General features: G+C 61.2%; 49 protein-coding genes and 1 pseudogene (1 of these 50 cut by a window edge). 30 read left to right on the forward strand and 20 right to left on the reverse strand.

Annotated elements, in window-relative coordinates:
- Positions 1-172: 172 nt before the first annotated feature.
- Complete coding sequence (locus AC6R19_RS10095; RefSeq protein WP_500579697.1) at positions 173-772, reverse strand: serine aminopeptidase domain-containing protein; 600 nt, start codon at positions 770-772, stop codon at positions 173-175.
- Positions 773-1,358: 586 nt separating this feature from the next.
- Between AC6R19_RS10095 and AC6R19_RS10100 the strand changes: the two genes are divergently transcribed.
- From AC6R19_RS10100 to AC6R19_RS10115, 4 genes and pseudogenes are all read left to right on the forward strand, one after another.
- On the forward strand, positions 1,359-1,742 hold the full coding sequence (locus AC6R19_RS10100) for a hypothetical protein (protein ID WP_500579698.1): 384 nt from the start codon (positions 1,359-1,361) through the stop codon (positions 1,740-1,742).
- A gap of 207 nt (positions 1,743-1,949) precedes the next feature.
- Positions 1,950-2,405 carry a GFA family protein gene (locus AC6R19_RS10105; protein WP_500579699.1) on the forward strand — a complete coding sequence of 152 codons (456 nt, stop codon included), beginning with the start codon at positions 1,950-1,952 and terminating at the stop codon, positions 2,403-2,405.
- Between the two features lie 25 nt (positions 2,406-2,430).
- Positions 2,431-3,015 (forward strand): annotated as a pseudogene (gene lepB / locus AC6R19_RS10110) (signal peptidase I).
- A gap of 240 nt (positions 3,016-3,255) precedes the next feature.
- On the forward strand, positions 3,256-3,783 hold the full coding sequence (locus tag AC6R19_RS10115) for a DUF5946 family protein (RefSeq protein WP_500579700.1): 528 nt from the start codon (positions 3,256-3,258) through the stop codon (positions 3,781-3,783).
- A gap of 125 nt (positions 3,784-3,908) precedes the next feature.
- On the opposite strand, the gene AC6R19_RS10120 is transcribed toward AC6R19_RS10115, so the two are convergent.
- On the reverse strand, positions 3,909-4,550 hold the full coding sequence (locus AC6R19_RS10120) for a glutathione S-transferase family protein (RefSeq protein WP_500579701.1): 642 nt from the start codon (positions 4,548-4,550) through the stop codon (positions 3,909-3,911).
- A 114-nt stretch (positions 4,551-4,664) separates the two neighbouring features.
- Here AC6R19_RS10120 and AC6R19_RS10125 point away from each other — a divergent pair, with 114 nt between their 5' ends.
- Positions 4,665-5,108, forward strand: coding sequence for a winged helix-turn-helix transcriptional regulator (locus AC6R19_RS10125; protein ID WP_500579702.1), 444 nt, complete (start codon positions 4,665-4,667; stop codon positions 5,106-5,108).
- Between the two features lie 8 nt (positions 5,109-5,116).
- On the opposite strand, the gene AC6R19_RS10130 is transcribed toward AC6R19_RS10125, so the two are convergent.
- Positions 5,117-6,076, reverse strand: a complete 960-nt coding sequence (locus AC6R19_RS10130) for a GGDEF domain-containing protein (RefSeq protein WP_500579703.1) — start codon at positions 6,074-6,076, stop codon at positions 5,117-5,119.
- Positions 6,077-6,349: 273 nt separating this feature from the next.
- Here AC6R19_RS10130 and AC6R19_RS10135 point away from each other — a divergent pair, with 273 nt between their 5' ends.
- From AC6R19_RS10135 to AC6R19_RS10145, 3 genes are all read left to right on the forward strand, one after another.
- Positions 6,350-6,754 carry a YciI family protein gene (locus tag AC6R19_RS10135; protein ID WP_500579704.1) on the forward strand — a complete coding sequence of 135 codons (405 nt, stop codon included), beginning with the start codon at positions 6,350-6,352 and terminating at the stop codon, positions 6,752-6,754.
- A 103-nt stretch (positions 6,755-6,857) separates the two neighbouring features.
- Positions 6,858-7,220, forward strand: a complete 363-nt coding sequence (locus AC6R19_RS10140; protein WP_500579705.1) for a DUF1428 domain-containing protein — start codon at positions 6,858-6,860, stop codon at positions 7,218-7,220.
- A 44-nt stretch (positions 7,221-7,264) separates the two neighbouring features.
- Positions 7,265-7,735, forward strand: coding sequence for a VOC family protein (locus AC6R19_RS10145; protein WP_500579706.1), 471 nt, complete (start codon positions 7,265-7,267; stop codon positions 7,733-7,735).
- 97 nt (positions 7,736-7,832) lie between these two features.
- On the opposite strand, the gene AC6R19_RS10150 is transcribed toward AC6R19_RS10145, so the two are convergent.
- Complete coding sequence (locus AC6R19_RS10150; protein WP_500579707.1) at positions 7,833-9,626, reverse strand: M28 family metallopeptidase; 1,794 nt, start codon at positions 9,624-9,626, stop codon at positions 7,833-7,835.
- Between the two features lie 510 nt (positions 9,627-10,136).
- Here AC6R19_RS10150 and AC6R19_RS10155 point away from each other — a divergent pair.
- A complete protein-coding gene (locus AC6R19_RS10155; protein WP_500579708.1) occupies positions 10,137-16,412 on the forward strand; it encodes an RHS repeat-associated core domain-containing protein in 6,276 nt (2,091 codons plus the stop codon).
- A gap of 325 nt (positions 16,413-16,737) precedes the next feature.
- Positions 16,738-18,225, forward strand: coding sequence for a hypothetical protein (locus tag AC6R19_RS10160; RefSeq protein WP_500579709.1), 1,488 nt, complete (start codon positions 16,738-16,740; stop codon positions 18,223-18,225).
- 103 nt (positions 18,226-18,328) lie between these two features.
- Here AC6R19_RS10160 and AC6R19_RS10165 read toward each other — a convergent pair whose 3' ends face one another.
- Complete coding sequence (locus AC6R19_RS10165; RefSeq protein WP_500579710.1) at positions 18,329-19,450, reverse strand: M14 family metallopeptidase; 1,122 nt, start codon at positions 19,448-19,450, stop codon at positions 18,329-18,331.
- 490 nt (positions 19,451-19,940) lie between these two features.
- Between AC6R19_RS10165 and AC6R19_RS10170 the strand changes: the two genes are divergently transcribed.
- A complete protein-coding gene (locus tag AC6R19_RS10170; RefSeq protein ID WP_500579711.1) occupies positions 19,941-20,417 on the forward strand; it encodes a hypothetical protein in 477 nt (158 codons plus the stop codon).
- Between the two features lie 65 nt (positions 20,418-20,482).
- Positions 20,483-21,409 (forward strand): heme-dependent oxidative N-demethylase family protein, encoded by a 927-nt coding sequence (locus AC6R19_RS10175; protein ID WP_500579712.1) that lies wholly within the window; start codon positions 20,483-20,485, stop codon positions 21,407-21,409.
- Here AC6R19_RS10175 and AC6R19_RS10180 read toward each other — a convergent pair.
- Positions 21,365-22,783: a helicase HerA-like domain-containing protein gene (locus AC6R19_RS10180; RefSeq protein ID WP_500579713.1), complete on the reverse strand. Its 1,419-nt coding sequence runs from the start codon at positions 22,781-22,783 to the stop codon at positions 21,365-21,367. The two genes, AC6R19_RS10175 and AC6R19_RS10180, sit on opposite strands and share 45 nt — an antisense overlap.
- Positions 22,784-23,015: 232 nt before the next feature.
- On the reverse strand, positions 23,016-24,014 hold the full coding sequence (locus AC6R19_RS10185) for an AraC family transcriptional regulator (RefSeq protein WP_500579714.1): 999 nt from the start codon (positions 24,012-24,014) through the stop codon (positions 23,016-23,018).
- A gap of 104 nt (positions 24,015-24,118) precedes the next feature.
- On the opposite strand from AC6R19_RS10185, the gene AC6R19_RS10190 reads away from it, so the two are divergent.
- The 4 genes from AC6R19_RS10190 to AC6R19_RS10205 are packed head-to-tail and all read left to right on the forward strand — an operon-like array spanning position 24,119 to position 28,221.
- Complete coding sequence (locus AC6R19_RS10190; RefSeq protein ID WP_500579715.1) at positions 24,119-25,474, forward strand: flavin-containing monooxygenase; 1,356 nt, start codon at positions 24,119-24,121, stop codon at positions 25,472-25,474.
- Positions 25,474-26,424 carry a bile acid:sodium symporter family protein gene (locus tag AC6R19_RS10195; RefSeq protein WP_500579716.1) on the forward strand — a complete coding sequence of 317 codons (951 nt, stop codon included), beginning with the start codon at positions 25,474-25,476 and terminating at the stop codon, positions 26,422-26,424. Before AC6R19_RS10190 ends, AC6R19_RS10195 begins: the two co-directional genes overlap by 1 nt.
- A gap of 16 nt (positions 26,425-26,440) precedes the next feature.
- Positions 26,441-27,403, forward strand: a complete 963-nt coding sequence (locus AC6R19_RS10200; RefSeq protein WP_500579717.1) for an SDR family oxidoreductase — start codon at positions 26,441-26,443, stop codon at positions 27,401-27,403.
- On the forward strand, positions 27,400-28,221 hold the full coding sequence (locus AC6R19_RS10205) for an SDR family NAD(P)-dependent oxidoreductase (RefSeq protein ID WP_500579718.1): 822 nt from the start codon (positions 27,400-27,402) through the stop codon (positions 28,219-28,221). The genes AC6R19_RS10200 and AC6R19_RS10205 overlap by 4 nt, the downstream gene beginning before the upstream one ends.
- 264 nt (positions 28,222-28,485) lie before the next feature.
- Here the strand turns inward: AC6R19_RS10205 and AC6R19_RS10210 are convergent, their stop codons facing one another.
- The 4 genes from AC6R19_RS10210 to AC6R19_RS10225 form a co-directional block, all read right to left on the reverse strand.
- The gene (locus tag AC6R19_RS10210; protein ID WP_500579719.1) at positions 28,486-28,938 is read right to left on the reverse strand and encodes a hypothetical protein; all 453 of its coding nucleotides are present in this window, start codon (positions 28,936-28,938) and stop codon (positions 28,486-28,488) included.
- Positions 28,939-28,997: 59 nt separating this feature from the next.
- Positions 28,998-29,546, reverse strand: a complete 549-nt coding sequence (locus AC6R19_RS10215) for an Hsp20/alpha crystallin family protein (RefSeq protein ID WP_500579720.1) — start codon at positions 29,544-29,546, stop codon at positions 28,998-29,000.
- 78 nt (positions 29,547-29,624) lie between these two features.
- Complete coding sequence (locus tag AC6R19_RS10220; protein WP_500579721.1) at positions 29,625-30,113, reverse strand: Hsp20 family protein; 489 nt, start codon at positions 30,111-30,113, stop codon at positions 29,625-29,627.
- Between the two features lie 207 nt (positions 30,114-30,320).
- Positions 30,321-30,926 (reverse strand): LysE family translocator, encoded by a 606-nt coding sequence (locus AC6R19_RS10225; protein WP_500579722.1) that lies wholly within the window; start codon positions 30,924-30,926, stop codon positions 30,321-30,323.
- Between the two features lie 69 nt (positions 30,927-30,995).
- Between AC6R19_RS10225 and AC6R19_RS10230 the strand changes: the two genes are divergently transcribed.
- Together AC6R19_RS10230 and AC6R19_RS10235 are read left to right on the forward strand one after the other, a co-directional pair.
- The gene (locus tag AC6R19_RS10230) at positions 30,996-31,760 is read left to right on the forward strand and encodes a TatD family hydrolase (RefSeq protein ID WP_500579811.1); all 765 of its coding nucleotides are present in this window, start codon (positions 30,996-30,998) and stop codon (positions 31,758-31,760) included.
- The gene (locus AC6R19_RS10235; protein ID WP_500579723.1) at positions 31,757-33,418 is read left to right on the forward strand and encodes an aminotransferase class V-fold PLP-dependent enzyme; all 1,662 of its coding nucleotides are present in this window, start codon (positions 31,757-31,759) and stop codon (positions 33,416-33,418) included. The genes AC6R19_RS10230 and AC6R19_RS10235 overlap by 4 nt, the downstream gene beginning before the upstream one ends.
- A 209-nt stretch (positions 33,419-33,627) precedes the next feature.
- Here the strand turns inward: AC6R19_RS10235 and tcdA are convergent, their stop codons facing one another.
- The 5 genes from tcdA to AC6R19_RS10260 form a co-directional block, all read right to left on the reverse strand.
- The gene (gene tcdA / locus AC6R19_RS10240; protein WP_500579724.1) at positions 33,628-34,425 is read right to left on the reverse strand and encodes a tRNA cyclic N6-threonylcarbamoyladenosine(37) synthase TcdA; all 798 of its coding nucleotides are present in this window, start codon (positions 34,423-34,425) and stop codon (positions 33,628-33,630) included.
- Positions 34,415-34,882: a thiol-disulfide oxidoreductase DCC family protein gene (locus AC6R19_RS10245; RefSeq protein WP_500579725.1), complete on the reverse strand. Its 468-nt coding sequence runs from the start codon at positions 34,880-34,882 to the stop codon at positions 34,415-34,417. Before AC6R19_RS10245 ends, tcdA begins: the two co-directional genes overlap by 11 nt.
- A gap of 221 nt (positions 34,883-35,103) precedes the next feature.
- Positions 35,104-37,884, reverse strand: coding sequence for an ImpA family metalloprotease (locus AC6R19_RS10250; protein WP_500579726.1), 2,781 nt, complete (start codon positions 37,882-37,884; stop codon positions 35,104-35,106).
- A gap of 160 nt (positions 37,885-38,044) precedes the next feature.
- Entirely contained in the window at positions 38,045-38,509 is a 465-nt protein-coding gene (locus AC6R19_RS10255) for an FKBP-type peptidyl-prolyl cis-trans isomerase (RefSeq protein ID WP_500579727.1), read from the reverse strand.
- Between the two features lie 211 nt (positions 38,510-38,720).
- Positions 38,721-39,080, reverse strand: coding sequence for a globin family protein (locus AC6R19_RS10260; protein WP_500579728.1), 360 nt, complete (start codon positions 39,078-39,080; stop codon positions 38,721-38,723).
- A gap of 425 nt (positions 39,081-39,505) precedes the next feature.
- Here AC6R19_RS10260 and AC6R19_RS10265 point away from each other — a divergent pair, with 425 nt between their 5' ends.
- The 4 genes from AC6R19_RS10265 (at position 39,506) to AC6R19_RS10280 (ending at position 43,672) form a co-directional block, all read left to right on the forward strand.
- Complete coding sequence (locus AC6R19_RS10265) at positions 39,506-39,928, forward strand: HIT family protein (RefSeq protein ID WP_500579729.1); 423 nt, start codon at positions 39,506-39,508, stop codon at positions 39,926-39,928.
- An 86-nt stretch (positions 39,929-40,014) separates the two neighbouring features.
- On the forward strand, positions 40,015-40,809 hold the full coding sequence (locus AC6R19_RS10270) for a GIN domain-containing protein (RefSeq protein ID WP_500579730.1): 795 nt from the start codon (positions 40,015-40,017) through the stop codon (positions 40,807-40,809).
- 108 nt (positions 40,810-40,917) lie between these two features.
- Entirely contained in the window at positions 40,918-42,357 is a 1,440-nt protein-coding gene (locus AC6R19_RS10275) for a YcjX family protein (RefSeq protein WP_500579731.1), read from the forward strand.
- Positions 42,358-42,532: 175 nt separating this feature from the next.
- A complete protein-coding gene (locus AC6R19_RS10280) occupies positions 42,533-43,672 on the forward strand; it encodes a TIGR01620 family protein (RefSeq protein ID WP_500579732.1) in 1,140 nt (379 codons plus the stop codon).
- A 245-nt stretch (positions 43,673-43,917) separates the two neighbouring features.
- Here AC6R19_RS10280 and AC6R19_RS10285 read toward each other — a convergent pair whose 3' ends face one another.
- Entirely contained in the window at positions 43,918-44,295 is a 378-nt protein-coding gene (locus AC6R19_RS10285; RefSeq protein WP_500579733.1) for a hypothetical protein, read from the reverse strand.
- A gap of 409 nt (positions 44,296-44,704) precedes the next feature.
- Between AC6R19_RS10285 and gorA the strand changes: the two genes are divergently transcribed.
- Positions 44,705-46,060, forward strand: a complete 1,356-nt coding sequence (gene gorA / locus AC6R19_RS10290) for a glutathione-disulfide reductase (RefSeq protein WP_500579734.1) — start codon at positions 44,705-44,707, stop codon at positions 46,058-46,060.
- A 196-nt stretch (positions 46,061-46,256) separates the two neighbouring features.
- Here gorA and AC6R19_RS10295 read toward each other — a convergent pair whose 3' ends face one another.
- Entirely contained in the window at positions 46,257-46,613 is a 357-nt protein-coding gene (locus tag AC6R19_RS10295; RefSeq protein ID WP_500579735.1) for an HPF/RaiA family ribosome-associated protein, read from the reverse strand.
- A gap of 545 nt (positions 46,614-47,158) precedes the next feature.
- On the opposite strand from AC6R19_RS10295, the gene AC6R19_RS10300 reads away from it, so the two are divergent.
- Positions 47,159-48,088, forward strand: a complete 930-nt coding sequence (locus AC6R19_RS10300) for a hypothetical protein (RefSeq protein WP_500579736.1) — start codon at positions 47,159-47,161, stop codon at positions 48,086-48,088.
- 34 nt (positions 48,089-48,122) lie between these two features.
- On the opposite strand, the gene thpR is transcribed toward AC6R19_RS10300, so the two are convergent.
- Positions 48,123-48,713, reverse strand: a complete 591-nt coding sequence (gene thpR, locus AC6R19_RS10305) for an RNA 2',3'-cyclic phosphodiesterase (RefSeq protein WP_500579737.1) — start codon at positions 48,711-48,713, stop codon at positions 48,123-48,125.
- A gap of 145 nt (positions 48,714-48,858) precedes the next feature.
- Between thpR and AC6R19_RS10310 the strand changes: the two genes are divergently transcribed.
- The gene (locus AC6R19_RS10310) at positions 48,859-49,335 is read left to right on the forward strand and encodes an Hsp20 family protein (protein WP_500579738.1); all 477 of its coding nucleotides are present in this window, start codon (positions 48,859-48,861) and stop codon (positions 49,333-49,335) included.
- A gap of 103 nt (positions 49,336-49,438) precedes the next feature.
- Positions 49,439-49,975 (forward strand): class I SAM-dependent methyltransferase, encoded by a 537-nt coding sequence (locus AC6R19_RS10315; RefSeq protein WP_500579739.1) that lies wholly within the window; start codon positions 49,439-49,441, stop codon positions 49,973-49,975.
- A gap of 60 nt (positions 49,976-50,035) precedes the next feature.
- On the opposite strand, the gene AC6R19_RS10320 is transcribed toward AC6R19_RS10315, so the two are convergent.
- Positions 50,036-51,022 carry a GlxA family transcriptional regulator gene (locus AC6R19_RS10320; protein ID WP_500579740.1) on the reverse strand — a complete coding sequence of 329 codons (987 nt, stop codon included), beginning with the start codon at positions 51,020-51,022 and terminating at the stop codon, positions 50,036-50,038.
- A 167-nt stretch (positions 51,023-51,189) separates the two neighbouring features.
- Between AC6R19_RS10320 and AC6R19_RS10325 the strand changes: the two genes are divergently transcribed.
- From AC6R19_RS10325 to fadA, 4 genes are all read left to right on the forward strand, one after another.
- Entirely contained in the window at positions 51,190-53,046 is a 1,857-nt protein-coding gene (locus AC6R19_RS10325) for a beta-ketoacyl synthase (RefSeq protein WP_500579741.1), read from the forward strand.
- Positions 53,047-53,122: 76 nt separating this feature from the next.
- On the forward strand, positions 53,123-53,710 hold the full coding sequence (locus AC6R19_RS10330) for a cupin domain-containing protein (protein WP_500579742.1): 588 nt from the start codon (positions 53,123-53,125) through the stop codon (positions 53,708-53,710).
- Positions 53,711-54,089: 379 nt separating this feature from the next.
- Positions 54,090-56,246, forward strand: a complete 2,157-nt coding sequence (gene fadB / locus AC6R19_RS10335; RefSeq protein WP_500579743.1) for a fatty acid oxidation complex subunit alpha FadB — start codon at positions 54,090-54,092, stop codon at positions 56,244-56,246.
- 102 nt (positions 56,247-56,348) lie between these two features.
- Positions 56,349-56,902, forward strand: the beginning of a protein-coding gene (gene fadA / locus AC6R19_RS10340; protein WP_500579744.1) for an acetyl-CoA C-acyltransferase FadA. 622 nt of this gene lie beyond the right edge of the window; 554 of the gene's 1,176 nt are visible here — the first part of the coding sequence; the start codon lies at positions 56,349-56,351; its stop codon lies beyond the right edge, outside the window.

Consider the following 56,902-nt stretch of genomic DNA (forward strand, 5'->3'; position numbering starts at 1 on the left):
TCTTTGATGAGTCGTGCCAATAAAGATTTGCAGAGCATTAAGAAAAACAAGAAACTCGTGAAATCATTTTTCCAAGAGGCGGCTGTATCCTTTGCTGCCACCTAGGTAGTAATGTCATATGATCTGCGCCGGGGACGCTGTGAATGCGGTGGTCGGGTACCGGTTCGAGGAGCTATCGACAGTATTCGAAGGGACAGAGAAAGCGGTCCCGTTCGCCGGTAACAGCCAGCACCGGCTGCCTCACATTTTTGCGCACTGACAGGTAGTCAGTCCCGTCCGTAAGGCTAATGCAGCTGTCGGTGGCTGCCCAGTGCCGAAGTTCAGATACAAAGGAGAGGGGCACATTATCAGAGCCCGTGCGCAGGCGACGTGCGGGAAAGTAGCCCAGGGGCCTGCTCAGCTGTTCCCATGCGAACAGGGTGGCCCGCCTGCGCAGCCAGTTCCAGTACCTGGACTCGAAACTCGGCAGCCACAGGTTGGTGGCATAGAGAACCTGAGCGTCTACCGGAGCGCGCGGCATCATTCCCAGCGAGAATAGGGAGGCGTGGCCGGCGAGGCTGAGGCTGAGAAGTCCCAGGCGCAAAGCCGGGTGGCAGGGGCGGGCCCAGGCGATCATTGCAGGAATGTCGTCGCGAACAAGTTCGTCGTATTTCCAGTGATTTTCCCCGTGACCACGCAGGTCGTACGTGTAGACGTGAAGCCCTGCCTCTGCGAGAGTGCTGGCGAGGCCGGCGCCCCGTGGGCGATTCAGGGTCCGTCGATTGGCCATCATCGCATGCCCTGTGAGCACTACGCCTTTCGCTCGTCCTCGGGCAGGAAATTCGGATGCCGCAAGAGACCAATTGGAGCATTTGACGGTATGCGATAGCGGCTTCACGGGCTTTCTTCGATAAGTGCCTGGTTCTAACAGGTTGTGGGTCAATCAGAGAGTTGGGCAAGGGTATTAATCTGGCGGCAACCTGATTCGAGCCGTTTGGGCCAAAAAAAGGTCTTTTTGTCAATTTAACAGCATTGTGTCAGTCGTGCGGTTGGGGAGCTCCAACTGCTTACAGATTGTCAGTTTGCGGCATTAGTCCTTTTACAGCGTCGATCCTTTTAGCAGTTGAGCAGAGAAGTTTGTCGTCCAAAATCGCCTGTTTGTGTCTTATATCACGCCGCACCTTCATAGTTTAGAACTATAGACTACCGATAAATACGATCTTGAAAAAATTGATCAGGAAGCTTCCCCGATTTCGTCGGGGATCGCATCGGAAGGCTTGGTCGACTGGTTCGCATTCCGGCAGAAACATTTTTTTGGAAGCTTCTGTCAATAACTACGCCGATATGGCGATTCTTCAACTAAAACCAAGGACAGATCCATGATGAAAAAGGCCCTGATACTCTCCGCCGCCATGGCCGTATCAAGCACTGCTATGGCCGGCAGCACTGCTACTAAGGAAGTGGCTATCGATTATAATGGCAAAAGTGCCTACGGTGTCCTGAGCGCTGCGCGCCACAGCGCCGATAGTGCCCAGTCTATCGGCTGCACTCTACACGATGACGAACTTGGCCACTGGGCTCTCTGTGTAGCCTATGATGCAGATGGAAACAGCGCGTGGTGCCAAACCTACGACCCGATAAAGTTGCAAACGATAGCCGCACTCAATGCTGACAGTCAGCTGTCATTTTCGTGGGTTGAAACGGAAAGCGATCCAATTTGTACCAATATCAGCGTGTCGAATAGCTCCGTTTATATCCGCTAGCATTAAAGTTTATTGAAATTCGGCACTAAATAGCTAGAGGTTGATGGCGGCACACAGGTGTGTCGCCAGCCGCTGAACACTGACGCGGGTCTGAAGGTGCTAGGAAGTTTGTAGATCTTAGCCAGTATATTTCCAACGGCGCTAAAGAAATTCGTAAGAGCGTTTTGGGTTCAGATTGACAATTACCTGGTTGTTTGTGAGGTAAATATGACAAAAGCGCAATGTTGCTGCGGGTCACTGAGTATTGAGGTCACGGGAGATCCCATACGATATGGAGTATGCCATTGCAACAACTGTCGGCGGAGAACGGGCTGTGCTTTTGGCATATCCACGTATTTTCGCCTATCGCAGGTGCGAGAAATTTCAGGGGATTCAAGCATCTATGGGTTCGACTCCAAGCAATCGGAGGGGGTGCAGCAGAGATTTTTCTGTGGCACCTGTGGCACAACTCTCTACTGGAAGTTTTCGGACACTCCGGAAGAGGTCGGAATTGCTGGCGGTTGTTTCGAGAGAGACCATCTTGACGCGCCAAGGTACTCACTTGCCAATGATAGGAAATCAGACTGGCTAACAGTTGAGCTATGGAAGGAACATGATATTGAGAACGGTTTAAGTTCCGAGAGGTGTGATGATGTGTCTGTTGAGTTTCCTGAAGGGCAATAGATCTTTTCTGCTTTTTATCGCACTGATGTGCGTATTTCGCAGTGCAGTGGCGGACTGGAACCATGTGCCGAGCGGCTCCATGAAGCCGACCATATTGGAGGGCGATTATATTCTGGTGGATAAGATGGCCTACGATATCAGGGTGCCTTTTACCTCCACTTCCCTCTATCGAAAGGCAAACCCAGAGCGTGGCGATATTGTTGTCTTCGATTCGAAAAAGTCTGGCCATCGGATGGTCAAGCGAGTCGTGGGACTTCCCGGAGATCTGGTCTCGATGCAACACAACAGCCTGGAAATCAACGGCCGGCGGATCCGACATGAAGCCCTGGACCCCCTCGGGAATGTACGCAGGGAGTATCTCGACTCCTCTGTAAGGCACCTTGTCCGCACCCATATCCCCCCGAGCCATTGATCGTCCTTTGGCCCCGTACAGGTGCCGGATGATCACTACTTGGTATTGGGGGACAATCGGGACAACAGTGCGGATTCACGGGTGTTTGGCTTTGTGCCTCGGGAGGAGATAGTCGGTAAGACTGGTATGGTGGCGCTCTCGCTCAATTACGAGAATTATTTGCTGCCAAGAGCGGATCGTTTTCTAAAAAATCTATGATGGTTTTCATCTGGTCGATCGGGTTCCTATCATTATATGGCGGCCTGGTGTTCCGGGCCCGGGCGGGTGGTAAAGTCTCCATTTTCTGGCCTCTTCAATAGTGCTGTCATCTGATCTGACGGCGAACGCATTAGGTTTGATAACTTCTTCGACGCCCGTTTCTGTGTTTGAATGGTGATTTCGTCTTTTTATCCTGATCCCCGATTCTACAGATGTTTCCTGGAGTGCCAGAGGGAATAAATGAGCAAAGTAAATTGTATAGGCTGCGGCTCGCAGTTTCCGGAGTTTAACGCGCCTACACATCGATATATGGGGGCGTCGTCGGGATGCTGGGCGTGCTTCAGAATGGTGATGGCGCGCGGATCCCGGAGCCTTGGTTGCCAGATAGTAGATCGTCTGACCTTAGACGCTTATACCGTACAGCATCCCGGCAAGGCGACACGGCCGAATGCCCGCTCTATCGCCCTTCACCTGATCAGTCTGTGCGCCTTCTTTGAGGAAGTGATGGAGCCAGGCGAAATGGCCAAGGTCATTCGGAGGGCAGCCAAGCGAAAGATTCAGTTTGAATGGCTGATTCCTCCTTGTTGCAAAGGGGAGTTGACAGTTTCCGATGTTGGCCGGGCTGTGAATTCGCAGGAGCATGCACGACTGGTTCGACTTTGGGCCTGGTCGGTTTGGTCTGCCTGGTCGGAACATCACTCGAAAATTCGAAACTGGCTCGCTGAAATGCTTTTTGGAAGGGTAGATTGGATAGGTGAACTGAATTAGCAGCGGGTAGAGGCACTGTATTTGTGGTTGCTGTGAGCGTACTCCACCTTTTTCTTTGAGGCGTAAAAAGCCCGGCCGGAAATGGCGGGCTTTTTTGCTTTCGGGAAATATTTTAGCCTTCGGATTTAGAGAAAGGTGAAGAGCTTGCCGCCCGGGAGTTGCTCCATCGCCCGTTCAAAGGCCGGTCTTCCCTTGATGCGCTGGTACCACTCCATTACCGCCGGGAAGTCGTCGAAGCTGGCCGAGGTGAGTTCGTGGGTCTGGCAGTAGCTGAAGCCGATCAGGTCGGCGATCGTCAGTTGGTCGCCCGTCAGGAATGGGTGCGCGGACAGCTGTTTTTCGATGACGGGGAGCTGGGCGGCCAGGAACTGTGTGGCTTCCGCTATGGTGTCGCCATCGGGATTGCCGCCCAGCGCCTTGGGTTTGACTACTTGTTCCCACGTCAGTGTGGCCAGGTGGTGGCCGATATGCAACGTCATCAAATCGACCCACTGGCTGATCCGGGCCCGGGCCTCCGGCGTATCCGCGTAAAGCCGGTTGCCGTTGCGCTCGGCCAGCAGGCGGCAGATGGTGTTGCTCTCGAAATAGTGGCTGCCGTCGATTTCCACCGCGGGGACCTTGCCCAGTGGATGGCGCTGCAGGTGCTCGGGTGCCTTGTGTTCGCCGGCGCCGGCGTCCAGCAGATGCAGCTGGTAATCGAGGCCGAGCTCTTCGGCGGTAAGGAGTACCTTGACCAGGTTGAAGGTGGGAAAGCTATAGATATTCACGACAATCATCTCCTTTTGGCTTGGGACACGAATTCATTTCGCTAATACTTGCATTTCGCAAGTACGTTAGGCGACTTGATTGCAGAATGCAAGTATATTTTTTAAACTGATTTTATGCCCGACTGTCTCAATACCTCCCCCGAAACCAGGCGCTCCCCCTGTGCCCTGGCCAACGGCCTCGAAATCCTCGGCGATCGCTGGACGCTGTTGATCATTCGCGACCTGATGGTTACCAACCGCCGGGAGTTCCGCCATTTCCTCGCCGCGGGCGAGGGTATCTCCACCAATATTCTCAGCGACCGGTTGCAGCGCCTGCAACGCGCCGGCATCGTCAGCAAGCGCCCGCACCCCGATCACGGCAAAAAGTTTATCTATGAACTCACCGGTGCCGGCCGGGCCCTGGCGCCGACCGTGATCGAGTTCGCCCTGTGGGCGCTCTACAACGTCGAAGGCACTTTCCTGCCGCCGCCGTTACTCGACATGATGGAGAACCGCCGGGATGAGCTGATCGAAATGATCCGCCGCGGCGAGTGTGTGTTGGAGCTTGACCTGCGCTGAGGCGCCGCTCAGGTTGCCGCTTCTGTGCGTGCGGCGGCCTGGGTGTAGGCGAGGGCGCAGCTACCCCTTGTATCCCGCGCGCGGCGAAGCGCGCTTTGCGCACATTCGACAAGCGCTGTTGCGCTGGCCGCCGGTGCCGGCCGGCAGCTGTGGCTGCCGATGGCGAGAGCAATCGGGGGGCCAGCCGCTGCCGGCGGTTCGCCTGTTTCCAGTGCCGACGCGGCCTCGAGCAGCCGCTCGGCCATGGCGGTGGCGCCTCTCCTGTCCGTTCCCGGTAGCACAACCGCAAAGGATCTATCGCCGGTCCGCGCCGCGAAGTCGTTCCAGCGGCCGAGATTTTCCTGCAGGCAGATCGCAATGCGCTGCAGGATACTGTCGCCCCGCGCGCGCGCCAGGGCATCGTCCGGGGACTGGATAAAGTCCACCTCGATCAGCAGCAGCGCCAGCGACGTGCGCTGGCACAGGGCCAGGTTCCAGTGGTGGCTGAGCTGGCGCTCGAACGCCGACTTGTCGGGCAGCCCGGTCAGGGCATCTATGCGGGGTACTCTCGCCATCTGCTGCAACTCCCATTTGCGGGTGACTGCGCGGCGGTTTTCCCGCTCTTCTCCACACGGCAGGATTCGCGCGCGCGCGGGCACCTGCGCCTCTCCGCTGCGGCAGTAGAACTCGATCAGGTAATTGGCGTTGTCCGCGCCGAGAAAGTCGATGCGTGTCACCTGGGCGAACCTCTCCGCCAGGGGAGCCTTGAAGCGGGTGTTCGGCAGGCTGATCTGGCGGTTCCTGCGGACGCTATTCCAGGAATTTTGCCATTCGCTTTCACTGGCGATATAGCCCGACAGATTGTCGCGGAGGGAAGTGGCCAGGAGTTTCTGCAGTTTGCCGTTGAGCGCGACCCAGTTCCCGAGGTCATCGCAGAGTCCGGCGGGGACCGAATAGCTGTTGAGCAGGGAGACGAGTTCCGGAGTCATGGTATTTCCACTCGCGAAAACGTGAACAGGGCCGAGTCGGGCACCAGCGACAGGGACGTGAGTGCCAGCTGCGACGGTGAGTATAGACAGTCCGCAACCTGCCGCCCCCGGGCCGTCGCGCGGGGCAACCCGACTGGCGCCCAAACAGTCGCCGGTAAAGAAATATGGCGACTGTGTCGAAACCCGGTCGCGCCACTCGACTATGGTGTAAATCGGCCATTGCGGTCGAGAACACATCCACTGAGCTTTGACTGTTGCAAAAGGAGAGCCGAAATGCGCTTTATGATGTTGATGATCCCCAAGGGCTACGAGAAGGCGGAGCCGGGCACCATGCCGGATGCGGCGGCTGTGGAGGCGATGATGAAGTACAACGCCGAGTTGCAGGAGGCCGGGGTGCTGGTCAGCCTGGAGGGGCTGCATCCGCTCTCCATGGGCGCGCGGGTGTCCTTCAGCGGCGGCAAAACCACGGTGACCGACGGCCCCTTCGTGGAGACCAATGAGGTGCTGGGCGGTTTCTGGATGATCGATGTGGCGTCCAAGGAGGAGGCCATCGAGTGGGCCAAGCGTTGCCCGGCTTCGGACAACGAGGTTATCGAGTTGCGCCAGGTGCAGGAGTTCGAGGACTTCCCCGAGGATGTGCAGGAGGCCGCCGCCGAGTTCAAGGCCATGCAGTCCTGAAAGTAGGGTGCGCCGTGCGCACCGCAAGATGCGGAAACCCCCACCAACCCGGATGTGGTGCGCACGGCGCACCCTGCGGCACTCAATAAAAGGAGTCTTTACGATGGCACGTTATGTAGATGGATTTGTACTGCCGGTACCCAGGAAGAATCTCGACGCCTACCGCAAGATGGCGCGGGAGGCCGGTGAGGTGTGGAGGGAGTATGGCGCGCTGCAGTATGTGGAGTGCGTGGCCGAGGATGTGAACCCGGGGGAGGTGACTTCCTTTCCGCAGAGCGTAAAGCTGGAGGAGGGCGAAACGGTGATTTTTTCCTGGATCGTCTACGAATCCCGCGAGAAGCGCGACGAGATCAATGAGAAGGTCATGAAGGACCCGCGCCTCGCCCACATGATGGATCCGAAGGATCTGCCCTTCGACGGCAAGCGCATGTTCTGGGGCGGTTTCGAGATGATGATGGAACTGTAAACGTTTTTGGCTACTGCCAAGAGGAAAACGAGGAGAAACAGAAGATGCAAAAGATCACTCCGTTTTTGTGGTTTGACGGCCGGGCCGAACAGGCGGTGGAGTTCTATACCGGTATTTTCAATAACTCCCGCGTAGTGACGGTACGCCGCGCGCCGGAGGGCGGACCAGCACCCGCCGGTTCGGTGATGGGGATCGATTTCCAACTGGAAGGGCAGGACTTCGTGGCGATCAACGGCGGTCCGCAGTTCCAGTTTACCCCGGCCATTTCCCTGTTTGTTTCCTGTGAGAACCAGGCGGAAGTGGACTGGCTGTGGGCCAGGCTCACCGAGGGCGGAGAGGAGCAGCCGTGCGGTTGGTTGACGGACAAGTTCGGGATTTCCTGGCAGGTTATCCCCAGGGTGCTGGGAGAGAAGATGTTTGATCCGGATCCGGCCAAGGCGAGTAGTGTGATGCAGGCGATGATGCAGATGAAGAAGATCGATATCGCCGCTATCGAAGCCGCCTACGCCGGCTAATTACCTCATGTAGGAGCGGCCCATGGCCGCGATCGGACCTTCCGGTTGCCCCGGATATCGATCGCGGCCACGGGCCGCTCCTACAAGGGCAGTTCAGTTATTTCCTGCTGTCCGCACTGGCATCGCGAATCGCGCGGAATTCGTTGCCTTGATACCAGTTGGGCCAGTCGCGGCTGTTGGCCAGTTCCAGGCCCAGTTGCAGGCCCAGCTGCAGGTCCATGGCGGCGCCCTTCAGGTTCCACTGTGGATCGTACTCGTCGTCCGGCTTGTGGTAGGCGTGGGCGGTGTACTCCTCGCCCTTCTTCTGTGCCCACTCGCGGCCGTGCTCGAAGCTGTCGCTGCCGGAATCGAAATACAGCATGGGCACGCCCTTCTTCGCCAGGCTGAAGTGATCCGAGCGGTAGTAGTAGCCGCGCTCCGGGTGCTCTTCCGGTGCCAGATAGCGGCCCTGTTCTTCCGCCGCCTTCTCCAGCAGTTTTTCCAGTTCGCTGTTGCCGTAGCCGACCACGATCACGTCGCGCATCGGGCCCAGCACGCCCATGGCGTCGAAGTTGATACCGGCGACGGTCTTCTCCAGCGGCACCACCGGGTTCTCCGCGTAGTACTTGGAGCCGAGCAGGCCAGATTCCTCGGCGGTGACGGCGACGAACACCAGCGAGCGGTCCGGGCGCTGGTCCATTTCCGCGGCCTGGCGGGCCATGGCCAGCAGGCCGGCGGTGCCGGTGGCATTGTCCACGGCGCCGTTGAAGACCTTGTCCTCGCCCTCGGCATTCTCATTGACGCCCAGGTGGTCCCAGTGGGCGGTGTAGATGACCGCTTCGTCCGGGTATTTCCTGCCGGGCAGCTTGGCCACCACGTTGCGGGAGTCGGAGGTCCGCAGTTCGTTTTTCAACTCGACGCTGGCGGTCAGGCCCAGGGGCTTGGGCTTGAAGCCGCGGGTCTTGGCCGAATCCATCTCCGCGGCCAGGTCCAGGCCGGCGGCCTCGAACACTTCCTTGGCGGCGTCGCCGGTCATCCAGGCCTCCACGGCCACGCGGTCGGCGTTCTTGTCGTCGGCGGCCAGGCTGATCTGGGCGCCGGACCAGCTGCCGCTGACCACCTCCCAGGGATAGCCGGCGGCGCCGGTCTCGTGAATGACGATGGCGCCGGCGGCACCCTGGCGGGCGGCCTCCTCGAACTTGTAGCTCCAGCGGCCGTAGTAGGTCATGGCGTTGCCGTTGAACAGTGCCTTGTCCTGGGTGGCGTAGCCGGGATCGTTGACCAGAATCACCGCGGTCTTGCCGGCCATATCCAGGCCGGCGTAGTCGTTCCAGTCGTTCTCCGGCGCGACTATGCCGTAGCCGACGAATACCAGCTCGCTGTCCTTCAGCTCGGTGGAGTCTGTCTGGCGCTGGGTGAAAGCGACCATATCGGTCAGTGGCTGCAGTTTCTTGTCGAAGCCTTCGCCTTTGATCTCCAGCGGCGTGGTTTCTATCTGCATTTCCACCACCGGTACCTGCTGGAACCAGCTGGGCTTGCCGTCGGCGTCCACGGCGCCCGGCTCCAGGCCCAGGGCCTCGAACTGCTCTGCCAGGTAGGTGACGGTCAGCTCCTCGCCCCTGGTGGCGGGGGCGCGGCCCTCGAACTCGTCGGAGGCCAGTACCTCGACGTGCCTGTGCAGGTCCGCGGCCATGGCGTTTACCTGGGCCTGTTCCGCGTCGCTGAGCTGCGGCTTGGCGGATGTCGCGGCGCTCTCGGGCTGCTGCACCTGCTGTTCGGTTTGTTCCGTTTGCGGTGCGGTTTCCGCGGAGGTTTCCGGTTCCGGTGTCGAGGCGTCTTTGCCGCAGGCAGCCAGCGCGCCGGACACGGCGACCGCCAGGCCGAGGCGGCGCCAGAGGGTGGGTATTCTCATGGATTTATCCTGTGACTCTTATTCTGAGTCGGATAAGGTAGCAAAAAGCGCGCCGGGGGCCGAAGGATTCTGTGCTGAATATTCCGGGCCGTGCAGAAATATTGTTCTGGATTGTATGGGGCGCCTATCACCGCCCTCATATCAGCCGGTGCGCTGGACACTGTTTCGCTCCCTGATCCCGTTAATCCACATCCACCTTCTCCAACCTATTGAATACTCTTCACCCATAGAGAAATCTGCTCAAATATTGAGCGACCGAGGGGTCGTTTTGCGTTGAAATACGCGCCGCGCTGGAATAATCTTGGATGTTAGCGAACGATCGTACTAAATGTGTTTCAAGCGCGAAAATGGCTGAAAAATATACAGATCTTGGCGGCCGTGCTTGGTGGTTAGGTCTCGAGAAAAATAATGTGGAGGCTTGTCACGGATGTTCGCGAGTGGGGCATTGTTTATTACTTGAACAATACAAATAAGGCTTGGTTTAAAGGTAAGAGTGTAATGGGGACACTTGTGCGTGCTCTGACGGGGGGCTTGCTACTTCTTGTGGCATCGGATGTATTGGCGGCACTGAGCATCATCGCGCCAACAGAAACCACCAATGCGACCTTCCAGATCAGCGTTTCCGGTGGCGCCTATGTTCGGCGACTGTCGGTAAGTGGCCCGGGCAATAGTGGCACTTACAATATGGATTCCAGATCCTATGTGGATTTTACGGCGCTAGATTCTGGCGTCTACACCATTTCATATAGCGCTTACACTAGCTGCTACATGTTTAATGGCGGCTTCTGCATAGAGCCGGACGGGTGGCAGAGGGTTTCCCGCTCTGTCACCGTAGCCCTGAAACCAGGAACGCCTTCCAGTATAAGCTTCACGGAAGTAACCAGCGGCAGCACGGACAGGAATGGGCAGTTTAAAGTCAATTGGGGCGCGGCGCCTTCGACTCCAAAAGTTACCGGCTATCAAGTGCAACAACAAAAGGATGGGGGAGCTTGGTCGCAAATCTACTATAAAGCTGACACCAGCACCCGCACTACTCCTGTCCCATCGTCTGGCGCACTGGCCGATGGCAGCTACAAGTATCGGGTGAGGGCCTACGGTCAAGCGGGCAGCCTTAAAAATTACGGCAGTTGGCGCACTTCTTCCACGATAACAGTCAACCGCAAGCCGGACCCGGTGGGCGCATTTACCCAACCTGGATCGGGAACTCAGACTGCCGCCTTTCAAGTTGCCTGGAGCTCTGTGAGTGGCCAGTTTGATACTGTGACCAGATATGAACTCCAATGCAAGGCGCCTGGAAAAACCTGGGGCGATGCGAGTTGCACCAAAAGTGATAACAGCATAACCAACCTGGGTTTAAGCACCAAGAAAGACATCAACCTGCCGGAAGGTTCAGAAGGTACCTACAGTTTCCAGGCCCGCGCCTGCAATGGTCGCGGATGCGGTCCCTGGTCTCCAACAAAATCTGTGCCTGTAAACATCCCGCTATCGCCCCCCGGTCAGACACTATTCGGGAATCTACCGGAAGAGAGCGAGTTCGGCGACTACGACATCGAATGGGAGATGCCTTCCGGAGTCGTTACTTCTTTCGAACTTGAAAGGGAATGTAAGACCGGTGCGACTACATGTGGCTATGATGGTTGGCATGCCGTTCAGCTCGCAAACCCATTGAGCCAGATCCATGAAGCCCGCGGCGATATAGCCGATAAATATAGATATCGCGTGCGCGCCTGTAATGACGATGCCTGTTACTCCTCGTGGACTACCAGTTCCTGGATCGATGTGCACAACCTGGATGGTATTGCCCCGGCAGTCAGCTTGGCGCCGGCTACCAGTCCCGGCGGCATTGAATATAGTGCTGATGTAACCACCCAAGGGGATGCAGTGGTTTCCATACCCATGCAGGTTGCTCCTGGCGTTAATGGCCTGATACCGGATATCGGAATTCACTACTCGGGAGCGCGCTACCGGGAGCGCAACAATGAAGTGCTGCCGGAAGATATTCTCGGCTATGGGTGGAGGCTGACTGGCTTTAGTTCCATACGTCGTTGTGTCAAGAATCGTCCTAACACAGACTCCATTCAGCTGGATACCACAGACTCCTTGTGCCTCGATGGCGAGCCTCTGGTGCTTGTCTCAGGTTCTCATTGGCAGGCCGGCGCACGCTATCGCACTCTGCGCGACAGCTTCAACTTGATCGAACTCAAGGAAACCAATGGTAAAAACTGGTTCCTGGTAACGACGCCCAGTGGCCGAGTCCAGGAATATGGTAACAGTCAGGACAGTCGGCTCAAGGCTGGCGACTCTGTCCATTTCGGTTGGAGCTTGAACAAGGCCACCGACGCCTTCGGCAACACGATGACCTACCGTTATCACCGAGATACCGTAGAGGGAATCAACTATCCATTGGAAGTCGTCTACGGGAATAGCGGCGATGCCAAAATAGAATTTTCTTACGGAACCCGCAGTGATGCGCCGCCCCAGCCCTTGGAAGCCGGAGAAATCGAGCAGGAACAGTTGGTATTGCTGCACCATATCAACGTATCTCTGGATGGCAAGCTGCTCCGCGAATACCGGCTTATCAGCGAGGCTGCAACGGAGGGGTATCGCCGCCTGAAGCAGGTACAGTTGTGTGGCTACGATGAAAGTGGTCTGGCTAGCGAGTGCCTCAACCCGCTCGAATTCAGCTGGCTTGAGCCCGAAGGGGCCAACCCGATTGATTTCAAGACCGGGGTGGGCGAGGTCATCGACGGCTTGGGTAAAAGTACCCGTTTCTACCACACTATGATCCGTGAAAACTCCACTGAGGGACTGTTCAGCGAGCGGCCCTTCGGTGAAGGTATTCTCCCGCCTGGAGCCAGCCCGCTGGCGCCGGTAAATGGTGAGTATCGCTGTGTGGTGAGTGAAGTGCACCGTTCCAATGGCTATGCGGATGGCTGGCATGTTACCCGATACAGCTACCAGGGCACGGGCCTGATGAGCGATAACCACTGGGGCTTCCTCGGCTACTATGCGCAAAAGATTCACGATGTCGAAACTGGTGTTGTGACCTACAAACAGTTCCGCCAGGACTTCCCGTATTTCGGCAAGGTGGCCCGCCTGCAGCAATATGAAGGAAATTTTGATGACAACCTGCAGGTCCTGACCCAGCAGCAATTCCTGCACCAGGCGCAAGTTCTGAACGTGGGTAGTGGCTCGACTTACTATCCGTATCTGCAGCAGCAACTTCAGGCGACTATTGAAGGAAACCAAGTGATAGGTTACCGCCTGGATGCAAGCCAGCTAACCAAGGCGAGCTATGGTACTTACGGCGAACTTATCAGCGGAGAGGTCCACACCTCGAAGTTTGCGGCGAGCGCCAACTTTTCAACAGCCCAAAGCTTCTGGGGCGAGGTTGCTTCGGCTACGGCGAGTGGTGTGAAGCGCAGCACAGAAACGGCGATCACCTTTAATAACCGCACAAGCCCCTGGGTGGTAGGCTTTGCCAGCGGCAGGGAAGTAAGCCATTACGATGGCGATATCACAGCCACACCTGATCGGGTGCAGACGGTTGTTGCCACCCCGCTTGGGGATAGCAGCAAGGTAGGCAGCGTTACCCGCTTTCCCGGTGATCCTGATAATGAACTGACGATCACCTATGACTATGATGCCGCTGGTAACTTGCTGAGCGAAACCACTGCGGGTGCCGGTATCGAGAGTCGCAGTTCACTGGCCGATAGTTACACCGACAAGCGTTACCCCGGCATCTTTACCAATGCCATGGGGCAGTCGATCAGTGTCAGCTATGACGCCCGCTTCGGAAAACCCTCCTCTGTGACCGATGCCAACAGTCGTACTACGGAAATCGAGTATGACCCGTTCGGGCGCGAGGTTCAGCGCACCAATACCGACGGCGTTGTGTTCAACACCAGCTATGATTTCTGTGCCGGCGGCGTGTGCCCTGTATACGGGAATATGCTGGCTTCGTACCGAGTGGCCACCAGTTCGGCGATTACGCCCACTGTTGAGCGCTATTACGACATTCTCGGGCGTATGGTTCAGCAGGATACGGAGTCGTTCGATGGCAGCACTGTTTCCCGCCGTGAATACAACTACGATACTGCGGGACGCTTGTACCTCGAGACGGCACCATATTTCGCCGGCCAGTACAAGCCGCTGAGTATCTACGAATACGATATTCGCAATCGCGTCGTCCGCATACAGAAGGCTGGCGACGGCGAGGTGCGCACGAGCTACTCACCGCTCGCAGCAAGCAGCCAGGTCAAGGTGACCCTTGAGGAGGACGTGTATGATGCTGCCGGAGCGTTCCAGGAAACCCAGATAAGGAGTCGCTTCTATAACCTGATGGGCGACTTGGTCAAAACTGTCGATGCCGAAGGCGGTAGCGAGGAGGTTGCTACCACCTTTGAACATGATGGCATGGGCTTGGTGCAATCCGTTCTCGTTAACAATGATCCGGATACTGAATCGACCTTTGTGTACGATGTGGCCGGCAATCGCACCAGTTTGACTGATCCGAACCTGGGGACTGTAACCACCGTTTACGACGCCCTTGGACAGCTTGTCGGCCAGTCGGACAACAAGGGGCAGATGATCAGCTACCAGTACGACAAACTGGGACGCCTGTTAGAGCAAACTGACCCCGATGGCATTGCCAGCTGGGAGTACGATCCCGCAGGTGCCGTTGGCAAGCTGGCCAGCAGAAGCTACGTGGAAAACGGTTCTCCGGTATTCCGTGAGGACTACAGCTATAGTGGTGGCAAACTGAGCGGTGCCACTACCAGCCTCCTGGTCGGCGGCGAAAGCCGCAGCTACCAGCACAGCTACGGATACGATGGCAACGGGCGTCTCAACTTCGTCGCCTACCCGAGTGGCATTGAGGCCCACTACCAGTACAATGGTCAGGGGTATCTCTATGAAATCACCGACGGCACCAATCCGCTCAAGACCTTCAATTCGGTCAATGCTTTCGGCGGTGTGGAAGAGGAGGTGTACGGCAACAGCGTGGTGACTAACCGCAGCTACAATGCCGATACCGGCCACCTGGAATCCATAGCCACTGCGGGTGCCAGCCAGATCCAGGACAACCAGTACCTGTGGCGTTCGAATGGCACACTGGAGAGCCGGCTGGTCAATGACGGCGCCATCAGCAAACAGGAACACTTCGGCTACGACGCCCTGAATCGCCTGGTCAGCGCAGAGACTGCGCTGGACGGCGCGGTACAGCGGACACTGTCAACACAGTATGACAAGCTGGGCAATATTCTGGCCAAGACCAGCAGCCACACGAGTGATACCAATGTCACCGGCTATCAATACGGCCAGGGCGGCGGCGCCGGCCCGAATGCAGTCAACCAGGCAGTGATCGGCGGTGTGGCGCACTATCTCTACTACGACGCCAACGGCGCAATCACGCACTATGATGCTGCCAATGGCGACGACAAATGGATCACCTGGAACGCCCGCCAGCTGCCCGTGGAAATTACCCTCGGTGACAGCAAGGCCACGCAAACGCCGACCGCCAGGGATAGCTTCAAGTATGGTCCCAATGGCCATCGCTTCTACCGGGAGACGAGCTGGTGGGATGACGCCGAACAGACAGTATTTACGGAGAAGGCGTTTATTGTCGGTAAATACGAAGATGTGCTGCCGGCCAATGATCCGGACTACCAGCGCATCCAGAAGACCCGCGTCGACGGCAATGTCCTGCATATCGCCGCCACGGATCTGACCGGTGTTACTGTGGGAACGCTGGAGTACCTGCACCGCGATCACCTCGGCTCCATCGAGAAGGTCACGGACGAGGCCGGCAATATCATCCTGGATACCGCATTCGATGCCTTCGGCAAGCGCAGGAGTGTCGATTGGCAGAGGGAAATCCAGGCGCAGGAGCTGGAGGACCTGCTCAGTACCCAAGGGCTGACCACCAGGCGCGGCTTTACCGGCCACGAGCATCTGGATCGCACGGGGCTTATCCATATGAATGGGCGTATCTACGACCCGCAGCTTGGACGTTTCCTGAGTCCTGACCCATTTGTTCAGGCGCCCGCCAATAGCCAGAGCTGGAACCGGTACAGCTACGTGCTGAATAATCCGCTGCAATACACTGATCCAAGTGGTTATTTGTCACTCCAGAAGTTCGACAGGGACGGCAGTAGTGACGGCTGGGATGTAAATGTGTTCGGCTCCCCGATTTCTACACCCAGCGGTTGGGGAACGATCTCGTTTGATAATATGAAAAGCGGATATGGGTCGCCGGGAGTCGGCCGCTCTTTTGGTGGTGATCCAGGCAATAGTGTTGACGGTTCTTCAAGGAATGAAAATGACGAAAATAGCTCTGCTGAAGAGGAGAAGATAGAGGAGGTTGTCTGTAACGCTGACCGTGAGACGGGTGTTTGTAATGGCGATAATACAAATGTGGGGACAGGCCTAAGTCCTTTTGAAATTATCAGCAAAGAGCTTCCTAAGTGGTGGGTAAGTGATGAGACTGAGGATTTAAGGAATGGAATACAGGCTACAGTTGATCTGGCAACCATTCCATATAGGTCTGTGAGGCTTGCTTCAGATATCCATACAGTAGTAGAAATAGGAGTGGCGGCGAAAAGTGGTGCATACGGCGATGCTGCGATTATGGCCTCCTCTCTATTGGCGGGTGAGGGGACTACTAAGTTCATCAAACAGGTCGGGGTAGAGAACGCTTATATGCAAAATGCTGCTAGTATGGGAATGTCTAAATTGACAGAGCAATTGTTAGGGCAGGATTGTTTTACATGCACAAAATACGAGTGATCCATGTGTGGGTTATCTGTCTTACGGTATTTGTCGTGTTTAGGCTGATATCTGGTAGCTTGTTTACTGAAGGAGGATTGCTTGGGGCTCTATTATTTGTTCTGGGGTTGCATTGGTTTCTAATTCCGTTCTTTTTTGGGAAGGATATGCCATTGCCTAGATTCCCAAATACTGTTTTTAGGAAAGGAGAGGATGATTTGGTTAGGTATCTTCTTTTTTCTTTGGGAGTATTTTTGTGCTACGCAGCGTTGGTTGCGTAAGAATATTTTCTTCACTAGGGAGCTTCTGGGCGGGATCAGAATGACAATATAAATACGTAAGAAAAATGCGCTGTTTAATTTTATTGTTTGCTATTATTGTTTTTCTGCCGCCACTGGCGGCAGCGGATGCCGCGAGACTGATGGACTCTCGCTGGTATCAAGTGGACTCGCCGAGTTTCCATATCATCTCCAATGGAGAGCGGATGGAGATAGAAAATCTCGCACGAGATCTGGAAGCTTTTCGCGTGGCGGCGCTGTCGCTGCTGCAGATTCCGGGTGATTCGCAGCGGCTGACGATTATCGCCGCGGCCGATCGCGCCACCTATGCGGCTATGGTCGGCAGCGAGATGTCGCTTAATACGGGCGGTGTCTACAACAGTACCGCCGGGGGCAGCTATGCACTGATCAATATGGACGGCCGCCGATTCTATGCGGTACATCCTGCGCGCGAGTTTCTTTTTCACGAGTACACGCACTTCCTGACTAGCAGCAGCGGGACTCAGCGGTATCCCTACTGGTACAGGGAGGGGTTTGCAGAGGTGATATCGACCATGAGTTTTACCGATGATGGTCGATTCGAGATAGGCACTCCGCCGGCGAGCCGTGCCGCGACACTGGTCCATATGCGACCCATGCCGCTTGAACAATTGCTGCGCTTGACTCCCAAAGCGGGGCGCAAGCGCGATCATGCTCGCCTCTACGCCAGTGGCTGGATGTTGGCGCACTGGCTGCTTTTGAGCAGTGGCAAGGCGGAGGAGTTCGGCGAGTATCTGCGTATGTATCAGCAGGGTGCCGATCCGGTCAAGGCGCTTGAGATGGCATTGTCGATGTCGATTGGCGCTATTGAGGATGCGTATCGTCGCCAGTTCCACAAAAAGTTCCCGATGCGCTCGGCTGCTATGCCCAAGGGTTATGAGGCACCCCGGATAAAAGTGGATTTGCTGGCCAAACCCCAGGCGATTAAGGCAATAGCGCAGTATCTTGCCGATGTGCCTGGCAGGAGGGAACAGCTCAGGTTGCTCGTGCAACAGGTTTCAGAGGACGGAGGTGAAATCGCTAAGTTGAAGGCCAGCTTGGCCGAGGCCGAGATAAGCGCAGGCAATCTGGATGCTGCCGAGCAACTGTTGGACTCGGTGCCTCAAGCCCTGCGTGAGAGTATCTGGTTCCGTTCACCCTGGGCCTGGCTGCAACTGTATCGGCAACTGCAGCACAATGAACAGGGAAGGGACGAAGGTGTGCTCAGAAGTATCCGGGATCAATTTGTCTATCTGGTAAACAATAATGAAGAGTACGCCCCGCACTGGTACGGCCTTGCGCTGGCGATGAGGAGCCTCGGCTACCCTGGAGAAAAGTATACGGAAATGCTGGAGCAGGCATATCTCCGCGCTCCCCGGGAGCCAGTTATTGCACTCGACCTGGCTAAAGCGTTATACCAACAAAAGAACATTGATTATTTTGCGGAGGTGGCGACGCCACTATTAATGGATCTGGAAGGCCGACCAGAGGCAGAGCGCTTACAGCGTATGCTTGCTGAACTGGAAGTGTCGGATTAAACAGTTTCTATCCTGTGTAGGAGCGGCTGTTGGCCGCGATCGGTGGTGGGAGAATCCCCCGGTCCGATCGCGGCCAACGGCCGCTCCTACAGGGTAAAGGCGATTAGAGAATCTTCAGTGTCTCGCGGATCGGCAGGAAGATATCCCGCGCCAGCTGCTGGCTGCGCGCCGGGGACCAGCCCTCGATCGGGTCCGGCAGGTTTTCGTTGTCCTTGAAGGGCATCTCCAGGGTCAGCGCCAGGGTGCGGAACTGGTGGCCGCACCAGTTGGTGCCGACGGTCATATTGGCCTCGCCGGGCTTGTCCAGTTCGTAGCCGCGCTCGGTCTGGAAGTCCGGGCTGGCGGCGACGAAGGCGCGCTTGAAGGTCTCCTCCAGCTTGGCGTGGCGCTCGTCGTAGCCGGGGATGCCCTCGCAGGCGGCGACAAAGTTGAAGGGCAGGGCCTCGTCACCGTGGATATCGAGGAAGAGATCGCCGCCCACTTCCAGCATCTTCTCCCGCACCAGGTAGACCTCGGGGCTGCGCTCCATGCTGGGATCGAGCCATTCCCGGTTCAGGTTGGCGCCGACGGCATTGGTGCGCAGGTGGCCGCGCACGCTGCCGTCCGGGTTCATGTTCGGCACTATGTAGAAAACGGTGTCCTTGAGCAGTGTCTGCGCGGACGGGTTGGCGTCGTCCAGCAGCGCCTCAAGGAAGCCCTCCACAAACCATTCCGCCATGGTTTCGCCGGGGTGCTGGCGCGCGATCATCCACACCCGGTGTTTTGCCGTCTCGGCGTCGCCCACGGTCAGCAGGCTCATGTCGCGGCCGTCCAGGGTCTTGCCCAGGGTTTCAAGCTGTACCCGGTCGTCCAGTTGGGCCCAGGCCAGCAGGTCCAGGTGGCGCTCCCAGGAGAAGGGGGCGAAATAGGCCAGGTAGATGGCCGGCCTGTCCAGCTCCACGGTGAAGTCCAGGGTCTTGCCGTCGTACTCTGCGCCGATGCGGAACCAGTTCTGGCGGTCGTAGGAAGCGCAGACGCGGTAGTTTTCCCAGCCCTCCGGGTAGGCCGCCTTGCCGGCGTTGACGATGCGCAGCGGATAGCGCTCGCCCACCTCGCCCTCCAGGCGGAAGTGGAACCATTGGTAGAAATCGGAGTTGTTGTCCTGGCGGATGGCCAGTTCCACCGGGCTGCTGTTGGCGTTGATGACTTCGATATTGCCGCTGTCGAAATCGCAGGTGATGTACATGAATGGGCTCCAGTCAATTTTTCGCGGGCAGGATACAGGGGAAGGGACCGGTGGGAAAACTGCGGGCAAAACAAAATGACAAAGGTGGGCCCAATAAAAAAGCACGGTACCGAAACCGATACCGTGCTTTTGCCATTCCCTGGCGGCACCCGCTGCGATTACTGCTCCCTAAAATTTCCGGTGACGGACCCCGGCGACTGCTCACTGCCCGGCCTGATCACAGGTGCTCGACTACGCACCGTCAGAAATCGTGTACTTCTCCCTGACAACTCGCAGCTGGTGCTGATCAAAGTTTAGGCAGTGCTTCGGGAGTTTTGTGAAAAGGTTCAACAGGTTGGCGCAGATTTGGTTAACTTTTAACCAGTTTGCCGCGGAACCCGAACTCCGTTTTGGGATCTGAGCCTCATATGTGGCGCCCGGCGCCACTTCCGGCCCGGGCGCGGTTTCGGTAAGCTAACCGGCCTGTCTATGCACCAGAAAGAGATAAGTCATGAATAGAAGCGTCAAGCGCGGCGTCGCCGCCAGCTGCCTGCTGTTACTGATGATGAACCTGACCGCCTGCGGCTATTTCCTCTACCCGGAGCGCAAGGGCCAACAGGGCGGTCGCGTGGATCCGGTGGTGGTGATCCTGGACGGCGCAGGGCTGCTGTTCGGCATACTGCCGGGGATTGTGGCCTTTGCCGTCGACTTCACCAACGGCACCATCTACCTGCCCCCGGGTGGCAGTTCCGCCATCGACCGCCACGTGAGCAGCGTGGATCCCGACAAGGTGCAGAAGGTGATCGACCAGCAGGGCCAGGTGTGGCTGCAGCTGCCCCTCGACAGCCTGGCGGGCGATGACCTGCAGCAACTGGGCGCGGCCCTGTCCTCGGCGACCGGCCAGCAGGTGGCGGTGCAGGATATCGTCTGGCTGGAAGACCTGGCGGCGCTGCGCGCGGCGACTGCCGAGCAGACTGCGGCGCGCTGAACGCCACCTTGTAGGAGCGGCGGGGCGGATGGCCGCCCCGCCGCTCCTACAATCGAATCTTCGATATGCCTCCCGTGAAGCCCGATCCGGACCGCCGCTACGCCCAGTGCGGCCACGGGATGATCCTGCCCTTTATGCAGTCATCGGATATGGTGCATATGGGCCTGCAGCGACTCGATCAGTCGCAGTGGATCCAGCCCTGCCCGAACCTGCCCAACTACTTCCACAACAAACTGCGCGCGCGGCGCCATCTCGGCGACAGGGTATTCGCCCAATTGCCGCAGTCCCTTGCCGCGCAGCGGGAGCTGCGCCGGTTACTGCTGCGGCACCTGCGCCGGGACCACCGGCGGGATTACTTTGCCGGTGCCAGCCGGCTGCAGTGGCGGGCCGACGGCGCCTCCCTGTGCTGGCCGTTGGCGGATGACGCAGAGCCCTTGTGGAGCGCCAGCCTCTGGGTCGCCGACGACCTCTGCCTGCTGCAGCCGGGCAGGCACGGCTACGAACTCACCGCCGCTTCCCTGGCCGCGCCCAGCTACTGGCGCCTGGAGGAAAAGATCGATCGGCCGCTGGATGTGATTCACGGCCCCGTGCCCGGATTCAGGGAAAAGCTCTCCACTCAGGTGGCGCGCTTCTTCGAGCACCTGTTGCCGGACTACCCGGTGTGGCGGGCCAACTGGTCGGTGGTCAATTCCACCGAACTGACCCAGCGCGGCGAGTCGGCAAATGCGGAGGGAAAACTCTATCTGCGCGTCGAGCGCCAGTCGCTGCGCCGCCTGCCGGAGAGCGGCGCCGTGGCGTTCAGCATTCGCGTGATGATCGATCCGCTCGAGGATCTGCGGGCGGTGCCGGGGGCACTGGTTTCGTTGCGCCGCGCGGTCGAGCGCCTGTCACCGGAGGAATCGAAGTACAAATCCCTGGCGCCGCTGCTGCCGGAACTGAATGAATTTCTAGCGGCGGCGGCCGCTGAGGGCGCCCAGCAGTCCGCGCACTAGTTCCCGCCCCAGCTGGCGGCCGAAACTGTTGGCCATTCTGGAAAGCGCCCTGTCCAGTTCGCTTCCGTCTTTGCGTTCGGCCTTTTCCGTTTTCTCCTCTGCAGCCGCTCCGCGCTGCGTCTCTTCCTGTCTCTTCTGCAGCTGCTCGTAGGCGGAGTCGCGATCCTGGGATTGGCGGTATTTGTCCGCCAGCGCGCTGCCGGCGAGCAACTGCCGTATTTCCTGCTCGCCCAGCGGCGACAGGCGGCTGGCGGGCGGGTGAATCAATGCGCGCTCCACCGGTTGCGGTACGCCGTCCTTGTCCAGGCAGGAGACCAGTGCCTCGCCCACGGCCAGTTGGCCGATCACCGCGGCGCTGTCGAAATTCGGATTGACGCGAAAGCTGTTGGTGGCGGCCTTGACTGCGCGCTGCTCCTTGGGCGTATAGGCGCGCAGCGCGTGCTGGATGCGGTTGCCCATCTGCGCCAGTATCGCCTCGGGAATATCCAGCGGGCTCTGGGTGACGAAGAAAACCCCCACGCCGCGGGAGCGGATCAGCTTGACGATCTGCTCCACTTCGCCGAGCAGGTTTTTCGGCAGCTCGTCGAACAGCAGGTGGGCTTCGTCAAAGAAGAGTGCGATTTCCAGCTGGCCGCCGGCCTCGGGCAGGGTTTCGTAGAGTTCCGCCAGCAGCCACAGCAGCAAAATACCGTAGACGCGGGGATGCATTCTGCTGGCGTCGAGCAAATGGATTTTTGCGCTGTCCAGCAAGTCGTTCAGGTCCAGCGCCGGCTCGCCGAACAGCGCGTCCGCGCCGTCGCGCTCTATGGCGAGAAACTTGCGTTTGATGGCGCCGAGGCTGGCCGGGGAGATATTGCCGTAGTGCTGGGCCAGGTTTTGGCGCTCGTTTTCGGCGAACTGCAGCAGCGACTGCAGGTCCTTCCAGTCGAGCAGTAGCAGTCCCCGCTCGTCGGCAATCCTGAACAGCAGCTGCAGCAGGCCGGCCTGGTTGTCGTTCAGGTCCAGCATCTGCGCCAGCAGTTCCGGACCCAGTTCGGAGATGGTGGTGCGCAGGGGCAGGGCGCCCGGCCCCCAGAGTTCCACCGGGCTGGCGCGGAAGTAGCTGCTGTCGAGGCCGAACAGCGGCAGCCGCTCATCCACCTTTGCGTTGCCGCCGCCGGGGGCGGCGAGCCCGCTCAGGTCGCCCTTGAAGTCGGTGACGAACACCGGCAGGCCGCGGCGGTTCAGCTGCTCTGCCAGCAGGCGCAGGGTCACCGTCTTGCCGGTGCCGGTGGCACCGCAGACGATGCCGTGGCGGCTGGCCATTTCCGGCAGCAGCAGGCAGGGCGCGGATCTGTCGCCGCCAGAGGGAATGCCGAGCGCAATGGGTTCCATAGCCGGGTCTGCAGAGGTTTTAGGTAACTGTAGACCGGGGACTCGAAAGAATAGCTCCCTACAGAGTATTGTCGTCATTCCAGCGCAGGCCGGTATCCAGATACTCCCGAACTGGATACCGGCCTGCGCCGGTACGACGGCGTTAATTAAAGCGGGATGGCCGTAGGGTGCAATAAGCGCTGCGCATTGCACCGATGCCCGGGCGGGCGAACGCAAGGTTCGCCCTTACAAATCAACTGACGGCTTCCCCGCGCTTGTAGGCCTTGGGTGAAACCCCGGTCCAGCGCCGGAACGCCTTGCCGAAGGCGCTCTCGTCGCAGTAGCCCAGCGCCGCGGCTATCTCCGCATTGTTCCTGTCCCCCTGGCGCAGCCACTGGCGCGCGTAGTGGCTGCGCACCTCGTCCTGGATGGCGCGGAAGCTGGCATTTTCCTCCAGCAGTTTGCGCCCCAGGTGGCGCGGGCTGATGCACAGCTGGCTGGCCACCTGTTCCCGGGTCAGCTGCGGTTCCTGCTGCAGCAGGTGCGCCACCTGCAGCTGCAGGCTCTTGTTGGTCAGGGCGCGCAGCAGCGCGTCCGCCTCGGGCTTCAATCGCGTCATCACCTGCCGGTCGGCGGCCACCAGCGGAATCTCCAGGTCCTGGGGGCGGAAGCGGATACCCGACACCGGCGCATTGAACTGCACCGGTGTGCCGAGCAGCTGCTGGTACTGCTGCTGTATCGCCAGCGACGGCGCCGGGTAGGCCAGCAGCACGCACTGGGCGCGGAACGGCTGGCCGGTCATGCTGCGGGCCTGGGCCAGGCAGGCGGACAGCACCGTCTCCACCCGCAGCTGGGCGCAGCGCAGATAGTTGGGCAGATAGCAGAGATCCGCGTGGTGGGCGCCGCGGCGCAGTTCGAAGCGGCCGCCTTCCCCCACCAGCGGGTGGTAGATCAGCAGCTGCTCTATGGCGGCGCCGAGGGTCTTCTGGGTCATCAGCAGGTAGCCCACCAGGCCCATCTGGCTGCTGTGTATCGCCCGACCCAGCTTTGCGCCCAGCAGCGGGTCCGGGTGGGCCTCCGCCAGCGCCAGCCACAGCTGTTCCTGCACGCCGATCGGCACCCGCTGGTTTTCGTCTATCCCGGACAGTATCTCTTTCGCCAGGGTTGGGATTTCCAGCTCGAGGCTGTTCAAGGCGGCGGTAATCGCCCGCGTATAGCTGAGGGTGACACTTCTGCAGTCCGCCGGCTTCACTGTCTCTGTCCGAAATTAACCAATGATCGCCCGATTATGACGATCTGCGGTCGGCTTGTCACGGTATATTGCCGTCAACGCAGCGAGCGAAAGCGAGAATAACAATGAAACCCTACGCGGTGATCGGCGCCGGCCCCATGGGGCTCTGTACCCTGCGCAACCTGGTAAAGCACGGCATTCCCTGTGTCGGCTTTGAAATTCACAGTGATGTGGGCGGCCTCTGGGATATCGACAGCCCCACCAGCACCATGTACGAGTCGGCGCACCTGATCTCGTCGAAGAGGATGACCGAGTTCGCCGAGTTCCCGATGGCGGACCATGTGGCGCCGTATCCGCACCACCGCGAGCTGCGCGACTACTTCCGCGCCTATGCGAGAGCGTTCGGCCTGTACGAGCGCTACGAGTTCAACACCGAGGTGGTGCGCTGCGAGCGGGATGGCGACGACTGGTGCATCACCACCCGCGTTGTCAGCGGCAGTGAAAAGGGCAGGGAGCAGACCCGCAGCTTCGGCGGCCTGCTGATCGCCAACGGCACACTGCACCACCCGAACAGGCCGGAACTGCCGGGCGATTTCGCCGGCGAACTGCTGCACTCGAGTGAATACCGGGATCCGGCCATCTTCGAGGGCAAGCGGGTCTTGTTGGTGGGTTGCGGCAACAGCGGGGCGGATATCGCCGTGGACGCGGTGCACCGGGCCAGGAGCGTGGATATCAGCTTGCGCCGCGGCTACTACTTCCTGCCCAAGTTTATCGGCGGTGTGCCCACCGACGCGGTGGGGGGAAAGATCAGATTGCCGCGCTTTATCCAGCAGCGCATCAGCGCGGCCCTGTCGCGCTTTATGCTCGGCCGCCCCGGCCAGTACGGCCTGCCGGAGCCGGACTACCGGATGTTCGAGTCCCACCCGGTAATCAACTCGCTGGTGCTGCACCATATCGGCCACGGGGACATCAGGCCGCAGGGTGACATAGCCTCCATCGACGGCAATACTGTGACCTTTGTGGACGGCCGCAGTAGCGACTACGACATGATCCTGCTGGCCACCGGCTACAAGCTGCACTACCCGTTTATCGATCCGGCGCAGCTGAACTGGACCGGTCATGCACCGCGCCTCTACCTGAATGTGTTCCACCCGGAGTACGACAACCTCTTCCTGATGGGCATGGTGGAGGCCGCCGGCCTCGGCTGGGAGGGGCGCAATGAGCAGGCGGAACTGGTGGCGCTGTATATCCGCCAACTGTCCCTGGGCGCCGAATCGGCGCGGCGTTTCAAGGCCGTCAAGCGCGAGCGCGCGTCACTGCGCGCGGATGGCGGCATGAAGTACCTGCAACTGGAGCGCATGGCCTACTACGTGCACAAGGACACCTACCTGAAGGCACTGCGCGGTCACACTGCGGACTTGCAGCGGGATCTGGTGAGCCGGGATACTGGCGAATTTACCGGCAGCGCAGAGGCCATCTAGTGGACGCCGCTCTCACCGACAATTTCGCCAGCAGTTTCCAGATGTCGCCCGCTGCGCTGATGGTACTGAACGCAGTGCTGGCCTTTATGATGTTCGGCGTGTCCCTGGGGTTGCGCCCGGCGGACTTCGCAGCGGTGCTGCGCCGGCCCCTGGCGCCGGTCACCGGCCTTGTGGCCCAGTTCCTGCTGCTGCCGGCCATCACCTGCCTGGTCACCTGGTGGCTGCGGATAGATCCCGGCCTGGCCCTGGGCATGATCCTGGTGTCCTGCTGTCCCGGCGGCACCTTCTCCAATGTGATGACCTGGATAGGGCGCGCCAATGTGGCCACCTCGGTCAGCATGACCGCGGTATCCAGTCTCGCCGCGGTGGTGCTGACGCCGCTCAATTTCGCCCTTTACGGTGGCCTGAATCCCTATACCCGGGAACTGCTGCAGCAGATAGCGCTGCCGGCGAACAATATGATCCTGTTGGTGGTAATGGTGCTGGCGCTGCCGATGCTGGCGGGCATGGCCATAGGCGCACGCTTCCCGCAATTCGCCCGGCGCAGTGAGCGCTGGTTCCGCAGCGCTTCGCTGCTGGTATTTTTGCTGTTTGTTGTCATCTCCTTCAGCAGGCACTGGCAGACGGCGCTGCAGATCGCCGGCTCGGTGCTGTTGCTGGTCATCGCGCACAACGCGCTGGCATTTTTTATCGGCAACCTCAGTGGCCGCCTGGCGCGCCTGCCGCTGGCCGATCGCCGAGCGGTGACCATGGAGGTGGGTATCCAGAACTCCGGCCTGGCGCTGGCGATACTCTTCACCTTTTATCCGTCCGCAGGCCCAATGCTGGTGGTGGCCGGCTTCTGGGGTGTCTGGCACCTGGTGTCCGGCCTGGCCCTGGCGGGCTACTGGAATTTCCACCATCGAAAATGGGGCTTGTCACGCGATCTGCTGCAGAGTCCGCAATCCTGAATAAAAGACAAGAAATATGAGCGAACAACGGGTTTTGATCACCGGCGCTGCCGGCTATGTGGGGCACCAACTGGGGGAGCTGCTGGCGGAGGAGATGCCGGTGGTGGGGGTGGATATCCGCTCGCGCCCGGCGTCCTTTCCGATTTTCACCCTGGATATCTGCGACCCGGCCCTGGGCGAACTGCTGCGCGCCGAGTCCATCACCCATGTGGTGCACCTGGCCTCGGTGATGGCGGCGGGCCGCGACCGCGAGGCCGAGTATCGCATCGATGTGGAGGGCACCGAGAATGTCCTCAAGGCCTGCCTCTATGCCGGGGTGAAACACGTCACCGTGACCAGCAGCGGCGCCGCTTACGGCTACCACCCGGACAACCCCGAGTGGCTGGAGGAGAACCACCCGCTGCGCGGCAATCCGGAGTTCGGTTACTCGGATCACAAGCGCCTGGTGGAGGAGATGCTGGCCAGCTACCGGGAAAGGCATCCGCGCCTGCAGCAGTTGGTTTTCCGCCCCTGTTCCATCGTCGGTGCCACCACCAACAACAAGATTGGCGAGCTGTTTGACCGCCGCGCGATTCTGGATCCCGGCGGCCACAATTCGCCGTTTGTGTTTGTCTGGGACCGGGATGTGGTCCGCGCTATCCAGTTCGGCGTACAGCGCTCCGCCAGCGGCATCTACAACCTGGCCGGCGACGGCGCCCTGACCCCGGCGCAAATAGCCCGACTGCTGGGCAAGCCGTTGCGCAGGCCGCCGGTACGCCTGGTGAAACTGCTGCTGGGTATCGGCTACTTCCTGCACCTGACCGACAGGCATCCGGACCAGGTGATCTTCCTGCAGTACCGCCCGGTGCTGCTGAATCGCCGCCTGAAGGAGGAGCTGGGGTTCGTGCCGGAGAAGAGTTCCCGGGAGGCATTTGCCTATTTCGCCCGCGAGGCCCTCGGCATTGAGCCGCGGGTTGAAACGGCGGAGGGCGCGGTTTGATCGAGGCAAAAACTTTTATTGTCACCGGCGCCGCCGGCGGCCTGGGCTGGGCCATTGTCGAGGCGCTGGCGGCGGGGCACGAGGCCCGCTTCGCGCTGGTGGATATCAGCGGGGAGTCTTTAAATGCGCGCGCGGAGGAATTGCGCCGGCGCGGGATAGAAGCGGAAACCTTTGTGGCCGACCTGTCCTGCGAAAGGGCCGTCGCCGAACTGGTCGGGCGGCTGCGCCGCCAGTACGGGCGCGTCGATCTGCTGGTCAACAACGCCGGTATTACCCACCGCAGCCTGTCCACCCAGACCGGAAACGCGGTGATCCGCCGGGTGATGGCGGTGGACTACCACGCGCCGGTGGAGCTGGTCCAGGGGCTGCTGGCGGAACTGCGGACTGCATCCGGCTGCGTGGTGAATATCAGCTCCATGGCCGGCTGGATGCCGGTGCTGGGCCGCGCCGGTTACTGCGCGGCCAAGAGCGCGCTGCACCAGTATTTCGAGACCTTTCGCGAGGAGGTGCGCGAGGAGGGCATCAGGGTGCTGATGGTCTACCCCAGTTTCGTCGCCACCAATATCGAGCAGAACGCCCTGTCCGGCGATGGTGGTCGCGCGAAGCACAAACAGAGCACCGTCGGCCGGGTGCGCAGCGCCGGGTGGATGGCCAACAGAATCGTCACCGCGCTGGAGCAGGGCAGGGAGCGGCTCTTCCCGCGGGACAGGAGCCTGCTCGGCGCCTACCTGTACAGACTCTTCCCGCGCCTGTTTATGAAACAGATGGTGAGGAATTTCCGCGTCGAGCTGGAAGTGGCCCGTGGCGCAGGAAGCTGAACTCAAGTTTCGGAGTTCACAGTGAGGATAGAATGCCTCCGGGTGGCACTATACGAGGCCCCTGCTGTCGGTGGCCACCTGGCAGATATTTACCGATGAGGTTTTTTGTCAGGTGGCCAGCGGCGGCAGGGCCGCTCGAAGGCATCTCCGTTCGGGGCGGCAATCTCTGTGAACTCCGAAACTTGAGTGGCGAAAAAAAAGACCCTCCGGGGGCGCCGGAGGGTGGCAAAGTGACATGCCGCGCGGACTCGGGGCCTCGACGGCTCAGAATACCGCGCTGGCTTCGGGGTTGAGACTGGAATAGTGGCGATAGGGCTCGACGATGCGCCAGGTCAGGTAGGCCAGCTGCGGTTCGGGGCCGCCGTTGGCCTCGAAGCGCATGCCCTGTACCCGGTCGCCGACGATAGCCTGGATGGTGTAGCTTCCCGCCGGAACGTCGAGCAGGAATAGCGGGCCGTCGCTGGTGGTGTTCAGCACCAACTCACCGCGGGAATCCCTCACCTTGATCTGGCCGCCGCCGAGCAGGTGGCCCGAGTCGGCGCTCAGCACCACCTTGATATCGAAGCCGGATGCAATGTTTTCCAGTGCACGACGTTCATCTATACCTATGCCGCCGGAGATGTAGCGGAGTTCGCCGCTATACTGGATTTCCGGGGTCGCCACGGCGGGCGCGGACAGCAGGCAGAATAGAAAGGAAATGGCACGACAGATTTCCATACTTTCCTCCAGAGTGCTCCTCTGTTTTTCACTGGTTTCTCAGGTTCTTTGTGCGCCTGTCAGGCGATCCTGCGTATGTCGATCACTTTGCCGCGGGATTTCGGTAGCGCCCTGCGCGGTAGAGTGATGGTGAGCACACCGTTGCGGAACTGCGCATCGATATTGTCGCGGTCGGCGTCCTCCGGCAGTGACAACACCCGCTGGAAGGCGCCGTAGCGGCGCTCGATACGATAGAAATCCGCATCCCGGTTTTCCGTTTGCTGTTTCTTTTCACCGCGAATGGTGAGGGTGTTGTCCACCAGCTCCAGGTGGATGTTGTCTTCGTCGACGCCGGGCGCCTCGACGGTGATGCGGTAGGCTCCGGCCGTCGCCGTAATATCGACATTTGGTCTCAGCAGCGCGGTGCGGTCCGCCAGCGCCGGTGCGGCGTCCAGGCCGGTCGGGTTAAAATTGTGGAGCAGGCGCTCAAACAGCCGGTCCAGCTCCTCGTGCAGCTGCGCCAGCGGCGACTGATGCTGCGGCTCCCGGCGGTTTGCCGGCAGGTTGCCGTGTTGCGAGCTCTCCTCGTCCTTGAACCAGTTCCAGGGTGCAATCCTCTTGATATCCACAGTGACCTCCAACAAAGGTTTCAGCAGTTGATGTGCCAGTGTGAAAAAAGAAAGTTTCTGAAAAACTGATCTGTCTGGTCAGCCGGTCTTTATACCGCCATCCGATTCCAGCGCCTTGACTTCCCGAGTGGCGTCGCCGGTCTCGCCCCTGATCGGGATTCGGCGCGGCCTGGCCTCCTCGGGCACTTCGCGTACCAGGCTGACGCTGAGCAGACCGTCACGGATATTCGCTCCGGTCACTCGCATGTGGTCCGCTAGGCGGAAGCTGCGCTCGAAGGTGCGGGTGGCGATGCCGCGGTGCAGGAACTCAACCCCGTCGCGCGCTTTTTCCTCCAGTCGGCCCCTGATGGTGAGCTGGTCGTTTTGCACGGTGACGCTGAGGTTTTCCTGATGAAAACCGGCCACGGCCATGGTGATGAAGTAGTCATCCTCTCCGTGTTTTTCGATGTTGTACGGGGGATAGCTGCCTGTACTTTCGTCGCTGTTGAGCACCGATTCAAACAGCTCGTTGAAGCGGTCGAAGCCGACGGAATTGCGCAGTAGTGGTGTGAGGGAGAGTGCGTTCACAATTGCCTCCTTCTTCAATAAGCAAGGTAACAATATGGGTCAGCTTTGGTGCGCCGGGCACCGGGATGTGGGCTCCCATTCGGGCCGCTCACGACTCCTGATATGGGAAATGAAGGAAAAAATTCAAGGGTGGGAGTTCGGCAAACTCGTCGAGAAATGTGCCGTCAAGCTGCCCCACAGGTTGCGGGGCAGTTTGTGTCGGGGCGATCAACCGGGACCGCGATCCAGTACCATCGGCACCACACTCGCCGCCAGCAGCATCCCCATGGTGATATTGAAGCGGCGCAGGTGTTTCGGTTCCGTCAGCATCCGCTTCAGGCCCACCCCGAACAGCAGCCAGACGACGATACAGGGGCCGCCGATGGCGACGAAGGTCAGCGCAATGCGCGCTATATCCATCCACATCTCGCCGCTGGGGCTGGTAAAGGCCGCCAGCGCGCCCACCGCCATGATCCAGCCCTTGGGGTTCACCCACTGGAAGGCCACCGCCTGCAGAAACGTAAAGGGCTTTTGCGTGCCGGCACTGCCCACTTCCCGCGTGCTGGCGATGACCCGGGCCAGGTACAGCAGGTAGGCGATACCCGCCCAGCGGATAATCTCGTGCAGCAGCGGGAACTGGCTGAACAGTGTGCCCAACCCCAGCCCAATGGCGACGATCATCGCCGGGAAGCCGAGGCAGATGCCCAGCAGGTGTGGCAGTGAACGGTTCACGCCGTAATTCAGCCCGGATGACATTATCATCAGGTTGTTCGGGCCCGGTGTGATACTGGTGGAGAAGGTGAATAACACTATGGGGAGCAGGGACTCTAACACTCTTGCCTCGGGGGTCCGGTAAAGCATCCGTGTTAAGATGCGGGCAAATTGATGGAATCACAAGTGCCAATGATCGACAGCCACTGCCATTTCGATTTCGATGCCTTCGATGCGGATCGGGCGCAGGTCTGGCAGCAGTGCCGCGACGCCGGTGTCGAGCGGATGATCATTCCCGGAGTCAGCAAGCCGCGCTGGCCGGCGCTGTTTGAACTGGTGAAAAAGGAGCCTGCCTGGTACGCGGCGGTGGGCCTGCACCCCTGGTGGGTGGCGGAATCGGAAGTGGAGCCGGCGCAGCTGCAAGGGGACCTGGCACAACAGATAGAGGCCAACCCCTGTGTGGCCATCGGCGAGTGCGGCCTGGATGGGGCCATAGTCACCCCGCTTGAAGAACAGGAGCCGCTGTTTCGCGCCCAGCTGGCGCTGGCGGAAGAGCTGCAACTGCCGCTGATCATTCACGCCTGCCGCTGCCACAATGAAATGCTGCGCCTGCTGAAGGAGTACCGACCCGCTCGCGGCGGCGTGATTCACGCCTTCAGTGGCAGTGAGGAGATAGCACGGGAGTACTGGAAACTGGGATTCTACCTGGGGGCCGGCGGCACCATCACCTATGAGCGTGCGGCCAAGACCCGCCGCGCCTTCGCCGCCCTGCCACTGGAAGCGATACTGCTGGAATCGGACGCACCGGACATGCCGATTCAGGGCCGCCAGGGGGAGCGCAACAGCCCGGCCTTTCTGCCGCTGATTGCCGAAGCGCTGGCCAGGCTGCGCGGCATGCCGGTCCAAGAAGTCGCCGCGCAGACGAGTCGCAATACCGAGATTCTGTTTTCCCTATGAGCTTTTCCGCAGAGGATTTCAAACGGCAGTTCCCCCTTTTCTCGCAGCCGGAAAACCGGGCCCTGGTCTACCTGGACAACGCCGCCACCACGCAGAAGCCGCAGTCGGTGATCGATGCGGTCTGCGATTTTTACCTGCGCAGCAATGCCAACACCCACAGGTCCAGTCACCGCCTCGCGCGCCGCGCGACCGAGATGGTCGAGCGGGTGCGCCGCCAGGCCGCGGATTTCCTGCACGCCGACAGCCCGCGGGAAGTCATCTTTTGCCGCGGCGCCACCGAGGCGCTCAACCTGCTCGCCAACAGCCTGTGCAGCGAGCTGAGCCCCGGCGACGAAATAGTGCTGTCCACCGCCGAGCACCACGCCAATATAGTGCCCTGGCAGATGATGGCGCAGCGCTACGACCTGGTCCTGCGCTATGTGCCCCACACCGCCGGAATACCGCAGTTCGACCGCCTGGATGAGGTGCTGGGCGAGCGCACCCGGATAGTCTCCCTGACCGGCGGCTCCAATGCGCTGGGCCTGCGCCCGAGCCTTGCGGATATCGCGCGGCAACTGAACGGCGCGCGCCAGCTGCACGGACAGGAACTGCGCTGGATTGTCGACGGCGCCCAGCTGGCGGCCCACGAGAGGGTGGACGTGCAGAAAATCGGCTGTGACTTCTTTGTCTGCTCCGCGCACAAGTTTTACGGTCCCAGCGGCATCGGCCTGTTGTACGGCCGCGAGTCGCTGTTGCAGTCCATGCCGCCCTGGCAGGGCGGCGGGGAGATGATCACCGAGGTGGATCTGTATTCGAGTACTTTTGCCGACCTGCCGCACAGATTCGAAGCGGGCACCTCGCCGCTGGCGGCGATCGTCGGGCTCGGTGCCGCGCTGGAATTTCTCGGCGAGCAGGACCGCAGCGCCCTGGCCGCGCACGAACAGCAATTGGTGCAGTGGCTGCACGACCAACTGGCGGATCTGCCCGGGCTGCGCCTGGTCAGCCAGCCACAGCACAACCTGGGCATAGTCGCCTTTGCGCCGGCGACCGGCAGCGCCGCGGACCTGGCGCACTGGCTGGATGAAAAGGATATCGCCGTGCGGGTCGGCCACCACTGCGCGCAGCCGCTGATCCGCGCCGCAGGCGAGACTGCCACGGTGCGCGCGTCGGTGGCCGGCTACACCACCCGGGAAGATGTGGCACTGTTCGTGCAGGCCCTGCGGGAATACCTGCCCGAGATGGAAGCACCGGCCGCCGCGCCGCCCCGCTCGGCCGGCTGGAGCGGCGACGATCTCTCCGCACTGCAACTGGAACGGCTCGCGGGCCAGCGCAACTGGCAGGACCGCTACCGCGAGCTGATGCGCTGGAGCAAGTCGATATCGGAAAAGCCGCAGATCCGCCGGCCGGAAAATCGGGTGCGCGGCTGCGAGTCGGACGCCTGGCTGGTGCACCGGGAAGAGGGCGGCCGCCACTACTTCGCACTGGACAGCGACAGCCGGGTGGTCAAGGGGCTGGGTGCGCTGCTGCTGTCCCAGGTGGACGGGCGCAGCGCGGAGGAAATCCGCGGGCTGGATCTGCCGCTGTTGTTTGCGGAACTGGGGCTGGAGAAACATCTGAGCGAATCGCGCAGCAACGGCTTCTACGCGCTGCTGCGCCAGGCCCTCGCCTTTGTCTCTTGAAGAGAGGCCTGGGCGGCCCCGCTGCCGGTGGCCGTTTGCTCAACAGGCTCATCGGACCCTTTTTCAGCCGCAGGCGCTTTTCACAAACGGCCCCCGGCATCGGGGCCTTCGCATTCGCATCTGGCCGCGGCATTCTTTCCCGAGTCCCGAGTCCCGAGTCCCGAGTCCCGAGTCCCGAGTCCCGAGTCCCGAGTCCCGAGTCCCGTAAATCAGCCTTTCTTCTGCAACAGCCGCTCTATGCCGCGGGACGCGGCCACGAAACCGAAGGCGCCTGTCACCATGCTGGCGGCGCCGAAGCCGCCGCTGCAGTCGAGTTTCACCCCGTCCTGCATGGCGCTCTTCTGCTGGCACACCTGGCCGTCCGGCTGCGGATAGACCATGGGTTCCGTGGAGTAGATGGCGTCCACGCCGAACTGGCGCTTGCGCGATTTCTGGAAGTTGTGGAAGCGATACAGGTGACTGCGCACCTTCGCCAGCATGGGGTCGTTGATGGTGCGGCCCAGGTCGGCGCTGTCGATCAGGCGCGGATCCCGCTTGCCGCCGGCGGAGCCGACGGTGACCAGGCGCAGCCTGCGCGCCTTGCAGTAGGCGATCAGGGCCGCCTTGACCCGCGCCGCGTCCATGGCGTCGATCACACAATCGATCGGGTGCCTGTCCGGGTCGAGCAGCTCGGCGAAGTTGTCCGCGGCGATAAACTCCTCCTCGGTGTGCACGCCGATTTCCGGATTGATCTGCCGCAGCCGCTCCGCCATGACCTCCACCTTGATGCGGCCGATGGTATCGACCAGGGCGTGGCTCTGGCGGTTGCTGTTGGTGATGCAGACATCGTCGAGGTCGATCAGGGTGATGCGGCCGACACCGCTCCTGGCCAGCGCCTCGGCGGTCCAGCTGCCCACGCCGCCGATGCCGATCACGACGAAGTGGGCCCGCTGTAGTATCGGCAGGGCCTCGTTGCCGTAGAGGCGGGCTATGCCGCCGAAGCGTTGCAGGTACTGGTCAGTCAGCATCTATCTCTTCCAAAAATCTCTCTCGCTCCCCGGTGTCCGGCAGCTTGCACTCGTCGCGCTTGCCGAACAGCCGGTAGCGGTTGCGCGCCACGGCGTCGTAGACGAAATCCCGCACCATTTGCGGCATCCAGCGCAACAGGGTCAGGTGGCGCCAGGGGCCGGGCAGATGTGCGGCAATGCGCAGCGCCGCCTCGCTCTTGTGGTAATCCCGGTACTCGCCTGTGTCGTCGCCCTTGTCTTCACCAGGGTCGCGCTCCAGCAGGATCATCGTCTCGTAGGTATCCTGCGGCAGTCCCAGCCGGGACAGCAGCTCCTGGCCGGCGGGGGATTGTACACGGCACAGGGTAAAAATGGCGTCCCTGTCCCGCTTCAGCACAAAGCGGCTCCAGCCGTTGCAGAGGTTGCACAGGCTGTCGAAGAGGATGATTTTGTCCGGCAGGGAGGTTGCTTTCTCCATCTCGTGCCCCGCTCCTATTGTCCGGGTCTGTTGTGTTAGAGCCTGTTTGAGACCTTCAAAAAAGTGGGCCTCCGTGCCGGAGCTGGGTGGGGCACCGCTTTCCGGGGCACGCCGTGCATCCATCCCCGGAGGCTTGTCGGCGAGGTCCCTCTCGCCAACGGTCCCGAAAAGCGGTGCCCCACCCAGCTCTGATGGCTTCTTGCGAGATTCCAAACAGATTCTTAGAAAGGCCAGGCCATATCCGCATTGACCGCCACCTTTTCAATCCGGCTCCAGTCGTTGCTGTCCGGCGCCACCCAGATCACCTTTTCCTGTTGCGGCAGGGCCAGGGCATCCAGCTGTGCCGCCGTGGCGGCGCCGTAGTCGACCCCCCAGAGTTCCCACAGTGGCCGCAGGTCGCGGCCGCTGAGGAAGCTGGACACTATCAGCATAAACTCGTTGCCGTTCAGGTCCGGCTTTTCGGCGAAGCTGCCCATGCCGAACCGGCTTTTCTGTGCGACCCAACTGCCCGCATCGAGATGGCTGAACTGCCGCTCGGCCAGGTACAGAAGGGTGTAGATATCCCAGCCCTGGCCAGACTCGCCGGTGATCTCGCGCCACAGCTGCGGCAGCTGGGCGTAGAAGGCCATGCGCTCGCCGTTGTCCGCGGCGTAGCTGCCGTCGGCCCAGATGGCGTCGTAGGCGACCCGATAGGCGTCCGCGCCGTCGGCGGCGCCGGCCTTCAGGGTGTCGAAGCTACTCCGGTAGGCGATGCGGTCGGCAGAGTTGTCCAGCGCCCGCTCGCCGAGCAGGCGCCAGTTCTTGTGCAGCGGGAAGAGGTTGCAGGAGACCTCGGTGCTGCGGTCGCCATGGATCTTCAGGCGTGCGCGCTGCAGGTTGTGCCCCAGTTCGTGGCTCTCGCCCCAACCGTAGGGGTCCAGCGGCCAGGACTGGTCGTAGGGGTTGCCGCTGCAGCCGGAGCCGCAATGGGCGAAACGATCCACGTTGATATGCTGCACGTCGGGCAGGCCGTGCACGGCGGGATCGCTGCAGTCCCAGCCCAGCGCATTGCAGCGCTGGGCCACCGCCGCCGCCAGTTGCACGCCGTCTCCCTGGAAGCCGGCCAGGGCGTAGGCGTCGCGCAGCACATATTCGAACAGGTCGTCCAGGAAGGCCCCGCTGTCGCCGCCGTAGCGGGAGTCGTTGATGGACTGGTTCATGCGCTCGCGCAGCGAGTGAATTTCGGCGAAGGGACTGCGGATTTCCGCCCAGCTCAGAGGGTTGCCTTGCAGCGCTGCGGCAAAGCTCTCCTGGTCCATGTCATCGGCGTATTGCAGGAAGGGCTGCTGCGCCACGCCGCGCAGGCTGAGTTCCACGGTCGCGGTTTCCGCGGCACTGTATTCCAGCTGCAGCGTACCGCCGTAGGGGGAGGTGATTGCGATCGTCTCCCCGGGCGCCAGCGGCATCGCCGGGCTGGCGAGAAAGCGCGGGCGCGAGTACTCGTCCCACAGGCGCGTGGAGCCGGTGCGCTGGGTGTTGATGCGGATGGCGGTGCCGGCGCTGCTGCTGTCATTGCGGGTGATTTCGACCCGCCGCCCGGGCGGAATATAGGCGCCGACGGCGGTGAAGTGATCGCCCCCCACCGCGAGGCTGATCTGCCGCTCGGCGACAGCCGCGTCGGTAAGCGGATCGCTGAAGCTGCCGAGATCCGGCTGCGCCGGCTGTATATCGCGCAGGTAGTGCACGCTGTAGTCGGAGAAGAGGGCGCGCATAAAGTCGATCTGCGCGACGGTTTCCTTGCGCATCGGGTAGGCGATGTCGCTGCGCCACAGGTCCCCGAGCAGCACCAGCAGCTTCAGCAGGCGTTGGCCGCGCTGTCGGAACAGCGACCGCCCCTGGCGGTCGAGGCTGTTCAACACGGCGCGCATCTCGGTCGCGCCGTCGAGCAGGGCAGTGTTCAGCGCGGTGTAGTCGTCGCAATCGCCGGCGGCCTCCGTCTCGCAGGCGTTCCAGTCCAGCGGGAAGCTCTGTGCCTTGAAATTCTGCAGGGCGGCCGCGATGGCATCCTGAGCCTGCATGGCGGCGAGCATGGCGTCGCTGTCGGGCCAGTCGAGGGTATCCTGAACGAAGTAGTTGCCCGGGTAGTCGCCGAGTGTCATACCGAGTTCGGCGACGATTGTGTGGCCCAGAGAGGAGGTGTCCCAGCCCCTGGTGTGGAGGTAGAGGACGCCGATACCCCGCTCGCGCGCGCTGTCGATCAGATACTCCAGTGCGGTCTCGTCGCCGCTGGCGGGCCTGTCGCTGACGATCAGCGCCCGGGCGCCGTCCAGGCAGCTGGGATCCAGTCCCGCCGGGCAGGAGATTACCTCAGTAGCGGGGAACTGCTGTGCCAACCATGTTTCCAGGTTGGCCGCGTCGATGCCCGCCAGGGCGATGCCGGCGGGCTTCGCCTCACCGGCTAGCCAGTGCAGAAGGCCGGTGGCGAAGGCATTCATGCCGCTGGCGCCCGTCTCACTGCGGAAGATCTCGAAACCGATGCCGGCGGCGCGAGCGCCGTCAATCTCCACCGCGGCGGCCAGGGAATGCCCCTGCGCGCTGCCGCGCAGTACAGTGACACCGTTGCCGAAGAGGGCGCTCACGAAGTGACTGCTGCGCGGAACCGGGTAGCTGAGCGCGCCGTCGATACCGAAACCGTCGATCAGCTGGCGCTGCAGCGCTTCCAGTCGGGCCACTTCGGCCAGCGCCTCGTCCAGCAGTGTTTCGGCCCTGTCGAGCCGGCTGCTGTCGCCGTCGATCAGCGCCTGTTCCAGGGGGGACAGGCCAGTAGTGTCTTCTGCGTCATCGCCGCTGCTGCCTTTTTCGTCGCTGTCACCGGCTTCGGTGTCGTCGCCAGAATCCGCCGTCTGGCCTGGACCGCTGTCCGGCTGTCCTTCGGCGACTGTGCTGCTGGAATCACTGCTGCCGCCTCCGCAGCCCTGCAGCAGTCCCAGCGCAAGAATGATCCCGACCATCAGCAACCGCATATCCGCTCCCCCTAAAAGTCCGATTTATTTTGGCGGCGGCATGATAGGTGCGGCGGCGGACTTTGTCCGGAACTGATACACGCTTGGGCAGGTTGCCGGGACCGGCGGAGACGAAAGAGGGGAGGGGGATTTCGGCGGCCGGAGCGGCCGCCGGGACTGATCAGTGCACGTGGCCGTGATCTATCTCTTCCGGAGTGGCTTCGCGCACGGAGACCACTTCGATGTCGAAGTGCAGCTCCACTCCGGCCAACGGGTGGTTGCCGTTGATGGTGACATTGTCGCCGTCGATATCGATGATCTCCACCTCGATCGGCTGGCCCTCGGTGCTCTGGGCGCGGAATGCCATGCCCACTTCCAGCTCTTCCACGCCGCCGAAGGCCTCGCGCGGCAGTGTCTGGATCAGTTCCGGGTTCTGCGGGCCATAGGCCTCTTCCGGCTGGATCACGGCGGTGAACTTGTCGCCGCTGGTCTTGTCGAGCATCTCCTTCTCCAGGCCGGGAATGATATTGCCCACACCCTGAAGGTACTTGAGCGGCTCGCCGCCGGCGGAGGAGTCGATGACCGTGCCTTCGGCATCTTTCAGGGTGTAGTGCATTTCCACTACGGAGTGGTTGGCAATCTTCATGAAATCTCTCTGGGAATGGAGGGTGAGTTGAGTAGCGCTCAGGGCTCGCGCGGGCATAACTTCTGCATTTGAACGCAGCTGCGCTCCCGGTGCGGCGAAGTTATGCCCGCGCGAGCCCTTCCGGATGCGGTAGCAAACGGGGGAAGGGCTGTGAGTGGCCCATTGTATTGAGCGGCCCGCCGCGTCGCAACCGGCGGGCCTGTCGGGGAGCTTAGCAGGCGATGGAGAGATCCGCCTCGCAGTTGTCGTAGAGACTGCCGGCGGTTTCCACCAGGTGGTTACTCAGCTGCCAGGAGAATCCCAGTTCCACCAGGCGCGCCCCTATATACTCCAGCAGCGCCTCGAACAGAGCTGGATTCAGGCCGCGGGCGAGGAAGCTGGCGCGGCTGCTGCGCACTGGCTCGGGCTGGGTGGAGAGGGCGTGGGTGAGGAATTGGGCCTGGCGGCTCTGCTGCTTCTGGTGGTCGCAGGCTTCGAAACTGGAGAGCTGGCGGCCTATGGCCTGGTAGAATTCGCCGACCGTTCGGTTGACAAACTGAGTGCCGCCAACCTGATCCAACAGGTTTGTCATATCGCTTCCCCCCGGCGAGAAGTTAACGCTGAGTAAATGGTTTTCCCGCGGAGCCAAAAAATGTCAGGTGGCAAAGGGATGCCCAGGCTCAATGGCGGTACCGCTTTATTGGGGGAGGAGCCTAAGGCATTACATTTGCCCTGCCAACGAAGTTTAAGAAAATTGTCATCTTGTTCGACGGGTTGTCATCGGCTGCCGGTTTCTCACTCCAGCGATCACTGGCGCCCCTTTTTTTAGGGCATTTTCTATCCCTTTTGTATCCAGCGGCTTAGCGTGTAAAGGCAAAGAAAAATATGACCGGGGATGGCGGGGCGCTCGCTGCCATACCGATTGGGCTTCGCCATAGCAGTTTGCGGGCTGCGCTTTTCTACCAACCTGTTAGACTCCCCGGTCGAACGGGTTTGTAATCACAATCGAGGCTAGCTATGGCGAGTATTTTCACCCAGATCATCAACGGCGACCTGCCCGGGCACTTTGTATGGCGCGACGACAAGGCCGTGGCCATCATGACCATAGCCCCGATCAAGCCCGGGCACTGCCTGGTGATTCCGGTACAGGAGGTGGATCACTGGGACGACGTGCCGGCGGATTTGGCCGCGCACCTGATGCAGGTGGCACAGAAGGTCGCCAAGGGCCTCAAGGCGGTTTACTCTCCCCGCCGGGTGGGGGTGATGATCGCGGGCCTGGAGGTTCCCCACACCCACCTGCACCTGATTCCGGTGGAGGCCCTGGCGGATTTCGACTTCTCCCTGCAGAAGCCGGCGGAAGCCGAGCAGCTGGCCGCGGAGGCGCAGAAGATACGCGGGGCCCTGAAGGAGATGGGCTGCGCCGAGGCGGATTGCGGCTAGGGCGCAGTTTTTTTGCTGCGGGTGCATCCGGAGGGCGCCCGGGCCCCGTCTATCAGGTAAATTGTAATTGAGTCGAGAGGATGCCCATGACCTTCAAACACCCCCTGCCCGCCCCCGTGGCGGCGTTGTTGCTGATCACTGCCGCATTCAGCGCAGTCGCCGAGGATATCACCAGCAGGCAATTCGATGTGTCCGGTTTCACCCGCATCGCTCTCAAGGGCAGCTCCCATCTGCAGGTGGTCCAGGGCGATAGCTTCGAAGTGTTGGCCAGCGGTCCTGCGGAGGCCATGCCCTACGCCAAGGCGGAGCTGCGCGGTGACACCCTGGAGCTGTCGGTGGAGGACGACAAGAAGAGCTGGTTCGGTGTGATCACGGTCAGCTCCGACCCCGAGGTTGAGTACCGGGTGACCCTGCCGGTGGTGGAGGCGATCAAGGTGACCGGTTCCGGCGAGGCGCTGGCGGGTACCCTGGAGAGCGAAATCCTGGAACTGCGGGTGACCGGCTCCGGTACCCTGCAGGTCGACAAGGTGGCGGCGGAAAAACTGTCCACCTCGGTGACCGGTTCCGGCGACCTGCTGGTGGACACCGCGCTGGCGGTGGACGGGGAGGCCTCGATTACCGGCTCCGGTGACCTGCGCCTGGACAACTTCGCCGGCGAGCACCTCGCCGCGAGTATCAAGGGCTCCGGCGACATGTTGGTGGGCGGCCGCGTGGCGGAGCTGCAGGTCAACCTGATGGGCTCCGGCGACTTTGTCGGCCGCAGCCTGCGCGCGGATAGCGCCGGCGGCTCGGTGATGGGCTCCGGCGACATAGTGATCCGCCGCCCGGCCAAGGACTCCTTCTCGGTGATGGGCTCCGGCGACATAGCCCTGGTGGACTGACTCGGTTCCACTGATGCCCCGGGGCGCGCCGGTTGCAAGGTCGGCGCGCTTTTCTATGCTCGATTCCCCGAGCTGTTATCCTTCCCCAAAACCCACACGGAATTGCAGATGAGTGACAGCGGGTCCAGGACCGATGCGGGGCGCAGCCGGCGGGTGAGGGACAGGCTGCGCCAGTGGCGCCGCGAGGCGCGGGACAAGTCCCACTGGGCCGCCGAGCGGCTGCTCGACCGCCGTGTCTGCGTCGGCATCACCGGCCTCAGTGGCGCCGGCAAATCCACCCTGCTGACCAGCCTGATCTACCAGCTGAGCCATCCGCACAAGGCGCAGCTGCCGGGTTTTGCGCCGGCGCTGAACGGCGACCTGCTGGGCGCGGAACTGAAGCCGGCGCTGGACTCCGGCCTGCCGGCTTTCGATTACGAGCAGTGCCTGGAGGCGCTGCTGGCGCAGCCGCCGCGCTGGCCCGAAAGCACCCGCGAGGTGTCGGCGATGGAGCTGCATATCCACCTGCGCCGGCGCCGCCGTCTGGCCGGCCCGAATACCAAGACCCTGATCCTGGAGCTGCGCGACTACCCTGGCGAGTGGTTGATGGACCTGCCGCTGCTGCAGATGGACTACCGCGACTGGTGCCGCCACCAGGCCCATATCATCGGCGCCGACGCCCGCGCCGGCCTGGCGCCGCGGCTGATGTCGCAGCTGGCCGCGCTGGAGCCCGGGGCCGATGCCGAGCCCGCGCGTCTCGACGCCCTCTGGTGCGACTACCGCCAGTTCCTGCTCGACTGTCGCGGCCGACGCAAGCTCTCTTACCTGCAACCGGGGCGGGCCCTGCTGGACGGGGAGAACTACGGCCTGCTGCCGCTACTGGACCTGCGCGGACACTCCGCCGAGTGGCTGGCGGGGTTGCCCGAGAAGAGCAACTACAAATACCTGGCGCGGCGTTATGGCGACTATGTGCGCGAACAGGTGGCCCCCTTCGTAGAGAGCCATTTCCGCCACCTGGACCGGCAGCTGGTGCTGGTGGACATGATCGGGACTCTCTTCGCCGGCGAGCAGGCCCTGGACGACATGCGCCTGGCCTTCGGCCAGATCGCCGACACCTTCCGCTATGGCCAGACAGGCCTGCTGCGCAAGCTGTGGCGCCCGCGGGTGGACCGGCTGCTGTTCGCCGCCACCAAGGTGGACCAGGTGCTGGCCGCGGACCACGACAATCTGCGCCAGCTGCTGGGCCAACAGCTGCAACAGGCCTTCGCCGGCGCGCGCCACCGCGGACTGCCCCTCTTCTGCGAGGCGATAGCGGCGGTGCGCTGTTCCAACGAGAGCCAGCGCAATGGCCGCCGCATGCTGGTAGGGCACGACCTGGAGGGGCGCTACCTGGGCTTCGAGAACGCGGAGATATTCGCCCACCTGCCCCGCGAGGGGGAGGACTGGCAGCACTACGCCGACGCCGCGCCGCCGCAACTGCGGCCACCGGCGGGCATGGCCGCCGGCCAGTGCATCCCGCATATCCGCGTCGACGCGCTGCTCAATTTGTTGCTGGGAGACAAAGTCTGATGGGCATCCCTATAAATCTACTGCGCGGGCGCCTGGCGGCGTCCGGCGGTGCTGGTGCGCCAGCCCGGTCGAATCCTCACGTACTGAAGTACGCTCCGGCGGCCGGCGCTCCGGTTGCTGCGCTCCGGCGGCCACCACCAGCCACACGCTCGCTACGATTTCTAGAGGTGCCCTGATGAACGGCGATAAAGAGAGGGCGCGCCGGCAGACGCGCATCGAACCCCTGGACGAGCCGGAGGCCCCCTCATCTCACCGGGACTCCACCCGCGTGGAATCCCTGGGCGGCGACGAGGAGGAACTGCCGCGCTCCATCACCACTGGGGAATCCCTGCCGGACAGGATCTCCTTTTCCGAACTGCGCCTGCCGCTGTTCCGCCTGAGGTTGTGGAAACCGGCGCTGCTGGCGGCGCTGGGACTGGCCGCCGGCGCTGTGGCCTGGGAGCTGCGCGACCTCTACACCTGGGCCGCGGACAGGCACTGGAGCCTGGGGCTGCTGGCCGGTGTCATCATCGCCGCCTTCTGTGCGACCATTATCAGCGCGGTTTGGGAGTATTTCCGCGCCGGGCAGCCACTGCGCAAGCTGCAGCAGACCCAGGAGATGGCGGTCGAGCTGCGCGACTGCCGCAGCCACGAGGAGGCGCAGCCGTTTCGCCGCCAGTTGCAGGAACATTTTGCCGGCAAGCCCCAGGGGGTGCTGCTGAGCCGCGTGCTCGATGAGGCGCCGGATTACTACGACAGCAGCGAACTGCTCCAGCACCTGGAGGTTACCTTCCTGGAGGCCCTGGACCAGGAAGCGATGCGCCGCATAGTGCGTCACGCCACGACCACCGGCGCCCTGGTCGGGCTCAGCCCCTTCGCCAGCGTCGATATCCTGGTGGCCCTGCGCCAGTCGCTGGGCATGATCGACGATGTCGCCCAGATCTATGGCGTACGCCCGTCGGTGGTGGTGCGCTGGCGGCTGTTCAAGAAGGTATTGACGCTGGTCGCCTACAGCGGCGCCAGCGAGTACGCGGTGAGCGAGCTTTGGCCGGAACTGGTGGGAGACAGTATGCTCAGCACCCTGTCCGCGCGCCTGGGGCAGGGAATGGGGGCCAGCCTGTTTATGGCGCGCATCGGCCTGGCCTCGATGCAGAGCTGCAGGCCGATACCCTTCGCCGAGAAACGGCGCCCGCGCCTGGCGGCCCTGACCCGGCGTATCGCCAGCAGCCTCAAGGAGCGCATGCTGGGCGACAATACCGCTGCCGGAATCGATATGGGGGCGGCGATGGGCTTTCGCCGCGATACGGCCGCGGAATACAAGCACAACAAGAAATAACCATTGTCACAGAACCGGAATGAACAAAATTTATTGCGATAACTGCGCTGGCGCTGGGCGTCTCCTGGCCGGCTGCCGCTTCCGCAGAAGTGATGAGCAGGTCGCCGGGCGAGTTTTCCATCAGACCGGAGCAGGAACCGGCGCGGGACAGCGGGGGACGGCTGGAAGGGAAAGGACAGGAAGGATAGACCAGAATAGGGGAGGCCAGCGGCAGGACAGGACCCGCCGCCGGTTGCCGGACCCCATTACTGGAACTGCTTCTTCATCAGCATGCGCGTGTGGTGCTGGTCCACCAGCTGGGCCAGGGTTTCGTAACGACCCTTGATAAAGGGGGTGGGGTTGTTGTTGCCGGCGTCGTCCGGATACTCGACACCCTGGCGGACGTGCTGCAATTCCCTGGCCAGTGCGTCTATGGCCTCGAAGATTTCCCGGGTGGTCTTGTCGCTGTAGAAGACATGGCCGTGGCCGCTGTCGAGCAGGTAGTCGTTGCACTCGTTGAGCCACTCCGAGCGCTGCTCGAGGAAGTGGATGGTGTTGCGAATGCCGCCCTTGTACTCGGGATTGAAATGTTCGTTGATGTACTTGCCCAGGCTGCGCATGCCGGAATCGACAAACTGTTCCACCAGGCTGTCACAGTATTTCGGAGTCAGGTATGAGGGGTGGGTTTTGGCACTGCTGATGCTACTGGCAAGCAGCAGGCAGATTAAACACAGAGCTCGCTGGATGGTAGTGGGAAGGGAGTCCATTTTTCTTGCCTACAGTTTTGTTGTTTTCGCTAAAGGCTACTTATATTTGTTAACGGCTTCTTGTTCTTTTCGTAAACCGGTTGGTTTTTGTGATAAGCATCACATGAATATCGAAAGCCCAAGTCTGTGTCAACGGGTATTAAGTATAAATTGTCAGCATTGTACCAATTGCTTTTTTATATTTCGCCGGCCCAGTGAAATTGATCGAAAGGTCGGCAGTTTGGTGAAATTTTTGACAGCCGCCGCGATCGATTGGCTGGCTGTAATTCGCGACTAGGAGTTGGTTTTGACCGAATACGAGTTTGATCTGTTTGTTATCGGCGCCGGTTCAGGCGGCGTTCGCGCCGCGCGCATGGCAGCTGCCGCCGGAATGCGCGTGGCGGTGGCGGAAGACCGCTACATGGGCGGCACCTGTGTCAATGTCGGCTGTGTGCCGAAAAAGCTGTTTGTCTATGCCAGCGGTTACAGCGAGGCGTTCGAGGATGCGGTTGCCTACGGCTGGCAAAACCGCGGGGCCGACTTCAACTGGCAGACACTGCGTGAAAACAATGCCAATGAAGTAGCGAGGTTGAACGGGATCTATCGCAATCTGTTGGCCAATGCCGGGGTAACGGTGATCGATGGGCGAGCGAGTATCGAAGATCCGCGCCGCGTAGACGTCAACGGGCGGAGTTATTCCGTCGAGCGCATCCTGGTGGCGACAGGCAGCTGGCCCTATGTGCCGGACTTCCCGGGGCGCGAGTATGTGATGACCTCAAACGAGGTGTTCTCCATGGCCGAGTTCCCGCGGCGCATACTGGTCGTCGGCGGCGGCTACATCGCCGTGGAGTTTGCCGGAATCTTTGCCGGCCTGGGGGCCGAGACCCATCTCTCCTACCGCCGCGACCTGTTTTTGCGGGGTTTTGACCGGGATGTGCGCAACTTCGTGCGCGACGAGATGGGCAAGAAGGGCGTGCAGCTGCACTTCAACCACCGCATCGAGGCGATCGAAAAGCGGGTCGATGGCAGCCTGCTGGTGCGCGCGGAGGACGGCTCCAGTCTGGAAGTGGACGCCGTGCTCTACGCCACCGGGCGTGTCGCCAACACCAGGGGGCTGGGACTGGAAAAACTGGGGGTGGTGCTGCACCGGGACGGCACCATTTCCGTGGACGACAATTTTCGCACCAATGTGCACTCCATCTACGCGCTTGGGGATGTCACCGGCGAGCCGCAACTGACACCGGTGGCCCTGGCGGAAGCCATGGCGCTGGTGAAGCATTGGCAGACCGGCAAGCTGGCGGAGATCGACTACAACAACATTCCCACCGCCGTTTTTTGCCAGCCGAATATCGGCACGGTGGGGCTCTCCGAGGAGGAGGCGCGGGACTCCGGTATCCCCGTGGTCATTTACAAGTCGGAGTTCCGGCCGATGAAGCACACGGTCAGCGGCCGCGACGAGCGCACCCTGATGAAGCTGGTGGTGGATTCCAGCAATGACAAGGTGGTGGGGGTACATATGGTGGGCCCCGATGCCGGGGAGATCATCCAGGGCATGGCGGTCGCGCTGAAGGCCGGCGCCACCAAGAAGACCTTTGACCAGACCATCGGCATTCACCCTACCGCGGCGGAGGAGTTCGTGACCATGCGCACACCGATGGCCTGAGCTGTCACTCCTGGTCGGCTGTAAGAGAGGCCAGGGCGGCCCTGCTGCCGGTGGCCATTTGGGAAAAAGCCTCATCGGCAAACATTTCCCAAATGACCTGCGGCACCAGAACCTTCGCGTCTGGCTCAGTTATCTTTCCCGAGTCCCCCCAAAAAAAAAGCGGTGCAGCTGCACCGCCTTTTTCAATTGTTTCGAGTTATTCCATCTCCGACTCCGTCGCACTGAGCGTCTGGTGGCGTTTCGCCTTGCGGCGCTCGCCGCGTTCCTTCAGGCAGCGCTCTGCGGATGCGAAGGCATCGTTCACTGCGCGATGGATGGATTCGTTTTCACTGCTGATGGTCACGGGGTTACCGCTGAGTGCGAGTTCGACGGAAGCCTTGAATTGCTTGCCTTTGCTCTTGTGCTGGTGGGGGGCTTCGAGAACTACGCGGCTCCGTATGATGTCGCCACAATAACGTTCCAGTTTATGTAACTTCTTCGATACCGTGGTGGCCAGGGCGGCCGACTTGTCGATATCGCGGAACACAATGTTATCGTTAGGCGCAGATTTCATGGGCAAATACCTCCGGTTAAAAGAAACCATGCAGGCCGCGTGTGCGGTTTGCTGAAAGAAAGGTAGGGCGCCCTTGAGGGAGTAGCCGGAGCTGCCTGTGGAGGCCGAATACCGGGAACGCAACCAATATTTGCTGACTGAACAGCTGAGGGTGTTTTACGTCCGGGTCGGATTTCCACTGAGTCCAAAGATCTTCTCCCTGTTACCCATAATGCTTGCGTACAGAAAAAAATCAAGCGTTGTGAAGGTAAAAATGTCACAAAAAATTCGCGTAACTGTTTTTACCGTGAAATAAGACGCAACCGTTTGTAACCATCCGCCGACCGTGAATGGTCACTCGCCGTGCAGTCATTGCCCGGGGGTGGGTGGCTGCGTAGAATTGCCATCTCGCGCGGCGGTTTCGCACGAAACTGTATAAAAATTGATCTCCGCGCGATTATTCTATGGATGTCAAAAAACCGAGCAATGGGTTCTTTACTATGGCGGTAACGCGGTACTGCTCGCTCCTGATAGCGGGCCTTGTAGTTTTTGGGGGAGCGTCTGCTGTGGCGCAGACACAGGCGTCCCTGACGGCGGAGAAGAATCGACTGGCGCGTATGGAGCAGTCGCTGGAAAACCGGATGGTGGAAGTCGAGGATATCGAAAACGAACTACTCTCCTACGAATACAAGCTGGAGCGCGCCAAGGAATCCCTGGACCAGGCCCGCCAGAACTACGAGGAGAGCCGCCGCGAGCTGCAGCAGGCGGAGCTGGCGCATCGGCAGCGGGCCAACTCGGAGACGGAGCGGGCGCTGGTCAAGGCCAAGCACGGTTTTGCCATGGCGGAGCGCGGTGTGGACAGCCGCAGCCGCCGGGTGGAGTTTATCCAGACAAACTACGATGAACTCCAGGCGCAGCTGGACGCGGGGCAGAAGGCGGTCTCACAGACCAAGGGACGCATATCCGCCCAGCAGGAGAAGGTTGAGCAGATGGTCGGCGCCATGCTGGCCAAGGCGGAGGCCGCGCAGCGCACTGCGGCTGCGGCCCGCAAGGTCGCCCCGGTGAGCAAGCCGCAGCTGCCGGCACCGACAGTGGCTGCAGTGGAGGCAGCGCCCGAAGAGAAGGCTCCGGAAGCCGCTCCGGAGGCGGTGCGGGAAGTGGATCCGGAGCTGCTGGACTACGTGAAGCGCGAGCGCGCCCGCCTGGACAAACTGTTGGCGGACGGCGGGGAGGGCAAGCATACCTTCCGCAGCCTGGAGTTGAATCCCTCCCACGGCGATGCCATTTCATTCGAGTTCCTCGGCCACAACCAGTACCGGCTGGTAGCGACGGTGGAGGCGGGGCGCCAGACCTACAAGATCAATACCTGGAAGTTCCGCCGCACCATCCCCGCGGACGACGACGGCGAGCGCTACGTGTTCATCTTTGACGGACGGCGCCTGTCCCGGCCGCGTCTGGTGATGTATCCGGAATATGTGCTGTCGCACCTGGACTGATCTGTTCGGAAAGGCCCGCTCGCAGCGGGCCTTTTCATTGCTGCTCGCCTTTGAAAGCGGCCTCGAACAATGGCAGGTACTGGCTGCCGCCCGGTGCCGGGCGGCTCTGGTAGAGGATTATGTTGTCCACCGACAGGGTGTGATCCAGCATCGCCGGCTCCAGCCGTGCGAAGCCGCTCCTGTTGCGGGCCAGGGTGATATGGGGGCGGTAGGCCGCGCCCTCTGGCTTCATGCCCAGCTCCGCCATTAACTGCCGGCACTGCTCGTGCAGCCTGTCCAGCTTCGGGTTGGTCAGCAGTTCCGCCGCCAGCAGAGGTGCGCGCCGCCGGGGGAAGGGTCCCAGGGAAACGATGCGGCCGCTACAGGCGGGCAGGTTGGCGGCAATCCGCGCCAGCCTCTCTTCGATCGCCGGGATCAGCCGGCCGGGCGTCTCCCCGAGGAAGGCCAGGGTCAGGTGCCGGTTTGCATGGCTGGTCCAGCGCGTCCGGTCGCGTATGTCTGAACCCAGTTGTTGCTTGCACTGGTTGACCAGCCCGTCGAGGAACTGCTGAGTGCGCTTGTCCGGGCGCACGCCGATAAACAGTCGTGAGACATTCTCTTCCACGTCCCTTTGTCTGGTCTGCATAAATTTTTTCTTCCGCCTCTTGAAACCCCGTCCCGAACCCCTATCTCCCAGTTACGGGGGCAGGCTCTGAACAGAGATGCCTCCCCAACCGCCCGGTCTAGCGACGGGCAAACCTTAAATATTGCTCTGAATTGAGGATATGATAATGCGTAATCTCGATTTTACCCCCCTGTACCGCTCCGCAATCGGCTTCGACCGCATGGCCAGCCTGCTGGATGCGATGACCACCAGCGAGCAGAAGCAGCCCAGCTATCCGCCCTACGACATAGAGCTGACCGGCGAGGACAGCTACCGCATCACCATGGCGGTGGCGGGCTTCGAACAGTCCGAACTGGATATCCAGGTGGAGCAGAACCGCCTGACAGTGAGTGGCAAAAAGCCGGAAGACCAGCAGCAGCGCAATTATTTGCACCGCGGTATTGCGGCGCGCAATTTCGAGCGCCGTTTCCAGTTGGCGGACCACGTAAAGGTGACGGATGCCAAGCTCGCCAACGGCCTGCTGCACATAGAACTGGTGCGCGAAATCCCGGAAGCGATGAAGCCGCGCAAAATTGAAATTACCGCGGGCAACCTGTTGCAACACGCGGATGAGGACAACAAGTCCGAAACCGCAGCAGCCTGATTTGTCCAGTAGTTGTCCACTGTGCCGCCATTCGGCGGCACAGCCTTATCACCGCGATAAATTTCGCAGTTATTACCAGTGTGCTCACTGCGCGCTGGTATTCGTGCCGCCCGAATTTCATCTCTCCCCCACGGAAGAGCGGGCCTATTACGATCTCCACGAGAATTCCCTGCAGGACGAAGGCTATCGCCGTTTCCTGAGCCGTTGCGCAAACCCGCTGCTGAAAGAACTGCAGCCCGGCAGCGAGGGGTTGGATTTCGGCTGTGGCCCGGCGCCGCTGCTGGCGCAGCTGCTGGTAGAGGCGGGGCACCGGGTGGCGCTGTACGACGCTCTCTACTTGCGCGATGCCGGTGCGATGGAGCGGGAGTACGACTTTGTTGTATCCACCGAAGTGGTCGAACATCTCGCCGCTCCGGGTGAGGAATTGCAGCAATTGTGGGAGCGTCTGCGCCCCGGTGGTCTGCTGGCACTGATGACCAAACTGGTTGTTTCGCCGGAGCGTTTCGCCAACTGGCACTATATCCGCGATCCCACCCATATCTGTTTTTTCAGTGCGAAGACTTTCCGCTGGCTGGCGGATCGTCTTTCTGCGGAGCTGCAGTTTGCCGACAGCGATGTGGTTTTCTTAAGGAAGAAATAATGGTTGGCATGTAAAGATGGGCACCCTTTGCCCATCCTACAATTTTGTCCGTATTCCGCATCAGGTGTTCACCCGAAACAGCTTCGCCCGCACCGTAGTCCGATACTCACTCGGCGTAGTCGACAGAAACTTCTTGAACAGTGCAGTAAAGTGGCCCATATCCTGGTAGCCCACTTTCTCCGCGATCTCGTTCACCGAGAGGTTGCTCGACTGTAGCAGCTCCCGCGCCATGTCCACGCGCACATTCTGCAGATACTGCAGCGGCGTCTGGCCGGTGGCCAGTTTGAAGCGGCGGTTGAAGGAGCGCACGCTCATGTCGAAGTGGCTGGCCACTTCACTCAGGCGAATCTCTTCGCTGCAGTGTTCCTTCAGCCAGGTCTGCGCCTGGACTATCTCCTCGTCCGGGTGCAGGTGTACCGCGCCCTCCGAATAGGCGATTTCCTCGAAGGGGCGCCGTATCTCGTGGGAGAAGTTGCGCTCCACATGGCTGGCGACGGCAGAGCTGTATAGCTGGCGGATCAGGTAGACGGTGACATCCGCCAGGGCGTTGACACTGGCGGCGCAGAACAGCTTGTCCGCTTGAGTGATGAAGTACTGGCGCTTTAGCTTGACCTGCGGATAGTCGGCGGCGAAGCGCTCGAAATAGTGCCAATGGGTGGTGGCGGGCTTGCCGTCCAGCAGGCCGGCCTCGGCGAGGAAGCAGACCCCGGTGCCCACGGCGCTGATGGCTGCGCCGGCCTCGGCCTGCCGGCGCAGCCACTGCAGTAGCTTGCCGCTGCGCTTTAGTGCAGGGCGCGGATTGCGCCAGAGGGCGGGGATGTAGATGAGGTCGCTGTCCGGCGCGTCCGCAAGTGAGACGTCCGGTGTGAAGGAAAATCCGGAGCGGGTGCTGACCGGGACCCCGTCCAGGCTCGCGGTAATCAGGTGCATCGGGCTGGAATCGCCCTCGACGCGGGCGCGGCTCTCGGCGCCGCGGAGCATTTCCAGTGGCAACACGGTACCGGTCGCCAGCATCTGGTCTATCAGTAGAAAGGTGACTGTTCGCATTGCATCTCGTTTCGCAGGCCGCTCAGGCGCCTATACCCAAAAGCGGCATCTATGGCCAAAAGCTCAATTTTGCTGGCCAGTATGCCCATAACCAGGCCGAATCGCCACCCCCTACACTGACCGCCGTTCGGAATAGTTAATTTCTCAGCGTTTTGCTGGAGGTCAGGATGCAGCGCCTTCCCGTAATCACCGCTTTCGGCGGCTTCAACCCCGCCGGTCGCAGTTCTTTCCACCGCGGCTACCGCCGCCTGGTGCTGGACAAGCTCGGCGCCGCGGAGCGCGCCGACACCCTGTCCGACCTGGCGGCGCTGATGGGGCTGCGCACCGGTGCGGAAGTGGATGGGCCGCTGGATGCGGCACTGGAGCGGCAGGTGCTGGACGGCACCCTGGTGCGGGAGCTGGAAAAGCGCTTCTACGATTACCGCCACTGCCACTTCCACCAGCCGGCGGAACTGAGCAGCCCCGACGGCTTCACCTTTGAGATGTCCGCGCGCCAGCTGCCGGAGCCGCTGCCGGAAGACTGGCAGGTGGAGTCTCTCGGTGACGGCCGCGTGCGCGTGCGCGCCGGCGGCCTGTCGGTGATGCTGGACAGCTACCGCGAGATCCCGGTGGCCTCCGCCGGCCAGCTGCCGACCGGCTTCGAGCCGGGGGAGCAGTACAACTCCCGCTTCCACCCCCGCGGCCTTCAGTTGGCGATTATGGGCGCCTCCGATGCGGTGCAATCCCTGGGTATCGACTGGGATACTGTGGTGGCTGCTGCCGGCCCCGACAGGATCTCCGTCTACGCCAGCTCGGCCATGAGCCAGTTGGACCCCTACGGCAACGGCGGCCTGCTGCAGTCGCGCCTGCGCGGCAACCGGGTCAGCTCCAAGCAGCTGGCGCTGGGCCTGACCAGCATGCCGGCGGACTTCGTCAATGCCTATGTGCTGGGCAGCGTCGGCACCACAGGCGCCGTGGCCGGTGCCTGCGCGACCTATCTGTACAACCTGCGTTCGGCGGTGGAGGATATCCGCGGCGGCCGCGCCCGCGTCGCCGTGGTCGGTGCCGCCGAGGCGCCGCTGGTGCCGGAGGTGGTCGACGGCTACACCACCATGGGGGCGCTGGCGAATATCGACGGCCTGCGCAAGATCTTTCCCGGTGAAGTCGACTACCGCCGCGCCAGCCGGCCCTTCGGCGAGAACTGCGGTTTCACACTGGGCGAGGGCAGCCAGTGGGCGATCCTGATGGACGACGCCCTGGCGCTGGAGCTGGGCGCGACCATTCACGGCGCCGTGGCCAATGTGTTCGTCAATGCGGACGGCACCAAGAAGTCCATCTCCGCGCCGGGGCCGGGCAACTACCTGACCGTGGCCCGCGCCATGGCCGAGACCCGCGCCATCGTCGGCGACGAGAGCCTGCGCCGGCGCAGCTTTGTGCAGGCGCACGGTTCCAGCACGCCGCAGAACCGGGTGACCGAATCGGCGATTTTCGACCGGCTGGCGGGCGCCTTCGGCATCGAGAACTGGCCGGTGTGCGCGGTCAAGGCCTACCTGGGCCACACTGTGGCCGCGGCCAGCGGCGACCAGCTGATTACCAGCCTGGGTATCTTCGATCGCGGTATCCTGCCGGGCATCACCACCATCGACCGGGTGGCGGACGACGTGAGTTGCGAGCACCTGGATATTTCCCTGCAACACGCGGAGCGCGATCCGGAGTCCCTGGACGTCGCCTTCCTGAACTCCAAGGGCTTTGGCGGCAACAACGCCACCGCCAGTGTGTTGGCGCCGCACTTGGTACGGCGTATGCTGGCCAGGCGTCACGGCGAAAAGGCGATGGGCGACTACCGCAAGCGCAACGAGGCGGTCAGCGAGCAGTCCCTGACCTACGACGCCCGCGCCAGCCGCGGCGATCTCAACGCCATCTACCGCTTCGGCGAGGGGTTGGTGGATGAGAGTCGGATAGAGATGTCCACCGGGCAGGTGACGTTGCCGGGAATTCCCCCGGTCGAGCTGCCCAGCGTCAATCCGTTTGACGATATGGTCTGAGGGGTGGTCAGTGGTTGGTGGTCAGTGACCGCCGATTTGCGGCAAACTAACCACTCATCACTCACCACTGATCACTATGAAAACGGATTCGGTTATTCAGTCGCCGGAAGCCAGGGGCAGTGACGATATCGGCGCGCGGCTCAAGGCGGTGCGCAAGATGCACGGCCTCTCCCAGCGCGAACTGGCCAAGCGCGCCGGCGTGACCAATGCCACCATTTCCCTGATAGAGCAGGGGCGCGTCAGCCCCTCGATCGGCTCCCTGAAGAAGGTCCTGGATGGCATCCCCATGTCCCTGGCCGAGTTCTTCACCCTGCAGTTCGACGACAATCCCCAGGTTTTCTTTCGCGCCGACGAGATGCCCAATGTCGGTACCGGCCCCATCCAGTACCGGTTGCTGGGGGCCAGCAACAGCAAACGCGACATGTCCATCCTCTACGAGGTCTATCCGCCGGGCCAGGACACCGGCCCCGAGCTGCTCAGCCATGAAGGCGAGGAGGGCGGCATTGTGGTGGCCGGTCGGCTGGAGGTGACCGTGGGTGCCGAGGTGGCCGTTCTGGGGCCGGGTGACGGATACTATTTCAACAGCCGGCGGCCACACCGTTTTCGCAATCCCGGTGACTGCGATTGCATACTGGTCAGCGCGAACTCTCCACCCAGTGTCTAAAAAGGGCCTGCCGGCATCTGAATTCTTCCCGCCATCCGCAAGATCAGAAGCAGGCAGCGCCAGCGGGGTAATCTGCCGGCGCGATCGCATATAGACTTGTCGGGTCTACTCTCCGCTGGGCCGCGGCGCTCGGGACCGGCTGGATGCCTGGTCAATTTCTGAACTTCGGCACTCGTTCCCCGGGCTGTGGTGCCATCCAATTTGTAAGAAATGGTATTCAAACAATCGTTTGAATCTGGCTATACTAACCCTGATAATACGGCTGGCTGACCGCAGTGGGTCTTTGCGTCATCGCTGAGGCGGTGCGCGCGATCCGCGGTCGCAGAACAAATCCGACCCCGGGCCAAGGTTTCAGGCCCCGAATAAAAGAGGTCATTCAATGTTATTTAGTGGCAAAGCGCTAAGCGTGCAGATGCTGGACAACGGCATCGCCGAGCTCAATTTCGACCTGCAGGGCGAATCCGTCAACAAGTTCAATCGCCAGACGGTTTCAGAATTCTCCGAGGCGCTGGACGCCATAGAGGCGGCAGACGGCGTAAAGGGCGTGCTGCTGACCAGCGGCAAGGGCGTGTTTATTGTCGGAGCCGACATCACCGAATTCGGCGGCGCCTTCTCCGCGGGCCCGGAGGGCATCGCGGAACTGATGGACAAGAACAACGAGAATATCAACCGCCTGGAAGACCTGCCGGTACCCAGCGTCGTCGCCATCAACGGCTATGCACTGGGCGGTGGTTTCGAGGTCTGCCTCGGCTGCGACTACCGCGTGATGAGCGACCAGGCCAAAGTGGGCCTGCCGGAGGTGAAGCTGGGCCTGATTCCCGGCTGGGGCGGCACAGTGCGCCTGCCGCGCCTCGTGGGTGTGGATGTGGCCGCGGAGTGGATCGCCGCCGGCAAGGAACAGAAGCCGGATGCGGCCCTGACCGCACACGCAGTGGACGCGGTGGTGCCCGCGGACAAACTGAAAGACGCCGCGCTTAAACTGCTCGGTCGCGCCATCGACGGCGAGCTGGACTACAAGTCCCGCCGCGAAATCAAGAAATCCCCGATCCCCCTGAACGACACCGAAGCACTGATGGCCTTCTTTACCACCAAGGCGTTTGTCGGCGCGCAGGCGGGCAAGAATTACCCGTCTCCGGTTGCCGCGGTGACCTCGATCGAGCAGGGATACAAGGTAGACCGCGACGAGGCGCTGAAGATCGAGCAACAGCAATTCATCTTCTGTGCGCAGACTGACACCGCCAAGTCCCTGGTGGGCCTGTTCCTGAACGACCAGAAGATCAGCAAGGTGGCCAAGGGCTGGGAAAAGAAGGCCGACAAGAAAATTGAGCGCGCCGCGGTTTTGGGCGCGGGCATCATGGGCGGCGGCATCGCCTACCAGTCCGCCTACAAGGGCACGCCGATCAAGATGAAGGATATCGACCAGAAGGGGATCGACCTGGGCCTCAAGGAGGCCAACAAGCTGCTGTCCAAGCTGGTCGAACGCGGCCGTATGACCGCCGAAAAAATGGGTGAAACCCTGAACCGCATAGAGCCCACCCTGAGCTACGACGGCTTTGACGACGTCGATGTCGTGGTCGAGGCGGTGGTGGAAAACCCCAAGGTGAAGCACGCAGTGCTGAAAGAGGTGGAAACCAAGGTGAGCGAGGACACCGTCATCGCTTCCAACACCTCCACTATTTCCATCGATTCCCTGGCCGAGCCGCTGGCGCGCCCGGAAAACTTCCTCGGTATGCACTTCTTCAACCCGGTGCACAAAATGCCGCTGGTGGAAGTGATCCGTGGTGAGAAGACATCCGAAAATGCCATCGCCCGTGTGGTGGCCTACGCGAACAAGATGGGCAAGAAGGCCATCGTGGTGCGCGACTGCCCCGGATTCCTGGTCAACCGGGTGCTCTTCCCTTACTTCGCCGGCTTCGCCATGCTGGTGCGTGACGGTGCCGACTTCCAGCAGATCGACAAGGTCATGGAACGCTGGGGCTGGCCGATGGGACCGGCCTACCTGATGGATGTGGTGGGCATCGACACCGGCGTGCACGCGGAAAAAGTCATGGCGGAAGGTTTCCCGGATCGCATGGGTAAATCCTTCAAGGCTGCTTCCGATGTCATGTACGAAGCCGAGCGCTACGGCCAGAAAAATGGCAAGGGCTTCTACAACTACGAAGAGGACAGGAAGGGCAAACCCAAGAAAGTGGTTGCCGAGGAGTCCTATGAACTGCTCAAGCCCCACGTTGCCGAGCGCCGCGAATTCGAAGATATCGAAATCATCGAGCGTATGATGGTACCCATGGCCACCGAGTTGGCCCGCTGCCTGGAGGAGGGCATTGTCGAGTCTCCCGCTGAGGCCGACATGGCGCTGATTTACGGCATCGGCTTCCCGCCCTTCCGCGGCGGCATCTTCGCCTGGCTGGACAATATGGGAATGAAGACCTTTGTAGAAATCGCCGATAAATACGCCGACCTGGGCGAGTTGTACAAGCCCACCGAGCGCATGCGTGAAATGGCCGCCAGCGGCGAGACCTACTACGAAACCAACTGATAGCTCCCTGTAGGAGCGGCCGGCGGCCGCGGTCGGTGCAGGCTACTGACAAAGACCGATCGCGGCCACCGGCCGATCCTACGGCAAGATTGGAGATTGAAAATGAGTTTGAATCCTAGAGATGCCGTAATCGTCGACTACGCGCGCACGGCCATGGGTCGTTCCAAGAACGGCGTCTACCGCAATGTGCGAGCCGACGATATGTCCGCGGAACTGCTGAAGAAGTTCCTGCAGCGCAACGACAAGCTGGATCCGGCCGAGATCGATGACCTGATCTGGGGTTGCGTGATGCAGCGCGACGAGCAGGGCTTCAACGTGGCCCGCTTTATCCTGCTGCGCGCCGGCCTGCCGCACACCATTCCGGCACAGACCGTCAACCGCCTGTGCGGTTCCTCCATGTCCGCGCTGCACACCGCCGCCGCCAATATCCGCGCCGGCCTGGGCGACGTCTATGTCGTGGGTGGTGTCGAGCATATGGGTCACCTGAACATGATGGAGCACGTCAGCCCCAACCCGATGCTGGGTCGCCACATGGCCAAGGCCGCCGGCTCCATGGGCATGACCGCCGAATACCTGGCGATGATGCACGGCATCCAGCGCCAGCAGATGGACGAGTTCGGTGCCCGCTCGCACCAGCGCGCCGCGGCGGCCACCAA

Source organism: Microbulbifer sp. SE14 (genome assembly GCF_059834885.1).

Excerpts from the sequence above, each read along its gene's own strand:
- AC6R19_RS10095 (WP_500579697.1), bottom strand. The coding sequence starts at position 772 with ATGATGGCCAATCGACGGACCCTGAATCGCCCACGGGGCGCCGGCCTC.
- AC6R19_RS10100 (WP_500579698.1), top strand. The coding sequence starts at position 1,359 with ATGATGAAAAAGGCCCTGATACTCTCCGCCGCCATGGCCGTATCAAGC.
- AC6R19_RS10105 (WP_500579699.1), top strand. The coding sequence starts at position 1,950 with ATGACAAAAGCGCAATGTTGCTGCGGGTCACTGAGTATTGAGGTCACG.
- AC6R19_RS10115 (WP_500579700.1), top strand. The coding sequence starts at position 3,256 with ATGAGCAAAGTAAATTGTATAGGCTGCGGCTCGCAGTTTCCGGAGTTT.
- AC6R19_RS10125 (WP_500579702.1), top strand. The coding sequence starts at position 4,665 with ATGCCCGACTGTCTCAATACCTCCCCCGAAACCAGGCGCTCCCCCTGT.
- AC6R19_RS10130 (WP_500579703.1), bottom strand. The coding sequence starts at position 6,076 with ATGACTCCGGAACTCGTCTCCCTGCTCAACAGCTATTCGGTCCCCGCC.
- AC6R19_RS10135 (WP_500579704.1), top strand. The coding sequence starts at position 6,350 with ATGCGCTTTATGATGTTGATGATCCCCAAGGGCTACGAGAAGGCGGAG.
- AC6R19_RS10140 (WP_500579705.1), top strand. The coding sequence starts at position 6,858 with ATGGCACGTTATGTAGATGGATTTGTACTGCCGGTACCCAGGAAGAAT.
- AC6R19_RS10145 (WP_500579706.1), top strand. The coding sequence starts at position 7,265 with ATGCAAAAGATCACTCCGTTTTTGTGGTTTGACGGCCGGGCCGAACAG.
- AC6R19_RS10150 (WP_500579707.1), bottom strand. The coding sequence starts at position 9,626 with ATGAGAATACCCACCCTCTGGCGCCGCCTCGGCCTGGCGGTCGCCGTG.
- AC6R19_RS10160 (WP_500579709.1), top strand. The coding sequence starts at position 16,738 with ATGCGCTGTTTAATTTTATTGTTTGCTATTATTGTTTTTCTGCCGCCA.
- AC6R19_RS10165 (WP_500579710.1), bottom strand. The coding sequence starts at position 19,450 with ATGTACATCACCTGCGATTTCGACAGCGGCAATATCGAAGTCATCAAC.
- AC6R19_RS10170 (WP_500579711.1), top strand. The coding sequence starts at position 19,941 with ATGAATAGAAGCGTCAAGCGCGGCGTCGCCGCCAGCTGCCTGCTGTTA.
- AC6R19_RS10175 (WP_500579712.1), top strand. The coding sequence starts at position 20,483 with ATGCCTCCCGTGAAGCCCGATCCGGACCGCCGCTACGCCCAGTGCGGC.
- AC6R19_RS10180 (WP_500579713.1), bottom strand. The coding sequence starts at position 22,783 with ATGGAACCCATTGCGCTCGGCATTCCCTCTGGCGGCGACAGATCCGCG.
- AC6R19_RS10190 (WP_500579715.1), top strand. The coding sequence starts at position 24,119 with ATGAAACCCTACGCGGTGATCGGCGCCGGCCCCATGGGGCTCTGTACC.
- AC6R19_RS10200 (WP_500579717.1), top strand. The coding sequence starts at position 26,441 with ATGAGCGAACAACGGGTTTTGATCACCGGCGCTGCCGGCTATGTGGGG.
- AC6R19_RS10210 (WP_500579719.1), bottom strand. The coding sequence starts at position 28,938 with ATGGAAATCTGTCGTGCCATTTCCTTTCTATTCTGCCTGCTGTCCGCG.
- AC6R19_RS10230 (WP_500579811.1), top strand. The coding sequence starts at position 30,996 with ATGATCGACAGCCACTGCCATTTCGATTTCGATGCCTTCGATGCGGAT.
- AC6R19_RS10235 (WP_500579723.1), top strand. The coding sequence starts at position 31,757 with ATGAGCTTTTCCGCAGAGGATTTCAAACGGCAGTTCCCCCTTTTCTCG.
- tcdA (WP_500579724.1), bottom strand. The coding sequence starts at position 34,425 with ATGCTGACTGACCAGTACCTGCAACGCTTCGGCGGCATAGCCCGCCTC.
- AC6R19_RS10245 (WP_500579725.1), bottom strand. The coding sequence starts at position 34,882 with ATGGAGAAAGCAACCTCCCTGCCGGACAAAATCATCCTCTTCGACAGC.
- AC6R19_RS10250 (WP_500579726.1), bottom strand. The coding sequence starts at position 37,884 with ATGCGGTTGCTGATGGTCGGGATCATTCTTGCGCTGGGACTGCTGCAG.
- AC6R19_RS10255 (WP_500579727.1), bottom strand. The coding sequence starts at position 38,509 with ATGAAGATTGCCAACCACTCCGTAGTGGAAATGCACTACACCCTGAAA.
- AC6R19_RS10260 (WP_500579728.1), bottom strand. The coding sequence starts at position 39,080 with ATGACAAACCTGTTGGATCAGGTTGGCGGCACTCAGTTTGTCAACCGA.
- AC6R19_RS10265 (WP_500579729.1), top strand. The coding sequence starts at position 39,506 with ATGGCGAGTATTTTCACCCAGATCATCAACGGCGACCTGCCCGGGCAC.
- AC6R19_RS10270 (WP_500579730.1), top strand. The coding sequence starts at position 40,015 with ATGACCTTCAAACACCCCCTGCCCGCCCCCGTGGCGGCGTTGTTGCTG.
- AC6R19_RS10275 (WP_500579731.1), top strand. The coding sequence starts at position 40,918 with ATGAGTGACAGCGGGTCCAGGACCGATGCGGGGCGCAGCCGGCGGGTG.
- AC6R19_RS10280 (WP_500579732.1), top strand. The coding sequence starts at position 42,533 with ATGAACGGCGATAAAGAGAGGGCGCGCCGGCAGACGCGCATCGAACCC.
- AC6R19_RS10295 (WP_500579735.1), bottom strand. The coding sequence starts at position 46,613 with ATGAAATCTGCGCCTAACGATAACATTGTGTTCCGCGATATCGACAAG.
- thpR (WP_500579737.1), bottom strand. The coding sequence starts at position 48,713 with ATGCAGACCAGACAAAGGGACGTGGAAGAGAATGTCTCACGACTGTTT.
- AC6R19_RS10310 (WP_500579738.1), top strand. The coding sequence starts at position 48,859 with ATGCGTAATCTCGATTTTACCCCCCTGTACCGCTCCGCAATCGGCTTC.
- AC6R19_RS10320 (WP_500579740.1), bottom strand. The coding sequence starts at position 51,022 with ATGCGAACAGTCACCTTTCTACTGATAGACCAGATGCTGGCGACCGGT.
- AC6R19_RS10325 (WP_500579741.1), top strand. The coding sequence starts at position 51,190 with ATGCAGCGCCTTCCCGTAATCACCGCTTTCGGCGGCTTCAACCCCGCC.
- AC6R19_RS10330 (WP_500579742.1), top strand. The coding sequence starts at position 53,123 with ATGAAAACGGATTCGGTTATTCAGTCGCCGGAAGCCAGGGGCAGTGAC.
- fadB (WP_500579743.1), top strand. The coding sequence starts at position 54,090 with ATGTTATTTAGTGGCAAAGCGCTAAGCGTGCAGATGCTGGACAACGGC.